The organism is Desulfurispirillum indicum S5 (assembly GCF_000177635.2).
Lineage (GTDB): Bacteria > Chrysiogenota > Chrysiogenetes > Chrysiogenales > Chrysiogenaceae > Desulfurispirillum > Desulfurispirillum indicum.
Window position 1 is genome coordinate 1,478,358 of record NC_014836.1, and the last position, 57,671, is coordinate 1,536,028.

General features: G+C 54.2%; 53 protein-coding genes and 1 other RNA gene (2 of these 54 cut by a window edge). 7 read left to right on the plus strand and 47 right to left on the minus strand.

Annotated elements, in window-relative coordinates; genetic code table 11:
• Both ettA and SELIN_RS06955 read right to left on the minus strand, forming a co-directional pair.
• Positions 1-451: the 5' portion of an energy-dependent translational throttle protein EttA gene (gene ettA / locus SELIN_RS06950; protein WP_013505956.1), read on the minus strand. It extends 1,229 nt beyond the left edge of the window; only the first 451 of its 1,680 coding nucleotides appear in the window; it begins with the start codon at positions 449-451; its stop codon lies beyond the left edge, outside the window.
• Between the two features lie 126 nt (positions 452-577).
• Positions 578-2,566, minus strand: a complete 1,989-nt coding sequence (locus SELIN_RS06955; RefSeq protein ID WP_013505957.1) for a methyl-accepting chemotaxis protein — start codon at positions 2,564-2,566, stop codon at positions 578-580.
• A gap of 262 nt (positions 2,567-2,828) precedes the next feature.
• On the opposite strand from SELIN_RS06955, the gene SELIN_RS06960 reads away from it, so the two are divergent.
• From SELIN_RS06960 to SELIN_RS06980, 5 genes are all read left to right on the plus strand, one after another.
• The gene (locus SELIN_RS06960; protein ID WP_013505958.1) at positions 2,829-3,377 is read left to right on the plus strand and encodes an NADH peroxidase; all 549 of its coding nucleotides are present in this window, start codon (positions 2,829-2,831) and stop codon (positions 3,375-3,377) included.
• 97 nt (positions 3,378-3,474) lie between these two features.
• Positions 3,475-4,392 (plus strand): J domain-containing protein, encoded by a 918-nt coding sequence (locus tag SELIN_RS06965; RefSeq protein WP_013505959.1) that lies wholly within the window; start codon positions 3,475-3,477, stop codon positions 4,390-4,392.
• Positions 4,393-4,460: 68 nt separating this feature from the next.
• Entirely contained in the window at positions 4,461-5,816 is a 1,356-nt protein-coding gene (locus SELIN_RS06970) for a class II 3-deoxy-7-phosphoheptulonate synthase (protein WP_013505960.1), read from the plus strand.
• A complete protein-coding gene (locus SELIN_RS06975) occupies positions 5,816-6,289 on the plus strand; it encodes a nucleoside 2-deoxyribosyltransferase (RefSeq protein WP_013505961.1) in 474 nt (157 codons plus the stop codon). Before SELIN_RS06970 ends, SELIN_RS06975 begins: the two co-directional genes overlap by 1 nt.
• Before the next feature lie 21 nt (positions 6,290-6,310).
• Positions 6,311-9,142 carry a BamA/TamA family outer membrane protein gene (locus SELIN_RS06980; RefSeq protein ID WP_013505962.1) on the plus strand — a complete coding sequence of 944 codons (2,832 nt, stop codon included), beginning with the start codon at positions 6,311-6,313 and terminating at the stop codon, positions 9,140-9,142.
• 317 nt (positions 9,143-9,459) lie between these two features.
• On the opposite strand, the gene SELIN_RS06985 is transcribed toward SELIN_RS06980, so the two are convergent.
• From SELIN_RS06985 to purH, 5 genes are all read right to left on the minus strand, one after another.
• Complete coding sequence (locus tag SELIN_RS06985; protein ID WP_013505963.1) at positions 9,460-9,834, minus strand: desulfoferrodoxin; 375 nt, start codon at positions 9,832-9,834, stop codon at positions 9,460-9,462.
• 128 nt (positions 9,835-9,962) lie between these two features.
• A complete protein-coding gene (gene lysS / locus SELIN_RS06990; RefSeq protein WP_013505964.1) occupies positions 9,963-11,459 on the minus strand; it encodes a lysine--tRNA ligase in 1,497 nt (498 codons plus the stop codon).
• A gap of 75 nt (positions 11,460-11,534) precedes the next feature.
• Entirely contained in the window at positions 11,535-12,161 is a 627-nt protein-coding gene (locus SELIN_RS06995) for a DUF2179 domain-containing protein (RefSeq protein ID WP_013505965.1), read from the minus strand.
• Positions 12,162-12,253: 92 nt separating this feature from the next.
• Positions 12,254-13,336 carry a flavodoxin-dependent (E)-4-hydroxy-3-methylbut-2-enyl-diphosphate synthase gene (gene ispG, locus SELIN_RS07000; RefSeq protein ID WP_013505966.1) on the minus strand — a complete coding sequence of 361 codons (1,083 nt, stop codon included), beginning with the start codon at positions 13,334-13,336 and terminating at the stop codon, positions 12,254-12,256.
• On the minus strand, positions 13,336-14,889 hold the full coding sequence (purH, locus tag SELIN_RS07005; protein WP_013505967.1) for a bifunctional phosphoribosylaminoimidazolecarboxamide formyltransferase/IMP cyclohydrolase: 1,554 nt from the start codon (positions 14,887-14,889) through the stop codon (positions 13,336-13,338). Before purH ends, ispG begins: the two co-directional genes overlap by 1 nt.
• A gap of 79 nt (positions 14,890-14,968) precedes the next feature.
• Here purH and ffs point away from each other — a divergent pair.
• Positions 14,969-15,068: signal recognition particle sRNA small type (gene ffs / locus SELIN_RS13555), an RNA gene on the plus strand.
• A gap of 2 nt (positions 15,069-15,070) precedes the next feature.
• On the opposite strand, the gene SELIN_RS07010 is transcribed toward ffs, so the two are convergent.
• From SELIN_RS07010 to SELIN_RS07195, 38 genes are all read right to left on the minus strand, one after another.
• Entirely contained in the window at positions 15,071-15,388 is a 318-nt protein-coding gene (locus tag SELIN_RS07010; protein WP_013505968.1) for a hypothetical protein, read from the minus strand.
• Entirely contained in the window at positions 15,385-16,365 is a 981-nt protein-coding gene (locus SELIN_RS07015; protein ID WP_013505969.1) for a restriction endonuclease, read from the minus strand. Before SELIN_RS07015 ends, SELIN_RS07010 begins: the two co-directional genes overlap by 4 nt.
• Positions 16,366-16,377: 12 nt before the next feature.
• Positions 16,378-16,764 carry a hypothetical protein gene (locus SELIN_RS07020; protein WP_013505970.1) on the minus strand — a complete coding sequence of 129 codons (387 nt, stop codon included), beginning with the start codon at positions 16,762-16,764 and terminating at the stop codon, positions 16,378-16,380.
• Positions 16,761-18,578, minus strand: coding sequence for a chemotaxis protein CheA (locus tag SELIN_RS07025; RefSeq protein ID WP_013505971.1), 1,818 nt, complete (start codon positions 18,576-18,578; stop codon positions 16,761-16,763). The genes SELIN_RS07020 and SELIN_RS07025 overlap by 4 nt, the downstream gene beginning before the upstream one ends.
• A gap of 11 nt (positions 18,579-18,589) precedes the next feature.
• Entirely contained in the window at positions 18,590-19,195 is a 606-nt protein-coding gene (locus SELIN_RS07030) for a hypothetical protein (protein ID WP_013505972.1), read from the minus strand.
• Between the two features lie 26 nt (positions 19,196-19,221).
• Complete coding sequence (locus tag SELIN_RS07035) at positions 19,222-19,602, minus strand: chemotaxis response regulator CheY (RefSeq protein WP_013505973.1); 381 nt, start codon at positions 19,600-19,602, stop codon at positions 19,222-19,224.
• Positions 19,603-19,686: 84 nt separating this feature from the next.
• Complete coding sequence (gene dnaK / locus SELIN_RS07040) at positions 19,687-21,186, minus strand: molecular chaperone DnaK (RefSeq protein WP_013505974.1); 1,500 nt, start codon at positions 21,184-21,186, stop codon at positions 19,687-19,689.
• 12 nt (positions 21,187-21,198) lie between these two features.
• Positions 21,199-22,191, minus strand: coding sequence for a flagellar motor switch protein FliN (fliN, locus tag SELIN_RS13905; protein WP_013505975.1), 993 nt, complete (start codon positions 22,189-22,191; stop codon positions 21,199-21,201).
• Positions 22,192-22,232: 41 nt separating this feature from the next.
• Complete coding sequence (fliM, locus tag SELIN_RS07050) at positions 22,233-23,222, minus strand: flagellar motor switch protein FliM (protein ID WP_013505976.1); 990 nt, start codon at positions 23,220-23,222, stop codon at positions 22,233-22,235.
• Between the two features lie 64 nt (positions 23,223-23,286).
• Positions 23,287-24,366 carry a protein-glutamate methylesterase/protein-glutamine glutaminase gene (locus SELIN_RS07055; RefSeq protein WP_013505977.1) on the minus strand — a complete coding sequence of 360 codons (1,080 nt, stop codon included), beginning with the start codon at positions 24,364-24,366 and terminating at the stop codon, positions 23,287-23,289.
• A gap of 36 nt (positions 24,367-24,402) precedes the next feature.
• Entirely contained in the window at positions 24,403-25,155 is a 753-nt protein-coding gene (locus SELIN_RS07060) for a sigma-70 family RNA polymerase sigma factor (protein ID WP_013505978.1), read from the minus strand.
• Positions 25,156-25,188: 33 nt separating this feature from the next.
• On the minus strand, positions 25,189-25,593 hold the full coding sequence (locus tag SELIN_RS07065; RefSeq protein WP_013505979.1) for a hypothetical protein: 405 nt from the start codon (positions 25,591-25,593) through the stop codon (positions 25,189-25,191).
• On the minus strand, positions 25,590-26,486 hold the full coding sequence (locus SELIN_RS07070) for a MinD/ParA family protein (RefSeq protein ID WP_013505980.1): 897 nt from the start codon (positions 26,484-26,486) through the stop codon (positions 25,590-25,592). The genes SELIN_RS07065 and SELIN_RS07070 overlap by 4 nt, the downstream gene beginning before the upstream one ends.
• Positions 26,483-27,877, minus strand: coding sequence for a flagellar biosynthesis GTPase FlhF (gene flhF / locus SELIN_RS07075; protein ID WP_013505981.1), 1,395 nt, complete (start codon positions 27,875-27,877; stop codon positions 26,483-26,485). Before flhF ends, SELIN_RS07070 begins: the two co-directional genes overlap by 4 nt.
• 2 nt (positions 27,878-27,879) lie before the next feature.
• Positions 27,880-29,964: a flagellar biosynthesis protein FlhA gene (flhA, locus tag SELIN_RS07080; RefSeq protein ID WP_049871171.1), complete on the minus strand. Its 2,085-nt coding sequence runs from the start codon at positions 29,962-29,964 to the stop codon at positions 27,880-27,882.
• Positions 29,965-30,074: 110 nt separating this feature from the next.
• Positions 30,075-31,139: a flagellar biosynthesis protein FlhB gene (gene flhB, locus SELIN_RS07085; protein WP_013505983.1), complete on the minus strand. Its 1,065-nt coding sequence runs from the start codon at positions 31,137-31,139 to the stop codon at positions 30,075-30,077.
• A gap of 28 nt (positions 31,140-31,167) precedes the next feature.
• Positions 31,168-31,962: a flagellar biosynthetic protein FliR gene (gene fliR / locus SELIN_RS07090; protein ID WP_013505984.1), complete on the minus strand. Its 795-nt coding sequence runs from the start codon at positions 31,960-31,962 to the stop codon at positions 31,168-31,170.
• 11 nt (positions 31,963-31,973) lie between these two features.
• A complete protein-coding gene (gene fliQ, locus SELIN_RS07095; RefSeq protein ID WP_013505985.1) occupies positions 31,974-32,243 on the minus strand; it encodes a flagellar biosynthesis protein FliQ in 270 nt (89 codons plus the stop codon).
• Positions 32,244-32,245: 2 nt separating this feature from the next.
• Complete coding sequence (gene fliP, locus SELIN_RS07100; protein ID WP_041725971.1) at positions 32,246-33,004, minus strand: flagellar type III secretion system pore protein FliP; 759 nt, start codon at positions 33,002-33,004, stop codon at positions 32,246-32,248.
• Positions 32,988-33,737, minus strand: coding sequence for a flagellar biosynthetic protein FliO (gene fliO / locus SELIN_RS07105; protein ID WP_198007067.1), 750 nt, complete (start codon positions 33,735-33,737; stop codon positions 32,988-32,990). Before fliO ends, fliP begins: the two co-directional genes overlap by 17 nt.
• A 175-nt stretch (positions 33,738-33,912) precedes the next feature.
• Positions 33,913-34,242, minus strand: a complete 330-nt coding sequence (gene fliN, locus SELIN_RS07110; RefSeq protein WP_013505988.1) for a flagellar motor switch protein FliN — start codon at positions 34,240-34,242, stop codon at positions 33,913-33,915.
• Position 34,243: 1 nt separating this feature from the next.
• Positions 34,244-34,756, minus strand: coding sequence for a flagellar basal body-associated FliL family protein (locus SELIN_RS07115; RefSeq protein WP_013505989.1), 513 nt, complete (start codon positions 34,754-34,756; stop codon positions 34,244-34,246).
• Positions 34,757-34,827: 71 nt separating this feature from the next.
• The gene (locus SELIN_RS07120) at positions 34,828-35,586 is read right to left on the minus strand and encodes an OmpA/MotB family protein (RefSeq protein WP_013505990.1); all 759 of its coding nucleotides are present in this window, start codon (positions 35,584-35,586) and stop codon (positions 34,828-34,830) included.
• Positions 35,583-36,350: a motility protein A gene (locus SELIN_RS07125; protein ID WP_013505991.1), complete on the minus strand. Its 768-nt coding sequence runs from the start codon at positions 36,348-36,350 to the stop codon at positions 35,583-35,585. The genes SELIN_RS07120 and SELIN_RS07125 overlap by 4 nt, the downstream gene beginning before the upstream one ends.
• A gap of 136 nt (positions 36,351-36,486) precedes the next feature.
• The gene (locus SELIN_RS07130; protein WP_013505992.1) at positions 36,487-37,107 is read right to left on the minus strand and encodes a phospholipase D-like domain-containing protein; all 621 of its coding nucleotides are present in this window, start codon (positions 37,105-37,107) and stop codon (positions 36,487-36,489) included.
• Positions 37,108-37,109: 2 nt separating this feature from the next.
• Positions 37,110-38,555 carry a sigma-54-dependent transcriptional regulator gene (locus SELIN_RS07135; RefSeq protein WP_013505993.1) on the minus strand — a complete coding sequence of 482 codons (1,446 nt, stop codon included), beginning with the start codon at positions 38,553-38,555 and terminating at the stop codon, positions 37,110-37,112.
• Entirely contained in the window at positions 38,539-39,621 is a 1,083-nt protein-coding gene (locus SELIN_RS13910; protein WP_013505994.1) for a two-component system sensor histidine kinase NtrB, read from the minus strand. Before SELIN_RS13910 ends, SELIN_RS07135 begins: the two co-directional genes overlap by 17 nt.
• Positions 39,618-41,762, minus strand: coding sequence for a penicillin-binding protein 1A (locus SELIN_RS07145; RefSeq protein WP_013505995.1), 2,145 nt, complete (start codon positions 41,760-41,762; stop codon positions 39,618-39,620). Before SELIN_RS07145 ends, SELIN_RS13910 begins: the two co-directional genes overlap by 4 nt.
• Positions 41,763-41,767: 5 nt before the next feature.
• Positions 41,768-42,154, minus strand: a complete 387-nt coding sequence (locus SELIN_RS07150; RefSeq protein ID WP_013505996.1) for an EscU/YscU/HrcU family type III secretion system export apparatus switch protein — start codon at positions 42,152-42,154, stop codon at positions 41,768-41,770.
• Positions 42,102-44,183, minus strand: coding sequence for a glycine--tRNA ligase subunit beta (gene glyS, locus SELIN_RS07155; RefSeq protein WP_013505997.1), 2,082 nt, complete (start codon positions 44,181-44,183; stop codon positions 42,102-42,104). The genes SELIN_RS07150 and glyS overlap by 53 nt, the downstream gene beginning before the upstream one ends.
• Positions 44,180-45,061: a glycine--tRNA ligase subunit alpha gene (gene glyQ, locus SELIN_RS07160; protein WP_013505998.1), complete on the minus strand. Its 882-nt coding sequence runs from the start codon at positions 45,059-45,061 to the stop codon at positions 44,180-44,182. Before glyQ ends, glyS begins: the two co-directional genes overlap by 4 nt.
• A gap of 35 nt (positions 45,062-45,096) precedes the next feature.
• The gene (locus tag SELIN_RS07165) at positions 45,097-45,747 is read right to left on the minus strand and encodes a hypothetical protein (protein WP_013505999.1); all 651 of its coding nucleotides are present in this window, start codon (positions 45,745-45,747) and stop codon (positions 45,097-45,099) included.
• Complete coding sequence (era, locus tag SELIN_RS07170) at positions 45,744-46,646, minus strand: GTPase Era (RefSeq protein WP_013506000.1); 903 nt, start codon at positions 46,644-46,646, stop codon at positions 45,744-45,746. Before era ends, SELIN_RS07165 begins: the two co-directional genes overlap by 4 nt.
• Entirely contained in the window at positions 46,643-48,001 is a 1,359-nt protein-coding gene (locus tag SELIN_RS07175; protein ID WP_013506001.1) for a hemolysin family protein, read from the minus strand. Before SELIN_RS07175 ends, era begins: the two co-directional genes overlap by 4 nt.
• A 7-nt stretch (positions 48,002-48,008) precedes the next feature.
• Entirely contained in the window at positions 48,009-48,458 is a 450-nt protein-coding gene (gene ybeY, locus SELIN_RS07180) for an rRNA maturation RNase YbeY (protein WP_226509078.1), read from the minus strand.
• A gap of 29 nt (positions 48,459-48,487) precedes the next feature.
• Positions 48,488-49,870 carry a glutamate synthase subunit beta gene (locus tag SELIN_RS07185; RefSeq protein ID WP_013506003.1) on the minus strand — a complete coding sequence of 461 codons (1,383 nt, stop codon included), beginning with the start codon at positions 49,868-49,870 and terminating at the stop codon, positions 48,488-48,490.
• A 13-nt stretch (positions 49,871-49,883) separates the two neighbouring features.
• Positions 49,884-54,329 carry a glutamate synthase large subunit gene (gene gltB / locus SELIN_RS07190; protein ID WP_013506004.1) on the minus strand — a complete coding sequence of 1,482 codons (4,446 nt, stop codon included), beginning with the start codon at positions 54,327-54,329 and terminating at the stop codon, positions 49,884-49,886.
• Between the two features lie 89 nt (positions 54,330-54,418).
• Positions 54,419-54,832: a pyridoxamine 5'-phosphate oxidase family protein gene (locus SELIN_RS07195; protein ID WP_013506005.1), complete on the minus strand. Its 414-nt coding sequence runs from the start codon at positions 54,830-54,832 to the stop codon at positions 54,419-54,421.
• A 79-nt stretch (positions 54,833-54,911) separates the two neighbouring features.
• Between SELIN_RS07195 and SELIN_RS07200 the strand changes: the two genes are divergently transcribed.
• Positions 54,912-55,943 carry a class I SAM-dependent methyltransferase gene (locus SELIN_RS07200; protein WP_013506006.1) on the plus strand — a complete coding sequence of 344 codons (1,032 nt, stop codon included), beginning with the start codon at positions 54,912-54,914 and terminating at the stop codon, positions 55,941-55,943.
• A 117-nt stretch (positions 55,944-56,060) separates the two neighbouring features.
• Here SELIN_RS07200 and SELIN_RS07205 read toward each other — a convergent pair whose 3' ends face one another.
• Together SELIN_RS07205 and SELIN_RS07210 are read right to left on the minus strand one after the other, a co-directional pair.
• Entirely contained in the window at positions 56,061-57,512 is a 1,452-nt protein-coding gene (locus tag SELIN_RS07205) for a methyl-accepting chemotaxis protein (protein WP_013506007.1), read from the minus strand.
• A protein-coding gene (locus tag SELIN_RS07210) for a hypothetical protein (RefSeq protein WP_013506008.1) crosses the window boundary here: on the minus strand, positions 57,509-57,671 show its 3' portion. The gene runs 143 nt beyond the window's last position; only the last 163 of its 306 coding nucleotides appear in the window; the start codon falls outside the window, past its right edge — the gene reads right to left on this strand; its stop codon occupies positions 57,509-57,511. The genes SELIN_RS07205 and SELIN_RS07210 overlap by 4 nt, the downstream gene beginning before the upstream one ends.

Genomic DNA, 57,671 nt, shown 5'->3' on the forward strand with positions numbered 1-57,671 from the left:
TTTCCAGGCGCGAGTCGAGATCCCAGGCGTTCAGGGCATCCAGCTTGTCCTGAACCACTGCCTGGCGATCACACAATTTGGTCATCTCGTCATCGCTCATGGGTTCAGCGAATTTGAGATTGATTGCTTCAAATTCCTTCAGCAGGTCCACCGTTTCCTGGGCTCCTTCCTCCACCACCTCGCGTACGGTTTTGGTGCTGTCGACCAGGGGCTCCTGTTCCAGAAGGCCAACGGTGTAGCCGGGAGCAAGAACGGTTTCGCCATTGAAGTCCTTGTCCACGCCTGCCAGTATACGCAGCAGGGTACTTTTTCCCGAGCCGTTCAGGCCCAGTACTCCGATTTTTGCGCCGTAAAAGTAAGAGAGGGAAATGTCCTTCAATACTGGTTTTTTATCGCGAAATTTACTGACCCGGATCATGGAATAAATGATTTTGTTCGCCTCTGTGCTCATGGTACGTCAGCCTCCAACAGAAAATTCAACATCATGCAGACACTTCAGGCATCATACCATTCCTGGCTCTTACTCCCGAGGGTATCTACAGGAATCAGGATAGCATGACCCAGGCGGCAGTCGCAATCAGTGGCTTTTCCCTGAGCCCAGGAGCGGTGCTCGCGGGTTATCCTCTTCGCCAGTGCGGAACTGACTGAGCATCTGCTGGACGTCGGAGGCCAGCTGCGAGAGTCCAAGGGATGCCTGGGAGATTTCGTTTGCCGAGCGGGCGGTTTGTTCAGAGGCAGCGGAAACGGACTGAATATCGCCACTCATCTGGTCAGATACGGCAGACATCTGTTCCATGGCCGCCACATTCTGTTCTATGCGCTGCAGGAGGCTTTCCATGCTCAGCAACACCTGTTTGAATGAAGATTCAGTGCGCACCGCCAGGGTACTGCCAGTGCTCGCCTTTTCGCTGACGCTCTGCATGGCACCGGACATCTGGGAAACCCCGCTTTGAATGCTCTGCACTATGGCGGTAATTTCTCCCGTGGATTGGCCACTGCGTTCTGCCAATTTACGCACTTCGTCTGCCACCACCGCAAAACCGCGTCCCACATCACCAGCTCTCGCCGCTTCGATGGCGGCATTCAGAGCCAGCAGGTTCGTCTGCTCAGAAATATCATTGATGGCGGCGATAATCTGCTCAACCCGAGATGCCTTTTCTTCCAGGGCGCGGGAATACTGTTCCGCCTGACGCACATGCTCAAGGATGGTGTTCATTTCCCTGGTCGATTGACTGATCAGATCACCACCACCGCGGGAGGCATCCACGGTGGTCTGCGCGTCCTGTTCAATAGCGCTGGTATTCTCCATGAGGCTGCGTACGGTTTGTGACATCTGTAGCGATGCGGAAGCTATCTGTGAAATATTACCGGCATGATGGGCAATGCCATCGCTCATATGAGAGGAGGAACTGGAAAGCTCCTCACTGGATGAAGCCACATCTGAGGCGGCTTGACGTATCCCCTGAACCATCTGACGCAGATGATCGACCATGGCGTTGAGGGAGCGCGTCAGATCGCCGATTTCATCACTTCTCTGTAACTCCAGGTGTTCACTGAGATCTCCTTCGGCTACTCTGTGTACAAATTTTGCTGCTGTGTTCAGCGGTCGCACAATCATCACCGTGCTCACCAAAGCCAATGTCAATGCTGTCACTACAGCGAGAATGGCTCCAATAATCAGCATCCGGCCAGAGCGTGCCACCTCCAGTGCCATATAAATATCAGTCGCTGTCAGGGCAGCATTGACGGAGGAATTCACTGCCTCCAGACTGGTACGGAACTGGCTCGCAGTTTCGCGTAATTCGTAAACCGCCTCAGTCCACATGTCCAGCGTATGGCGATACTGCCGCATACGCTCTACTGCCTGGTCAAGCTGCTCTTGCAGTTCAACTCCGGTTCCATGAACCTGTGCCCAGGACTGGATGCTGTCCGCGACATGGAAAATCTCCAGCAGCTGTTCCCACGCTTCATTGATATACTCTTCATCGAGGGTGTTTTCATAGGATTCCACATTGAGATTCACCAGGGCTATACGCTCAGCGAGGCTGGTCTCAAGGCGCACCATGGCCAGTGCTTCGGCAAAGGCACTGGTGCTCATCTCCCGGTTTCGGCTCCGCAGAAGATCAGCCAGGGCATCGCCGGTATATCGCACATTGTCACGCAGCTGCGCTGCCAGCACATCCATTTGCCCTGTGGCATCCTGTTTCTGGCCCACCAGCTCGCGATAGTGACGGAATTGCTCGGATACCTGACGAAGGGTTTGTTGAGAATCCGCAAGATGCTGCCGAATCTCTCCATCAACACCGGTAAGAAGTGTCTGAACCTGCTGAGCAGAAGTGCTCAGACCCGTAAGTGCAGATGCGAAGTCCTGCGGTTCCTCGCTGGCGATATATCGTTGAATCTCTTCCATGGCGCGGGAGGTTTCCGTGGCGATCTGATTCATGGCAAGCCCTGTTGCTGAACTGCTGTGGACGCGCCCCATTGCGTTATAGCCAATAATAACGGTCCCAAGCGTAATGAGAATGACGGCGCCAAAAGCGCTTCCCAGTTTTAATCCGATTTTCATAAATCACCTGCCCAGTTCTCTGCAAATCCCATGTCAATGAATGCATATGTTGAAATCACCGGAAGCATACCACTTGTGAAAGAAAATTCAAGTGATTGTGTAACGCTTGTAAACTTTCCTGAGAAGGCATTTCCCAACCAGTATCGAAACATTTTGCGCCATGTTAGTACTGCCACACATAATCAGGAATTTCTCCTGTTGACACAATTGCTCGCAGAAGATAAGAAGGCTTCTCGTTAAACACATTCAATCTGGAGATGACATGAAAAAATTTATCTGTACCGTATGTGGTTATGTTGCTGAAGGCGAACAGGCTCCCGAAATCTGCCCAACCTGCAAGGCACCCGCCAGCAAGTTCAATGAGCAGGTGGCCGGAGAACGCAACTGGGCGGATGAGCACCGCATTGGTGTCGCCAGGGATATCGATCCGACCATCATTGAAGATCTGCGCATGAACTTCACCGGTGAGTGCACCGAGGTGGGCATGTACCTGGCCATGAGCCGCCAGGCTGACCGCGAAGGCTATCCGGAAATTGCCGAAGCCTATAAACGCATCGCCTGGGAAGAAGCTGAGCACGCCGCAAAATTCGCTGAGTTACTGGGAGAGGTTGTGGTTGCCGACACCAAAACCAATCTCCAGATGCGCGTTGACGCGGAATTTGGCGCCTGCTCCGGCAAGAAGGATCTTGCCACCCGCGCCAAGCAGCAGAATCTTGATGCTATCCACGATACCGTACATGAAATGTGTAAAGATGAAGCCCGCCATGGTGCGGCTTTTGCGGGATTGCTCAAGCGTCATTTCGGAGTATGATTCGTCTGCGGCCCCTCCCGCGAGGGGCCTTTCCGGTTGCATGGACGGTGCCGCTGAAGTGTGTTAGGCTGTATGCATTCTGTACGAGGATGCTCATGTGAACACGCTTCCCACTCCTCAGATCCTGGAGCCCTTTGGTCTTTTCCCACTCAGCGCACTGCTGCGTATGCTGGTGCGGAAGTCACACCATACCCCTTCCCCGACATCGGGCACCCTTCTTCACCAGCAGAATTCCCTTACACTGACTGATACCTCTATTTTCAAGGAACTGCTCAGCCCACAGACACGATCAGAATACTTTCTGCATGGCTACAGCGGCCTCTACGCCCTTTCCTTCTCCCTGCGCCATACCATCACCCAGGGTGCCGCCCTGCTCCATATGTACGGCACCAATGGCAGCACGTGCAGAGAGCACCAGGAGCTCTCTGCGCTTTTCGATCTGGATGTCCCGCAACAGCTGCGCGAACTCCAGGGGCTCTTCAGGGAACTCACCAGAGGAGATCTTTTGCCGGTGCTGGGCTTTTCCGCCCTCGGCTGCCACCTGAGCTGGCAAAAGAACGGCATGTGTCGCGCCTATGACCCTTACCACAACACCTGTTGTTCATCGACAACAGCGGCGGATTCGCCCTTTTGCCACGTTCACCAGCCCTGTGCCTGGTGGAATATGCCACAGGATATGGCCGACGCGCAGACCATCATGTTCGCCTTCTATGGCTGGAAGGAGCATCTGTTCGCCTACACCGAAGAGCAGCTGCGCGAAGAGGTGGGGAAATTCTGGCACAGAATCGGCATGCAACAGCGTATCGCGCCACACCTGGATGACGGGGCACTGGAGGTTCTGCAGATTGAAAGCCGTGAAACCCTGTCTGCCCTGGGTCCCAAGGGCCTGCGCCGACACTTCCTCCGGCTGGCCAGGCGCACCCATCCCGATAATGGTGGCGATCATGAAAGCTTTCTTCGCCTGCAGCAGGCCTATGGCTCCGCGCTGGCTTTTTTGCACGCACCATCACCCTGATCATGTATACTGTAGGTTATCCAAAGGAAACCGCCTCAATACCCTCTGTGCAGCAGTAAAGGAAAAACATGAGCCACAGCACCTGGACCCCTACCAGCTGGAAACATTTCCCTGCCCATCAACAACCCCCTTATCCCGACATGCAGGCTCTCAGCCATATAACGAACGCGCTTTCCGTCCTGCCGCCCCTGGTCTATCCGGCGGAAGTTGAACGCCTGAAAAGCAGTATCGCTGCCGCTGCCAGGGGTGGAGGTTTTATACTGCAAGGTGGTGACTGTGCGGAGCGCTTCACAGACTGCAACGAGCAGAATATCACCAATAAGATGAAAATCCTGCTGCAGATGAGCCTGATTCTCACCTATGGCGCCCGCAAACCAGTGGTTCGCCTTGGACGTATTGCCGGGCAGTATGCCAAACCCCGCTCGCAAGCGCAGGAAACCATTGAAGGCATCAGCTATCCCAGCTACCGTGGCGATTCGGTCAATGACCTTGCCCCGGACCAGGCCAGGCGGGTTCCTGACCCGGAAAGACTCACCACAGCCTATACCTGCTCAGCTCTGACCCTGAACTATATTCGCGCCATGATCAGTGGCGGTTTTGCCGATCTTCGCCACGCTTTTGAATGGAACCTGCATTCCATTGAAAAGGCCGAGAAATGGAAGGACTATCGCGATATGGTGGAAACCATACTGGATGCCATTCATTTCATGGAGTCCTGCGGTGTCAACTCTCACCTGCTGGACACCATCGACTTCTTCACATCCCACGAAGGGCTGCTGCTGGAGTACGAGTCGGCCCTGACCCGCAAGGATCCCGCGTCTGGTCGTTTCTACAACCTCGGAGCCCACATGCTGTGGATCGGCGAGCGAACCCGTCAGCTCGACGGTGCCCACGTGGAGTACTTCCGTGGCCTGGCGAACCCCGTCGGAGTCAAAATAGGGTCGAATGCCGATCCCGAAGAAGTGACAGACCTGATTCACCGCCTGAATCCCACCAATGAGGCGGGTCGCGTCACCATCATTACCCGCATGGGCATGGATCGCGTCGAAAAAGCCCTGCCGCCTCTGGTCTGCGCAGTAAAGCGCAGTGGAATGCCTGTCGCCTGGAGCTGTGATCCCATGCACGGCAATACCCGTGTGGTGGGGGAGAACATCAAAACCCGTGCCTTCGCGCACATAGAAGCGGAACTGGAGTCATGCTTCCGTATCCATCGTCACCATGGCACCATCCTGGCGGGAGTTCATTTCGAACTGACCGGCGAAGATGTCACCGAATGCACAGGTGGTGCCGCCAACCTGCAGGATACTGACCTGGGCAAGAACTATGTCAGCTCCTGTGATCCCCGCCTGAACTACTCCCAAAGCCTTGAAATGGCCTTTCTCATCTCACGACTCATCCGTCAGTACAGCCTGCAGGAGCGCTGATGAACGCCTATATCGCCTCACCCCTCGGCTTCAGTGAGGCCGGGCGCCACTACTATCACGGGATTCTGATTCCTGCATTGCGGGAGAGTTCCCTGAACATCGTCGACCCCTGGCAGCTGACACCGCAGCATCTTATCCAGAGTGCAGCCAGTCTGCCCACAGGTCCCGAGCGAATTGAACGTTGGCGCGAGGTCAATGCCTTGATCGCCCGCAATAATGCTGAGGCCATCCGCCAGTGTGATATCCTGATCGCCATACTTGACGGCACCGATGTCGACAGTGGAACAGCTGCGGAAGTCGGCTACGCCTTCGCCCTGGACAAAAAGATCTTCGGCTACCGTGGTGATTTTCGCCTCAGCGCGGACAACGAAGGCAGCATCGTCAATCTGCAGGTGGAGTACTTCATTCTCGCCAGCGGTGGCACCATCCACCGCTCTTTGGCGGAACTCACACAAGCGCTCAGAACGCTGTAATCAACAGAGGCAGACAACTCCATGTCCAGAATCCGGCCTGCCCTTGTGTTCCTGCTGATTTTCACCATATTACGGCCCGATGCAGGAGCTGCGATTACGCCAGACCCCTGGGTTTCCTGGCAGACCCTCCGTACCGCCCATTTCACCATCCACCACGCGCCAGAGACCGAAACATTCGCCCGGCAGACAGCTGCACTGGCCGAAGAGATTCACCTGCGTCTTACCCCGTTTTTCAACTGGCAACCCACTCGACCCACGGAAGTTGTCATCACCGATTCCACCGATTTTCCCAATGGTTTTGCGTCGGTATTTCCCTCCAATCGCATTGTCATTTACATGGCGCCGCCTGACGCCATCGATGGGCTGGAGAATTCTGGAAACTGGCTGGAGACCCTGCTTCTGCATGAATACACCCATATACTCCATATGGATAAGGTGCGCGGCCTGCCCCAGGGTCTCAGACAGGTATTCGGCAGAAATTTCCTGCTCTTTCCAGCCTATCTGCAACCGCTATGGGTGTTGGAAGGACTGGCCATTCACCACGAGTCCGATCACATGCTTCGTACGGGGCGGGTTTTCAGCAGCTACTCCCACATGCAGATGCGTCTGGAAACCATGGCCGGCATCAAGGATCTTCACCAGGTTAACCAGCCCATGGTCCAGTGGCCCGGGGCCGCCACACCATACCTCTACGGCACCCACTTCTTCCGGTTTCTTCACGAGACCCGGGGTGAGGATTCCATCAGAGCCTATGTGGAAGATTACAGTGGGCAGATTTTGGATATCACCCGACTGCAGGGAGCGGCGCGTCGTGCCTATGGCCAGAGTATGAGCCACTTGTGGCAGGAGTTCGACCTGTGGCTGCAAGAACAGTATACGGAGCAACTGGCGTCCCTGGAGGCCCGTGGCCTTCGCGAGGGGAATCGCATCAGCCATTTCGGTTACTTCACCGGCGGAACCGCCTCCCTCCAGGATGAGGTTTACTTTGTTCGGCACGATGGACACCAGCGCCAACAGCTTATGGCCTATGATGTCAAACGCGCACAGTTGCGTTCGGTGGCACCGGTGCGCAGCAGCCGTTTCAGTCTCCATCCAAAATTCGGCATTCTGATCACACAGCCTGCAATCTGTAATAACCGCAACTGGTATATGGATATTTATCATATTGATCCCGACAGTGGACATTCAACGCGCCTGACCAAGTGCCAGCGCTACCGGTATGCCACCCTGACTCCCGATGCAGAACATATCATTGCCGTGCAGCACCAGGCTGGCCAGAGCAGCCTGCACCTCCTGAACCGCGATGGGGTACTGCTTCGGGAGCTGTGGCAGGGAGAACCTGGCGAAGTTCCCGCCCACATGGTACACCATCCCCACGAAGACTGGCTGCTCATCTCCATGTGGCGCCAGCAGCAGGGCTGGAATCTGGAGCGGTTTGATCTGCGAACCGCCCAGTGGACTCCCCTTATCCGCAGGGCAGGCATTCAGGCTCATCCGCACTTTGATCACGACGGCTCCCATATCCTATTTTCCAGCGATAGTGATGGTATTTACAACATCCACCAGTATTCCCTCGAAAGCGGAGAAACCACTGTATTGACTAACGTTCGCGGTGGTGCTTTTCATCCGGCGCGTACCGACGCAGGCCTCTTCTATATCGGCTTCCATTCCGGTGGCGCCGATCTCTACCACATCGCCGATCCCTCGCCACAACGACATCATTCGGAAGCAACTCCTGAACGACCTCTGCCAAGGAGTCAACCCGATCCTCATCAAGGCAGCGTGTCTGCCTATAGTCCCTGGCAGGGGCTGCAGCCGCGCTGGTGGTTCCCCGTGGCACTTTTCGATGATGATCACTCCGAACTTGGCTTCATCACTTCTGGTGAAGACGCCCTTGGCCGTCACCGCTACGCACTGCAGGGGTCCTATGACTTTGAGCAGGAGTGGCTGCTTGGCCGGGCGGAATATGAGTATCGGCGCTTCTGGCCGCATTTCTCCCTGGGCATTGACCGTTCGGCAAGCCTGCGCCGCAATAATGATGGTGATGTGATCGCTGCCCGTAAAAGCCAGCATGTGCAGGCAGAAACAATGTTTCCTTTCCTGCGCACAGATTGGCGCAGCAGTGTCCACCTTGGAGTCAGTCGCAAGGATTTCCACGAACGCTCCCGCCATGCGCTTTACCCCTCATCGCCAGATCGCGTCGATGAAAGTATTGGCCTGGCCCTGCACTCCAGCAATGCGCAACAGCATTTCCGTCAGATACTTCCATCACAGGGGCGCACACTGCTGGTGGTCGCTGAGGACAGTTCCGCATTCTCCGGTGACTTTCGCGGCAGAACCTACACTGCCAGCTGGAAAGAGTATCTCGCCCTGACGCCATCGCATCGACAGACCCTGCATATCAAAGGATATGTGGGCTGGGGTGATGATGACTCGGTCCCGTTTCAGCTCGGTGGCAGTACCGGCAGCAGTGGCAGTCTGCTGGGTTCTTCGGTATTCCTTCGACGGGGATACCCTTTACGGGGATACCCCGAGGGACTGCAGCACCTGCATGGCCGTCGTATGGTCCTGGGCAGCCTGGAGTGGAACTTCCCCCTCGCGACCATTGAGCGGGGCTTTATTACGCCACCGCTTGGCGCTGGCCAGGTATGGGGAACTCTTTTCGCGGAGCAGGGTGCTGCCTGGAATACCGGCAGCTCGCCACAACAGTACTCCCGCAGTATTGGCGCGGAAATTCATGGTGACCTGTTCGTTTATTATCACCTGGGAATACGTGCCACCCTTGGTGTCGCCAGGGGGCTGGATGAGGGGGGAGAAGATCGCGTCTATCTCAGAGCGGGGCTTGGATTCTGAAAGATGAAGGTTCCTGGCGAAATGCGTTGCCTTGGCCTGTGTCTTTACGGGCTTTACGTAAGGAGCTCTGACGCTCTCGCTCTCATGTGCAGAAAGAAGAAAAGCGGTGGGATTCCCACCGCTTTTCTTTCGTATTCTTTCTTTACGAGAATCGTAACCATTCACAGCTACCCTGCGTTTGTTTCAGCAGGAGCGCCAGTATTCCGAGAGCGAGCCCGGATGGCGAGCGGCAGAGACCTTGGTCCTCGGACGAAAGTGAGCGTCTCTGGGAGGAATGCTGGCGCGAGTACCAACACACCGTAAAGAGTTCCCGAGAATCAGGCTTTCCAGAGACCGTGCAGGTTGCAGTACTCCCTCACGATAATATTGTCATCGGTAATGGGGAAGGTGGCCTCGGGTTTCTGACCGGGTTTCAGGAACTGAACGTAGAAGGTGTCGCCCGCGATAACCTCTATCCACTCTATGTAATGCTTGTCTTCCATAGGGTGCTCAACACTGCCCACGCTGACCTTGATGCCGCCGTCAACCTTTTCCACCACAGGTACATGTTTTTCCTTGGCGGCATCAACGGTATTTTCCACCATCAGGACCATGGGCTGCCCACAGCAGGCAAGCGGGCCGTTCGATGCGTGAAAAACCTGGGTGATATTGCCGCACACTTCACACTTGTACACTTCAAATCGCTTTGCCATATAAGCCTCCATGAGGGTTTGTGGTTACTGAAGTCTCTTCACTGGGCAGAATTATCGGAGCTGTTTGTGCAAAATGCAAGGACTTCTTGGTAAGCCCTGAAGGGGCTTCTGCTTATGAAGCCCTCACCTCAGATATGCTCAGGGCGCATATGGGGGAAGAGTATGACATCACGTATCGTCTGTGCATTCGTCATCAGCATCACCAGTCTGTCGATACCCATGCCTTCGCCGGCCGTGGGCGGCAACCCGTATTCCAGGGCGCGGATATAGTCCAGATCCATGTCGGTGGCTTCTTCATCGCCAGACTGCTTCGCTTCGACCTGCTTCAGGAATCGCTCATACTGATCCACCGGGTCATTGAGCTCTGTGAACCCGTTACACAGCTCCCAGCCAGCCACAAAGAGTTCAAATCGCTCGGTGATATCGGGATTGTCCTGATGCGATTTCGCCAGCGGACTGATCTCCTTGGGGAAGTCCACGATAAACGTCGGCTGAATCAGTTTACTCTCCACAAGTTCTTCGAACAGGGCAAAGAGAATGCGCTCATGGGACATATGCTCCCCGTCGACACCCAATTCCTTGAGCAGCCGCTGGAGGCTCTGTACATCCTCAAGTTCTGCCTCCGTGAGGTGGGAATACTGCAACAGGGCCTGGCGAATGGTCAGCCGGGGAAAGGGCGCCTGCAGGCGAATCTGGTGTTCACCGTATGTGATGGTGTCGCTGCCAAGCAACTGCCGGGCCATGGTACAGAGCATGTCTTCGGTCAGATCCATGAGGTCGTGGTAAGTGGCGTAGGCCTGATACCACTCGATCATGGTGAACTCTGGATTATGTTTCGGCGATATGCCTTCATTGCGGAAGTTTCGATTAATTTCAAATACCCGATCAAAACCCCCTACCACCAGGCGCTTCAGATAAAGTTCCGGCGCGATGCGCAGATAGAGATCCATATCCAGGGTATTGTGATGGGTCACAAAGGGTTTGGCAGCAGCTCCGCCCAGGAGAGGATGCATCATGGGTGTTTCCACTTCCAGATAGTCACGGGCGGTGAAGTAGTCGCGGATAAACTTCACGATGCGCCCGCGCATGAGAAAACGCTCCCGTGACTCCTCGTTCACCATAAGATCCACATAGCGCTGCCGGTAACAGGTTTCCCGATCCTTCAGCCCGTGCCATTTCTCCGGCAGTGGTCGCACGGCCTTGACGAGCAGACGACATGTGGTGGCATGCAGCGACAGTTCATCGGTCTTCGTGCGAAAGGGAAAGCCACAGACTTCGATGATATCGCCCACTTCAATTTTCTTGAACTGTCCAAAGGCGTCACTGCCGATATCATCTCGGGCCACATAGGCCTGTACCGAACCGGTACGGTCGCGCAGTTTCACAAAAGCGGCCTTACCGAAACTCCGCAAAGCCATTATCCTGCCGGCAATGGTATAGCGAGGCAGACTCTCCCTGGTATCTTCGAGCTGCTGTCTGTCCTGTTCACCATGGGCATGGTGGATGGTGACAATATCCGTATTACGCTCACTGCGACCACTGTAGGGGTTAACACCCATCTCCTGCAGCTGGCTCAGCTTCAGTTTGCGCTGTTCTATCTGTTCATTGGAATCCTGTTCCATCATGTGTCCGGTACTCCTTCTCTGGCTGTTTCATAGGGGCATACTATCGCAAAAATGAGGGAAAATCACCCTTTGAAATCAGGGGGCGACCACCTGCTCCTTCACCGTCTGACGACGCAAGGCAACAGGGAGCAATGACTGCAGACCCATGGCACTGCGGGTGGCACCATGGGGTAAGCCGCTTTCACTGACAAAACGCAGATCTTCTATGGTGTAACAGGCCCGAGGGTTAAACGTCTTGATGATTTCAAGTACCCGGGGCAGTTCACGTCTGCGTATGGTCGTGAAGATGACCTTGACATCGCCGAGCTCTCCTTCAGCGTCCACATGGGTGACATGATAGCGGGACTCCTTCAGGTAGTGCACCAGTTCTGTGGCATCGCGCCGGGTGATGACACGCACCAGGCTGTACCCCAGGCTGATACGCTCCTCAATGATAATGCCAAGGTAGTTTCCCACAGTAAAGCCAATGGCGTAGGCCACATAGTTGGCGATATTTCCCATGTTCGACATGACCTGAGTGATGGCGGCCAGCCAGATAATGACCTCGATAAACCCCACCAGTGGAGCCAGGTATTTCATTCCCCGGGAGACGAACATGATACGGATGGTCCCTACGGCTACCTCCACAACTTTCGCAATCATGATAAGCAGTGGCAGAAGCAGTGTCGAAAACCAGGAAAAGGTGAAGGAGAGTTCGTCCATGGAGGTGCCCCCGGCAGGGAAAATCCCAAGGGTTTAGTACCACCACCCAAGGGTTTGAGATTGGACGATATATGGCTTTTCGCTCTGAAAAATCAAGCAAAATCGGAGGGGGCGGGGAAATCCTTATGAATCAATGCCAAGAGGGTTTCTACCAGCTGATCCTCGGGAAACCAGCCCACCACCTCACCATGGTGCATGACCAGCCCCCGGCCCTTGCCCCCGGCAATGCCATAATCGGCTTCACGGGCTTCACCGGGGCCATTGACCGGACAGCCCATCACCGCGACGGTAATGGGGTGGGGGATATGCTGCAGCGCTTCTTCCACACGGTTTGCCAGGCTGACCAGATCAACCTCGACCCGACCGCAGGTCGGGCAGGAGACAAAGTTGACCCCCTCTCTGCGCAGACCCAGGGATTGCAGGATCTTCCGGGCCACACGGATTTCGCGGACGGGGTCAGCAGTCAGTGAGACGCGGATGGTATCGCCGATACCTTCAGACAGCAGGCCACCGATGCCAATGGCGCTTTTGACAGTACCGCCGAATTCCGTGCCGGCTTCGGTGACTCCCAGGTGGAGGGGATAGGGAACCTTTGACGCTATCAGCCGATATGCCTGCATGGTGGTGTAGACATCACTGGCTTTGAGGGAAATCTTCATATTGCGGTAGTTGAGCTTTTCCAGCAGCGCGATATGGCGCAGACCACTCTCCACCATGGCTTCTGGGCCAGGGTGCCCGTGGCGCTGCAGGATATCCTTCTCAAGGCTCCCCGCATTGACGCCAATGCGAATCGGCACATTGCGGCTGCGCGCCTTTTCCACAACACTGGCAATGCGCTCCGCAGAACCGATATTTCCAGGGTTGATGCGTAACCCGTGCACTCCAGCATCAAGCGCGCGCAGGGCAAAGGTATGGTTAAAGTGGATATCGGCAACTACGGGGAGAGGCGAAAGGGGAACCAGCTCCGCCAGACTGTGAGAGGACGCCTCGTCGGGAACGGCGACGCGTACGATATCGCAGCCGGCAGTGGCCAGCTCGCTGATCTGTGCCACTGTTGCACGGATATCCGTGGTCCTGGTTGTGGTCATACTTTGAATGGAAACGGGGGCAGAGCCCCCGACCTCAACCTTGCCGATCCACAGTGATGGTGTCTGACGTCTCTGAATCGACATCATCAGTGCCGGAAGTGACGCATGCCAGTCAAAACCATGGCGATGCCATGCTCATTGCAGGCAGCAATAACTTCTTCGTCCCTGACCGAGCCACCTGGTTGAATGATGGCCTTCACGCCAACAGCGGCTGCGGCGTCAATGCTGTCACGGAAGGGAAAAAAGGCGTCAGATGCCATCACCGTATCTTCGATCGGCATCTGCGCGCGCTGCACTCCCAGGCGGCTTGAGTCGACCCGGCTCATCTGGCCAGCGCCCACGCCGACCAGTTGACCATCATTGGCGTAGACAATGGCGTTGGACTTGACGTGTTTACACACTTTCCAGGCAAAGATGAGAGCGCGGTACTGCTCGGCCGTCGGCTTGATTTCAGTGGCGACCCGACAGGTTTCAATATTGTCGATCATGCCGAGGTCGCGATCCTGCACCAGGAATCCGCCGGTAACCTTGCGCACGAATTTCTCACGATCACGTTTCGCGTCAAGGGTGCCAGTCTCCAGCAGACGGATGTTTTTCTTGCGAGTGAGTATTTCCAGAGCCTGCGGGGTAAAGGAAGGGGCGATAATAATCTCCACAAAGAGCTGAGCCATTTCGCCGGCAGCTGCCTCGTCTATGGGGCGATTGGCGGCGATCACACCGCCAAAGGCGCTGACGGGGTCAGTTGCGAGGGCTTTCGTATAGGCTTGCGCGATAGTCTCAGCGGAAGCGACACCGCTGGGGTTGGTGTGTTTGATAATGACGACAGTGGGCAGTTGGAACTCTTTAACCAGTTCCAGAGCCGCGTCAGCGTCAATGATGTTATTGTAGCTGAGTTCCTTGCCATGCAGCTGCCTGGCGGTCGCCACACTGGCCTCACTACGGAAGGGGTCGCCATAAAAAGCGGCCTGCTGGTGTGGATTTTCGCCATAACGCAGGTCCTGCAGTTTCGCCCCACTCATTACCCAGGTGTCTGGAAAGTCCACAGACTGCTCTTCATTGAAATATCCGCTGATGATGGCGTCATAGCTGGCAGTGTGCAGGTAGACCTTACGGGCAAGATTCCTGCGCGTATCAAAGCTTACCACTCCGGTGGATTCAACTTCAGCCTGCAGGGCAGTATAGTCGCTTGGGTCCACCACGACTACCACATCCTGATGATTCTTGGCGGCACTGCGCAGCATGGTCGGCCCACCGATGTCGATGTTTTCAACGGCTTCCTCGTAGGTGCAGCCCTTTCTGACTGTCTGTTCAAAGGGATACAGATTGACCACCACCAGGTCGATGGGGTCGATGCCGTAGTCCTTCATCTGCTGACGATGCTCAGCGTTATCGCGCATGCCCAGAATGCCGCCATGTACCTTCGGATGAAGGGTTTTCACACGACCATCAAGCATTTCACGGGTTCCGGTATAATCGCCAACTTCCACCACGGGAATTTCGCTCTGCTGCAGCAGTCTGGCAGTGCCGCCTGTGGAAAGTATCTGTACTCCTCGACTATGGAGAAACCGGGCCAGCTCAACAATGCCGGTTTTGTCGGAGACACTGATGAGGGCACGGGAAATCTGAACATTTTTCTGCATTGCGTTTCTACTCCTGAATTTTTCTATGGGGAGACCTTGCGGCCCTGATATGCCTATGGTATGTTGCACGCGACCTGTAGGGAAGATCCCCTGCGGCGCAAGACTCTGAACCTCGTCAGGTCCGGGAGGAAGCAGCGATAAGGGGTAATTTGCGGGTGCCAGGGGTCAATCTTCCCTCAGGTCACTGCTGTTTTGAGCCACCAGGGCCCAGAAATTCGTTAAGACGACTGTCAAATGTCCCGTAGTCATCCTGAAAACGGAACTCACCATCGGGGCTCTCCTGTGACTCCACCACCGTGGAAAGTTCCTGCAGTTTTTTTTCTATTTCCGCGCTCAGACGTGAAGCCAACTCCAGGTAGTCTGCGCTCATATTGAGCTTTCTGCCAACCTTGATGTCACCATCCCTAAGCTGCTCACGCAGATTCTGGGACTCATCACGGAGAAAAACTACTGTCTGCAGCAGTCCATGGATCTGTTTCTGGAGTTCTGCACGGGTCATGTCTTGGACACCAGTATGGCCATCAGCAGCAGGATCCCCACCACATAGCCCACCAGGACGATATTGCGGAACTTTTCCCGACGCTTGACTTCCTTTTCCTTCTCTTCCAGGTACTCCACCAGCTCCTTGTTCACCGCCGTCAGCTCATTATCAAGTTTCGTGATATTGGCACGATAGTCTTCAATGTCCTCCAAGGGTTCCTCGTAGAGCGTTCCCGTGACCAGCAGGATGACGTTTTCCAGTACCCGTTCCGCCATATCACGACTGAGTTGCGCCACATCGGGCACCTTGTACTTCATGAGGTCGAAGTAGAGGCCTTCAAGTTTTGTGGTCAGGGACTTCAGGCGCTCGGAATCATTCTTGTCCACGGATTCCGGGTCGATTTTCAGGGCGGTGGCCAGAATAACTTCGATTTCCGACTTGATGCGCAGCCAGACATTGAGCCATTCCTTCACTGTAACCGGTGCGAGATCAATAGTGTATTCGGTTTCAAGTTTAAGTATCAGGGTGCGTCCATAGGGCACATTTGGGCGCTTGCGGCGCTTCTTGATGCTTTCCTGCTCTTTTTTGCGCCTTTCATCTTCTTCGGCGATCTCATTGGCGAGTCGAACGATTTCATCGGCTCCTATCAGTTCGACTTCCGAGTTATCGGCGTGAAACTGCAGTTCTTCCGAGAAGTTACAGTTACTGACAATAAGAACCTTGTTGGTGGCTTCGCGGATCGTCCAATGGGATGTCCCGTTCAGGAACTCCATATCGAGAACGTCATCTTCCCCGGTATTGCGCTTGTACCGTATGACAAACTTCCCCATATAGGGTTTTTTGCGTCCCTGGGCGATGTAGATCCGCTCGTTGTTGCCAAAATCAAGGCTTTCATTGATGGAAAAGCCGATATGTCGCAGCAGACGACTGATCAGGAACTCAAATTCGCCTTCGCTCATCATTATCAGGCTGTCAGAGGTTACGCGCTTAACCATGAGTGCTCCATGTTACCGATACCATTGTCGATCCTTGGCCAATCTGCCTTTGCCTCGATTTTGCGCTTGCCCGGGATCAAGGGGAAGGTAATTGGCCGGGCCGAGGCCCTCTTGCTCCACCAGTTGCTGAAAGGTTGACAGGTTATTGTTGGGAGCCTGGATCGAGTAAAGAGGGTATACATTGATAAAGGTGCTTTCACCACCATAATGATGAAAGTATGACATGGGAGGAAGGTGTGAGAGAGTGCGAAAGGGTACGCCCTCCACCGGATAAACTTCCAGAAGAAAATATTTCGTGGTTCGATAGGCACTGGCTTCGTGAAAGCTGCCGCCGCCAACCAGAAGCACGGCCAGGACAGCACAGAGCTTCAGCATGCCACGGCGCTTCAGCGATGTCATGATGCGGCACCCTCCGCTGCCATCTCAATCATGGAGGCCACATCGACGATGAGATTCACCCTTCCATCACCCATGATGGTAGCACCGGTTATGCCAGGGGTCCCCTTGAGATAGTCGCCAAGGGTCTTAATGACGATTTCCTCCTGCCCCAGCAGTGTATCGACAATCAAACCAATACGCCGCTCCGCGAGCCCGAGGATGACAATATAGACGTCGTTTTTTTCTTCTGTAGGCACATCGAAAATGCCGGACAGCTTTACCAGGGGGACCACTTCATCACGTAATCGCAGCACTTGTTTACGTTCGATGGTTTTAATTTCTCCTCTGGTGACTTTGACCGTTTCAACCACCGACACCAGGGGAATCGCATAGCTTTCGTCGGATACACCCACCAGAAGCACTTGAATGATGGCCAGGGTAAGGGGGATTTTGATCGTAAAGGTGGAGCCTTTGCCAAGGTCTGTATCGATGACAATCAGACCATTGAGTTTTTCAATATTGGTACGCACCACATCCATACCAACACCGCGTCCACTGACATCTGTAACCTTGGCGGCGGTAGAGAAACCCGGCGCAAAGATCAGGTTCAGCGCCTCGGTCTTGCCCATGCGACTGGCTTCGGCTTCGGTGATGACGCCTTTTTCAACAGCCTTGGCCTTGATGACATCGGCATCTATACCCTTGCCATCATCCTTGATTTCGATGACGATATGGTTCCCTTCATGGAAAGCTGAAAGGTGTACTTTCCCCGTTGCGGGTTTGCCAACCGCCTTGCGCTCTTCCGGTGTTTCCACCCCATGGTCGCAGGAGTTGCGGATCAGGTGAACCAGAGGGTCTCCGATCTCTTCAACCACAGACTTGTCAAGTTCGGTATCTTCGCCAGTGATGATGAGTTCGATGTCTTTTTTCAATTCGCGGGAGAGATCGCGCACCATCCGCGGAAACCGATTGAACACTTTACCAACAGGCAGCATGCGTGTCTTCATGACCGCCATCTGAAGCTCGGTGGTGATCAGGCTCAACTGGGCACTGGTCTCACTGAGGGCTTCCACATGCTCGTTATCACGATCAGACTCCATCTGGCTGGTAAGCTGAAGTATGCGGTTACGTCCAAGAACCAGCTCTCCAACCAGATTCATAAGCGCGTCCAGGCGGTCTACATCGACACGGATCGTCTGTTCACCTTTTTTTCGATCATCGGCAGCTGCCTGCTTGGGAGCGTTCTTGGCAGCGGGAGCCGGGGGTGAAGTTTTTTTGGTGGGTTCAGACGCTGGGGCAATGGGGTGGGGATCAGCGACCGGAGCAGTTGCGGCAACTGCCGCGGCAGGGCGGGGCGACACAGCGGGCGGAACTGCAGCCGTTTCTTCGGCTGGCAGAGGCTGGGGCGCTGGCGGCGTCTCATGGTCCAGAACGACTTCGCCTTCTTTGCCTTCGGTAATCAGGTGCAATCGCTCGACAACCCCGCTGATATCCTGCTGGGAGTCGCCACGGCCAGAGCGAATATCCTCAGTGATGCTCTTCACCAGATCAAAGGCTTCCAGCAGAATATCCATGGTATGGGGATTCATGACAAGATCGCCCTTGCGCAGTTTATTCAAAACATCTTCAGCATGGTGAGTCAGCTCCGCCATGGTGGTAAAACCCAGAAATCCGCTGGTGCCCTTTACCGTATGGGCGCAGCGGAAAATGGCGTTCAGGAGGTCGTAATTATCCGGACTGTTTTCAAGCTCGATAAGATCCTGGTCAAGCTTTTCCAGCAGTTCGTCTGTCTCGACCAGAAAGTCCTCGATAATTTCTGTATCTTCGTGTCCCATTGCTCCCCCTGTCAGAGTCCGAATTCAGCGAGAAGTTTATCGACCAACCCCTGGTCATCTGCTGATGTTTCTTCTTCACGTTTCAACAGTTGAGGTGCAGCCCCATGGCTTTGCCTCAACGAAAGTACGGCTGCCAGCTCGTCAACACGGGTCTGCATGTCACCGACAAGTTTGCTGAGCCTGTCAACCTTCTGATGAGTAATATCCTGGAATTCCAGGGAACTCATCATGTCATATATTTCGTCCTGATTCTGCTGGTTCAGTTCCTCTATTTTCTGAAAATGAATACCATAATCACTTTCAGAAGCCACCGTCCGTTCCAGCAGATCCTTGACGCTGTTAAAGCGATCAAGCAATTGCTCACTGGATGACATAAGGTGCACTACAGAGTCTTCCGTGATGGAAACGATCTCTTCAAGGGATTTCTCCATCACTGGTATATCGTGTAAACAGGATGACATCACCGGCGCTATAGGGTTGAGCTTCTGACAAAGCCTGTTCAGCTTCTCAACTATGTGTGGCTGCAGGTGGGTGGTGTCCCTGGTGACGTGTTTCAAGTCTCCATCAACCATCCGTTGCAGAATAGACACCAGCTCCCGTCGTGTTTCGCTATCCATGGGAGGCATCCTGAACGTGGGTCATTTTACAGTCCCAGTACCTTGGATATTTTCTCTTCCAGGGTCTCAGGAGTAAAGGGTTTGACAATGTAATTATTCACGCCTGAGCGCAGAGCTTCGAGAATATCTTCCTTGGCGGCTTCCGTCGTGATCATAAGAATAGGCAGGTGTTTGTACTCTTCATTGGTACGGATCGCCTTGACAAACTGAAGCCCGTCCATTTCCGGCATATTCCAGTCGGTAATCACGAGATCCACCTTGTTTTCGCCCAGTGCTGCAAGGCCAGTCACACCATTGTCAGCTTCAATGATATCCTTGAAGCCAAGGCGGGTAAGCGTATTCTTGATGATACGCCTCATAGTGGAAGAATCATCTACGGTGATGATCTTTATATCCTTGCGATCCATCTAATCCTCCATTACTATAATTTCGAAACATTTTGATGCATTTTTTTAAGAGGATACTATAATAAACTCTTCAGAAAAAGGCAATTATTGTGCATTTCGCAGCACCTTTTTTTCTATGAAACGGACCTGTGATCGCATCTGAATCTCAGATATCCGATTAAAATCCTTGATGTTAATCTCCTGCCGGTTGCGCGTATCCAGATCTATGGCGGAAACAGACACGATACCGTCGACATCGATATTAAAGGTCACTTCAATGCGAGGCTCCCCCTTGGCTGCCATGCGTATGCCTGTCAGTTGAAATTTTCCCAGGGAGATATTATTGGAGGCACGTTCACTTTCACCCTGCAGAATATGCACCTCCACCACATTCTGATTATCGCTGATGGTAGTGAAGACTTTGGAGTTTGAGCAGGGAAGAGCGGTATTGCGGTTGATGATGGGGATAAATCTGTCACCCTCGGTTTCAATCCCCAGGGTCAGCGGAGTGATATCAACCAGTATAAGATCCTTGACATCACCTTCTATGATACCTGCCTGCACCGCAGCGCCCAATGCAACGCACTCGACGGGGTTGACATTTTTTGAGACAGGCTTCCCGGTAAATTTTTCTATGGTTTTCTGCACCAGTGGCACGCGCGTGGTACCTCCGACCAGTAATGCCCGCGAAATATCTTCGGGTTTGAGACCAGCATCATTGAGAGCCGCTTCGGCGGGAGGGATGAGCTGCGCCACGATGGGTTTGATGATCTCATCAAACTGTGCCCTGTTTATGGTGACTTCCAGGTGCTTCGGTCCGGTATTGTCAGCAGTGATAAAGGGTATGTTAATAGTGACTTCCGAAACTTCCGAGAGCATGATTTTTGCTTTTTCAGCGTCCTCGCGAAGTTTCTGCATGGCCATTTTATCCTCGGTGAGGTCAATGGAGTGCTGACGATAAAACTGCTGTGCGATGTGCTGTATCAGGGCGCTGTCCAGATCATCACCACCAAGGTGATTGTTTCCGGAGGTGGCCAGCACTTCCACAACACCATCGCACACTTCAAGGATAGAAATATCGTATGTTCCTCCACCGAGGTCAAAAACAGCGATGATTTCATGGTTCCCACGATCAATACCGTAGGCCAGTGCTGCCGCTGTAGGCTCGTTAATAATACGCGCCACTTCCAGCCCGGCAAGGCGTCCGGCATCCTTCACCGATTGCCGCTGCTGATCACTGAAGTAGGCGGGGACGGTAATGACAGCGCGCTGAATTGGCATACCAAGGGCTTCTTCCGCTTCACTGCGCAGTTGGCGTATGATCATGGCGGCTATCATCTCAGGACGATAGCGTATGCCATCTATGGTTGAAGTGAAGCTTGTCCCCATATGGCGTTTGATGGAGAGAAAGGTTCGTTCACTGTTGATCACGGCCTGATTTTTTGCAGTATTGCCGATCAGAGCACTGCCATCTTTCTGAAATGCCACAGCACTCGGGGTCAGGGCCTCCCCGGAACTGTTGGGGATAACCACTGGTCTGCCACTGTCTATATAGGCCACCACCGAGTTGGTCGTGCCAAAATCTATGCCGATAATTTTTGACATCAGTATTCCCCGCTAGCCCCGCAAACTTTCCAGTCGATCACGCTTGCTGAGAATCTCGTTGATGCGCAGGCCGAAATTCGCGTCGATGACCACCACTTCCCCGCGGGCAATGACTTTCTTGTTTACGACAAGTTCCACGGGATCACCCGCTTTTTTATCCAGTTCCACAATAGAGCCGGAGCCCAGTTTCAGCAGGTCTTTCAGGTATATCTTGGTTGAACCGATGCGAATGATAACTGCCAGATCAATATCCAGCAGCATTTCGATGTTCCGCATCTGCTCCTTGTTGAGGCTGGAGGAACCGGCGCCTCCACCACCGCCACCACTGTCAAAACCACCGAAATCAGCTGAACTGTCATCTGCAGCCAGATTCTCCAGGTCCACATCACTGAAGTCAAACAGATCATCACCATCACTGGCGCTTTCCTGCTCGCTAAATGCGGATGAAATTTCTTGGGCCAGAGTCTGGGGTATCAAAAGCTGCAGAGTACCATCCACTTTGCCGGGAGCATTCACACTAATCTCCAGGCGATACAGACTCTCATCCCCGAGTGCGCTGGCAAGTGAGTCCTGGTCAAAGACCGACGAACTCACTGAGGCAAAACGGAACTTTACCCCCTGAGCTGCTTCATTCAGAGGGACAACACAACTGGAAAAGGACGTATTAAGCAGATCACTGTAGGCATCAAGATCATCCTCCTCCATGCTGTCCTTCGCCGTGCCCTCACCCATCATCATGAGATCGACAAAGATACTGGCCATGGAAATCGGTGCCACGAGGAACATGGTTCCAGTGGCTCCCTCTTCAAAGGGAACTCGTGACAGTATCACCTGTGGTTCAGCTCCCAGCGCATCACCACTTACCATGCCTTCACCGGCAACCTGCATCTCCAAAGGATTGTTGATACTGGTACCCATGGACGACGACAGATTACTCACCACAATGCGGGAGAAATCGCTCAGATCAGGCCCATCATCTTCACTGTCTCCAACCATATTAAGCATCGCGTTAATTTCTTCTTGACTCAATCCTTCTGGTGTCATGGCTACACATCTTCTTTCACAATTTTACGGTGGATTTTGAATGCCTTGTTATTGTCGATGATGCCGATTTCGCCGTAATACTTCTTCATATCGCCAACCTGCAGAACCATGGGATCTCGAACTTTGGTGCTTAACGTCAGTATGTCGCCAATTTCAAGGTCAAGAATTTCACGCAGCGTCATGGTGGATTCCCCCAGTACCGCCTGCAGATTCGTCCTGGATTTTGACACGATACTGGTAATCTGCTGAACATTGGCCGTGGCATGCATTTTCTTTGCGCCGATAAGCCAGTCCTGCGAGTCGATTTTCTGCATGATCGGCTCAAGGACAATGGCAGGGATGCAGATATTCATCATACCACTGACATCACCAACTTTAATTTCAAAAACAAGCAGAATAACCACTTCGTTCTGGCTGACAATCTGGATGACATGGGGGCTGGTTTCACGAAGCTCTATCTTGAAGCGGATATTTATGATGGGTTGCCAGACCTCTGCCAGCTCACGCAAAGCGATGGCCAGCACGCCACCGATGACGTTCTGCTCAATATCAGTGATTTCTCGCACTTCATCTATGGGCTCGCCCTGCCCCCCCAGAAGTTTGTCGATAATTGGAAAAACCAGAGACGGGTTGACCTCAAGGACAGCATTGCCATCCAGGGGTAACATGCTGATGATATTGAAGCTGGTGGGGTTGGGAAGGCTCATCAGAAACTCACCATAGGTCATCTGATCGACACTGATGAGGTTCATGTCGGTAATGGAACGCAGGTACCCTGAGAGGCTGGAAGAAAAGTTGCGGGCGAACTTGTCGTGCAGGTTCTTGATAGACCGCATCTGATCTTTGCTGACCCGATCAGGGCGCTTGAAATCATAGAGGGAAACCTTCTTCTTGGTAACCGTAAGGGTTTCTACGGCTGCCTCCGGCTCATCATCGGCACTGACCGATGAGAGCAGCTGGTCTATTTCCTCCTGGGAGAGAATATCAGCCATGGTGTTCTCCCTTCTCCTTCTCTAGAGTGATATACATACTCTTCGACCGTTCTCGATATCTTCATTACCAGTAGGTCTGTATTCGCGCGGCAATGTCCTGGAGATCTGCAATTTCCGTGTAAACACCATGTTCCACGACGGCCCTTGGCATGCCATATACCACGCAGGTTTCAGCGCTCTGGGCGATAACCGATCCACCCATTTCATAGAGCATCCTGAATGCCTGCAACCCATCATTACCCATTCCCGTCATGATCACCCCAAGAGTCGAGGCGCCAAACTCCTGACACACACTCTGTGCCATAACATCAACACTTGGCTTATGCAAGGTATTGTCAGGCAGGTCAGAAAGCTGAATGCGACCTGCCTTGATTGTCATATGCTTTGCTCCGGGGGCCAGCAGAGCCAGCCCAGGTTGCAACACATCCCCGTGCTGGGCTTCACGTACCTCGATGGCGCACAGTGAATTCAGACGTTTGGCCAGGGGACCGGTAAAGGCAGGTGGCATATGTTGCACAATAACGATGGGCACCGGTGTGGCAGCAGGCAACCTGGTAAGTACCGCCTGAAGTGCTGGGGGACCACCAGTCGAGGTGCCAATGGCGATGATACGTGCCTTTCCTGCGCGTCTTGGGGTCGTTCTTGGCGGCTGTTGAGGAACTGATGCCGGTGGGGGTGCAGGCACCCGTTTTGAAACGCGCTGCTCGGTAAGCGGACGGTGAATGCGGAAACGCTGGGTCGGCTGTTTGCGTGCAAACAGCTTCACTTTATGAATCAGCTCCTTTTCTATCTTCACGATATCGGTGCTGACAAAGCTGGTCTGTTTGGCAATAAAGTCAAGCGCACCCAGATCAAGGGCCTTCAGGGTAGCTTCCGCCCCCTCAGTGGTGAGTGAACTGACCATGATAACCGGAACAGGAGTCCTCTCCATGATCTGCTCCAGAGCTGTCAGGCCATCCATAATCGGCATTTCTATGTCCATGGTCACCAGATCGGGCTGCAAGGCACTGATCTGCTCCAGGGCATCCTGACCATTTTTGGCAGTACCCACCACCTTGATGGCTGGATCTTTCTCCATCATGGTCGTGAGCATTTTTCGCATGAAAGCTGAATCATCAACTACCAGCACTCGGATCTGCTGCATGGAAGTCATCCTTTACCGAAATATTCTCTGCGAGTCCTAGAGGCGCCCCATGGCTTTCTTTAACTTAAAAAGGGCCTGTGAGTGAATCTGAGAAACCCGGGATTCCGTTATCCCCAGCACAGTCCCAATTTCCTTCATGGTCAACTCTTCGTAATAATAGAGGGCCAGCATCTGCTGTTCCTTCTCCGAAAGCAAGCGTATATGTTTTTTTAGAAATTCCTGGTTCTGAGTAATCTCCAGGTGCTCCTCCGGACCAGCGTTTTCGCGATCAGGAATCAGGTCGCTCAGCGTCCCTGATTCGCTGCCATCACGGTCATACATCTGTTCATCCAGACTCAGCATGGTGTACCCACCGGCTTGGGAGATATACTGCTGAACTTCTGCCTCATCAATGCCCAGTTCCGCAGCCAGCTCTCCGTCAGAGACTTCCCTGCCCTCATTGATGCCCAGCTTACTGTAGGCACGATCCAGTGCCTTATTTTTTTGTCGCAATCCACGGGGCAACCAGTCAAGCTTACGCAGTTCGTCGAGTATCTTGCCACGAATTCGCGATTCAGCATAGGTTTTGAAGAGCACGCCGCGATTCATGTCAAATTTATCAATGGCATCAATAAGCCCCAGCGCTCCAATACTGATAAGGTCATCGAGTTCGATATTCGAAGGGAGACCTGCGTGTATGCGTGTAGCTATGTACTTTATCAAAGGAGCGTACTCCTCGATAATCTGGTTACGAATGGCAGGAGTATTTTTGAGTTCTGCCCTGGGGCAAAATTCCTCAAATTTCCTCATCTCGAACACCTCCTGATACCAGCATCACACCAATTAGCCCCTGCTCTCACTGACAGCCTCCTCGTAGGAAGATTCCGCCATGGTGTCTTCATCAAAATCCTGCTGCTCACGCGCATAATCAATATTCAGATCCAATGTGCTCTCATCGTCATCGTGATCCTGAAAGTCACGATGCACGGGAACTTTCTGCGCCATAGGAACTTTCAGCGCATGCTTTTTCAACAGTACACCCTTAAAGTTGAGGTACTCTTCATGCAGCTCTCTGATTAACACCCCCACGATATAGCCAAGCAAAGAAAGTATGATAAGGGATACCGCCGCGACTTTAAAGAAAAAGGAGAATTCCTCTGTCAGCAGCAGAGCGACTCCTGCGACAAGGGAAGTGCCCACCAGACCCATGGCAATGGCAACGCGGGCAGGATCAATCTTGATGTTCACGATCGCCTCCCGCTGAGTATGCGCTCAAAAAAACTGGAGAAAAAACCAGCCTGTGCGGTACTGATAATATTCGTGCTGCCGTCGAAAAGGCGTTGTGCTAGGTTCTGGAAGTTCTTCGAAGCCGGGCTGGCCGGGTACAGGTCGCAGACCAGCTTCTGCTTGCGCACACATTTGCGCAGCATGGCGTCATCACTGACACTGCCGAGATAGGCTATTTCACTTTGAATAAAGCGCTTCAGCATGATGTTCATCTTCATGTGAATCTGCTGCCCTTCGGAAGAGCTCTTCACCATATTCACCAGCAATTTGAGATTCTGCTTCTGATATTTTGTCGTCAGATGCTTGATAACAGCATAGGCATCACTGAATGCCGTGGGCTCAGGTGTTGTCACAATCACAATCTCATGGGCGACCAGCAGAAAATTCAGCACCAGTTCGGATATTCCCGCCCCGGTGTCGATAATGACGATATCAAAGTCATCAAGTTCCTGTGATTGTCCAAGGATACTGAGCATCTGCTGCTCTTCAACGCGCGCCACCTCATCAAGTCCACTGCCCCCGGGAATGACCCACATGCCATTGGGGCCTGGAATGATGACCTCTTTCAGGGTGCAGGTGCCGCGTAGAACATCGCCCATATGGTATTTCGGCGTTATACCCAAGGTAATGTCGAGGTTTGCCAGGCCAATATCCGCATCTATAACCAGAACTTTTTTACCCGTTCCGGCAGCGACAAAGGCAAGGTTTGCTGACGTATTGGTTTTGCCGACACCGCCCTTGCCGCTGGTGACCGCGATAACGCGGGTATTGCGACCAGGGCCTGGCGCTGCCTTGGGTGATGTGAGTTTACTGGTAGCAAGGCTCCGCAATGATGCGGCCTGATCTGTACTCATCGTTTCTCCTCAGCCGGCGTACCGGTCAGCAGCTCAAAAAAAGCATGATTACTGGCAGGTATCAGGTCATTGGGCACATCCTGACCATTGGCGAAGTAGGAGACCGGAAGACCCCGCTTGGCCAGGCAGTTGAATACCCCGCCAAAACTGCTTGATTCATCAAGTTTGGTAATAATTGCCCGGTCAATACCTACCTTTTCAAAGCTCTGCATGATGTCATTGAGATCTGCTTCTTTGGTGGAGGCACTCAGGACAATATGTACTTCCACCTTTATCTTCTCCTCCCTCAGAAAACGCATCAGGTCTTCTATCTGCTGAGTATCGCGGTGGGAGCGGCCCGCCGTATCAACCAGCACCAGGTCTTTATCAAGATTTTTGCGCAGCGCCAGCAGAAGCGACTCGTTCTGGTTGACCACCTCGACCGGGATCTTGATGATATTGGCATAGGTTTTCAGTTGTTCAACTGCCGCGATCCGGTAGGTATCCAGCGTGATAAGCCCTACCGAAACCCCCTGGCGCAGCAGATGATCTGCTGCTATCTTGGCAATGGTAGTCGTCTTCCCAACTCCGGTCGGCCCGATCAGCGCCACGATTTTCGGATGAATACCATCGACCTCAATACCGTCACCCATGGGAACAATGCGCGACACCAACTGCCGCGCATTGCGCATGACCAGCTCAGTGTCGTCAACAGATCCAAGCTTTGCCTTCAGGGCATCAACCATTTTATGGCAGATATACCGGTCCACTCCAGCGCGCAGCAGCTTGGTGTAGAGATCATTCAGAGGCTTTTCCTCGAAAACCGGTCTGGCGGAATATTTTTCCGTAGCCAGACTGAGCAGGATACCCTTCAACTCGGCGATCTGCTCTTGCTGCTGACGAAACATCTGATCCGTTGCGTGCTGCTGCAGCATGGACTCACGCAACGCCTTCAATTCCTGCAGAATTGTCTGAATCTGTTCCTGTTGCGGTGTTGTCGTGGTCTTTACTCCTGCCGTGGCGGATCGGCGCCCTGCGCCCGCAGCGTTTTGTCGTGCGGAGGGGATACTCCCACGCCCCTCATCGGAGGTGGCATCCTTGAAGGCACTGAGAATGCGTTGCACATCGGCATCACTGTCAACATCTTCCACTGTGCTCAACGCTCCCCGACTGTTATAGGCTGCATGCAGGTTTTTTGCCATTCCAGCGACAGGTCTCTCCTGCTGCGTGAGTTTCTGGCTTTCAACATCTACGGCAGCCGTCACTTCCATCAGAGGACGTGAAAACATACCAAAGGAGCCCGACTTGCTTATGGTCTTGGTGGAGAGGATCACGGCTTCCGGGCCAAGGTCCTGCTTGATCTTCTCCATGGCCTCTTTCATGTCGAATACTTCGTAGCGTTTTACCTGCATGGTTACTCTCTCTTTTCTTCAAGTCCGACGGTGCCGAGGGCTTCAATATTCACACTGTCAGCAAGTTCGGTATGTGCCAGAATAACAAGCTTGGGCGCATAACGCATCACCAGGCGTTTCAGTGGCGCGCGCACTACGGGGGAAACCATGAGCACCGGCGTGACCCCCTGTTCGCTGATCCGGTCAGCGGTGTGAATGAGATTTACCAGGAAACGCTGTGCCTTGTGGGGCTCCATCACCACCACACGCCCTTGATCGGATTTCTGGATAGACTCGGAGATCATCTGTTCCAGGTGCGGATCGAGTGTCAGAACCCGTATGGTATTGGTTTCATCAGCATACATCTTGGTAATCTGGCGACTGAGTCGCCCGCGCACATAGTCCGTGAGGATATCCGGATCCTTGGTGGCAGCAGCGTAATCACCAAGGGTCTCAAGTATTGTCAGCATATTACGGATGGATATACGTTCACTCAGAAGATTCTGCAGCACATGCTGTACCGCTCCCAGGGGAAGCTGACCCGGAACCAGATCACCCACCACACTGGGATGGGATTTCTGAATATTATCAAGCAGGCTCTGGGTTTCCTGCTTGCCGAGAATATCCTTGGAGTGCTGCTTGATCAGTTCGCCAATATGGGTGGAAATGACCGTACCAGCATCGACAACCGTATAGCCAAGCATCTCTGCTTCATCACTGTAATTATCCGTAACCCACATCGCTTTCAGGCCAAAAGCCGGCTCGACCGTCGGCGTCCCGGGCAGGGTGATATCGTCGCCAACCGGGTTCATGGCAAGAAGCTGACCAGGATAGACATCACCGGAGCCCACCTCAATCCCCTTGACTTTGAAGACATAGTCGTTGGGCTTGAGCTGCAGATTGTCCCGAATGCGAATGGGCGGCACAATAAAGCCTAACTCCAGTGCAATATTCTTGCGCAGGGACTTGATGCGGTTCAGCAGGTCACCACCCTGGGAACTGTCCACCAAAGGGATGACGCCATATCCCACTTCGAGCTCCAGGGAATCCATCTGAAGAAGTTCTTCCACCTCTTCCTCATGGGACTTCGGAGCTTCCTCCTGGACACTCCCACTGTCGGATTCAGACGCACCCAGGCCCTCTTCAAGAATCTTGCCTATCTTCCCTGTTTGAATGAAGTACGCCAGTGTCGCCAGTAAAGCTGCCAGAGTCATAAAGGGGATAAAGGGCATGCCGGGAATAATGCCGAAGATGAAGAGGATCACGCTGGCAACCCAGATGACTTTCGGGCTCACGATAAACTGCTGGGCGATGTCCTCACCAAGGTTTGACTCACTGGCCGCACGGGTCACCACGATACCCACCGCGGTAGAGACAATCAGTGCCGGTATCTGACTCACCAGGCCGTCACCGATGGTCAACAGCGTATAGACCTGGGCCGCCTCGCTGAAGCCCATGCCCCCCTGGGCCATGCCAATGATCAATCCACCCACGATATTGATGATCGTGATAATAATCCCGGCAACGGCGTCACCCTTCACAAACTTGGAAGCACCATCCATGGCGCCATGGAAGTCCGCTTCACGGCGAATATGCTCACGCCGTACTTTTGCTTCCTTGTCGTCAATGAAGCCGGCATTCAGATCAGCATCAATGGCCATCTGCTTGCCGGGCATGGCGTCAAGGGTAAAGCGCGCAGCAACTTCAGCCACGCGACTGGCACCATTGGTGATAACCTTGAAATTAATGATGACAAGAATAATGAAGACAATGATACCGACCACGTAGTTCCCGCCCACGACAAACTGGCCGAAAGCCTGGATCACCTGGCCAGCGGCTGCTTCGCCCTCATGGCCATGCAGCAGGATTGTCCTCGTGGTTGCAACGTTCAGGGAAAGTCGAAAGAGTGTGACAATCAGGAGTACCGAAGGAAATATGGAGAAATCCAGCGGCTCACGAATATAGAGTGAAACCAGGATAACCAGGACACCCAAAGTTATACTGATCGTGAGCAGAATATCCAGCAGCGGAGCCGGAACAGGAAGCACCATTATGGCAATAACCGATAAAATACCAAAAGCTGCTATTATATCAGGACTTGTAGACATTCTGATCGCTTTGCCGGCAGTGAATCCAGGAGCTTTTGGCGCCAAGTGTTTGCTCCTCACGGGAAGGATATTGAAAGGCTTGGCAAAAGCCTTTATCCGAAAAATAATACCTATATTTTTCCTTTTTGTCTATAAATCTCAGCCAGGATTTCCGCCACCGCCTGGTAGAGTTCATGGGTAATCTCATCGCCTGGTTCAAGGGAGTCGTACAACTGTCGAGCCAGCAGGGGATCCTGTTGAATGGGAATATCATGTTCAAGGGCCAGATCCCGTATACGCTGAGCCACCAGTTCCTGTCCTTTTGCAACAAGATAGGGGGCGGCCTTGACCTCAGTATCGTATTTGAGCGCCACCGCCAGGAACAGGGGGTTGGTGATGACAACATCCGACTTGGGCACATCGCCCATCATGCGCTTCATGGCCATCTCCCTCTGCAGGGAGCGTATACGCTGCTTGACTTCGGGATTTCCATCCATCTGCTTGCGTTCTTCCTTTACCTCCTGTTTACTCATCTTGAGTTTTTCATGGTGCTGGTACTTCTGAAAGTAAAAATCCACCGCCGAAACTATCAGCATAATGAGAATAATGGTGATCCAGATCTTAAAAATAATCATGAGCGCTGTGGCAAAAATCTCTATGGGGGTCAGATGCATCATCATTAAAATTGAGCCAAACTCATCCTTGGCAATAAAATACGCCACTGGACCAAAGACCGAGACCTTCAGCAGACTTTTTGTGACCTCTATGAGGTTTTTCAGAGAAAACTTCTGAGCTATCCCCTTGATAGGGTTGAGTTTGGACCATTTTGGCGCAACCGCTTTGCTCGACCACAGCAGACCGATCTGCCCAATATTGATTGCCAGCGCAAAGAGAGTGAGGGCAAGGAAGAGGGGCCAGAGAATATGTAGCATCTGCAGCAGAATGGTAATGCCGAAGGAGGGCATTTCATTAATAGTCGGAAAGGTGTTGCGCGTCAGATCGAGATAATTGCGCATAATGGCAAAAAAACCCTCTAACATACGCTCGTGGAGAAAATACAAAGTCATGACTCCGGCAAAGAGAACCGCCGTGTCACTCATATCCTTGCTTTTGGCAACGTTCCCCTCTTCCCTGGCTTTCTCAAGCTTTTTCGGGGTCGGTTCCTCGGTTTTCTCCTGATCTGATTCGGGAGGCATGGTTCACCTGTACGTATCCACCAAGGATTTATGCGGCAAATATCCGCAGAATAATAAAGATATTGCGATAAAATTGGGAGAAAATACCCTCCAGCACCACCCGCAATGCCGGAATAACCAGTGCCAGCGTCAGCAGACCAAAAAATATCTGCACCGGCAGACCAACGGTGAGCAGGTTAATCTGGGGCACCATTTTCCCGAGTATGCCGTTAATGGACTGTGAGATGAGAACAACCACAAATACAGGCCCGGTAATCTTGAAGCCAACATAGAATATCGTCGCGGCGAGTTCAATCACCAATTGGGCAAATCCACCCAGGTTCCCGAAGCTGAGCATACCTAAGGGGATGAGGGTGTAACTCTCATACAGCCCCATAAACACATAGTGGTGCCCATTGGCCAGCAGGAAGAGCAGTACCACAAAAATAGTCAGAAACTGACCAATAATAGGAACCTGTATATTGGTCATGGGATCAAGGACGTTGGACATGCTCAGCCCCACCTGAAAACCCATGATCTGACCGGCAAACTGAATGATGCCCAAAATGATCTGACCAGCAAAACCAATGGCCAGGCCAATGAATATCTCCTTGAAGATCACGATCATGAGTTCAAAGATATTCGGCGGAATAACAGCACCATGGGCTGAAACCATGGGAAAGAGCAGGGCGCTGACCAGCAGACTCAGGCCGATCTTCACCTGCATTTTGACCTGTTCTCCGCCGAGAACCGGCATACTTACCACAATGGAGAGGGTGCGAATGAATGAGAGGATAAACGTATTGATTTCCTGCAGATTCAAGAGTGCGGGATCAAAGGGCATGAAAGATCACCCTACCCGATCGCCTGGGGCATATTGGTGATGAGGTTGATGGTGAAAGCGGTCAGTTTCGCGATCATCCAGGGCAGAAAATACATAAGCCCTAAAACGACAATCACAATTTTCGGGATAAAGGTAAGTGTCATTTCCTGTACGGAAGTTGCCGCCTGCACAATGGAAATAGCCACCCCTACAATCAGGCCGAGAACCAGCATGGGCGACGCGATCATCAGCGCGAGAATCAGGGAGTTGACCAGCAGTTCCGTGACAAATTCCGGCGACATGGCTAGCGCTCCACAAAGCTGCGCAGCAGGCTGGACATCACCAGATTCCAGCCATCCACGAGGACAAAGAGAATGACCTTGAAGGGCATACTGATCATGGCTGGCGGCAACATCATCATCCCCATGCTCATCAGGGTGCTGGCCACCACCATATCAATGATCAGAAAGGGAATAAAGATCATGAAACCCATCTGAAACGCCGTCTTCAGCTCACTGATGACGAATGCGGGTACCAGGGTAAAAAATGATACGTCCTCTTTGGTCGCGGGACGCTCATCACCACTGAAGTGCACAAAGAGCGCCAGATCCTTTTCTCGGGTGTGCTTGAGCATGAATTCCGACAGGGGCCTGGCCGCGTTATCCAGTGCTTCCTGAGTACCGATCTCCTGATTCAGGTAGGGCTGCAGGGCCACGTCGTTAATCTGTTGGAAAGTCGGCATCATGATGTAAAAGGTGAGAAAAAGCGCCAGACTCACCAGCACCTGGTTTGGTGGCGACTGCATCGTGCCCATGGCCTGACGCAGAAAGCTCAGCACGATGAGAATGCGCACAAATGACGTCATCAGCACCAGAATAGAAGGCGCCAGTGTCAGTATGGTGAGCAGAAATAGAATCTGCAGCGTTACCGCCACATTGGAGGGATCACTGGAAGACTCAACGCCGAAAGTAATGACGGGAAGCGGAATCTGCTCCTGGGCAAAAACACCCTGGGCCAGACCAAGAAGCCCCAGAAGCGCAAGTCCCTTAAGGATTTTTTTCATCACGTTGCTCACTCCGCAGATTATCCATTCGGCTCCGTATGCTGTGGGTCAGACCACTGACACTGTTGCGGGTCACCGCACGCTTGAGATAAGATGAAAAGTTCGCATGCACTTTCTTGTCATGAAGGCGTATCCGGCTCAGGGTCTTCTCGTTTTCTATGGTTTTCATAAAGCACAGGCCATCGTCCCACTCCCCAATCAACAGGGTCTCCTCGAAAACCTCAACCACAACCAAGTTTTTCTTGTTGCCAATGGGAGTACGGGAGATTACGCGGATATCGTTGGTCTCCAGCAGAACCTGGCGGCCCGAGAGTCTCCGCATGAACCAGACGACAACGGCAAAGAGCGCCAGAACCACCAGAAGCGAAATGATCATGGTGTAGGCGCCCTCAAAGAGGTCTATATCCTCCATGGTCTGAAGGGTTTCACCAGGGACATAGTCACTGATGCCACCACCCGGGGGGGAAAAATGCAGTTCAAGTCCATGGCCCGACTCCCGCGGAGCAACGCGGAAATATACCTGCTCCAGCTCCTGGCGAAGCTCCACCTGCACGGTGGCCTCATCTTTTGCCGATGCCAGTTTCAACGTATGGAAATAGCTGTCCTCCACCTGGTAACGCACAGGCAACTCAGAACTCACCCCAAGGCCACTCAACGTAAGCACCAGAACCTTGCCCGTCTTATCCTGGTGCAGGCGATAATCGGCAACGGGCGCGTCGGTTGAAACGATCACCCGCGAAATACCATTCTTGCGATCATAGTTCAAAGCGTGAATATGTGCGTTCAGGCTGAATGGCAGCAGCAAAAGACAAACAGCCGCTGCTGTGAGCAACAGCAGCGGTCGACAATGAGTTGGTCGTCTGAAACCTGAACCAAAACGGGAAAAGCACGTGGTCATAGACGCCCCATCATTCCTGATAAGCTCCCTGGAGGTATTTCTGCAGAACCGTGTCATCGTCGATAATATCCGTTATCCGGATCGCAAAATTGTCCTCAATCACCACAATTTCCGCTGTTGCCAGCAGGCACTGGTTCACCATGACATCCACCGACTCGCCCGCCGTCTTCTTCAGCTCGACGATTGAACCCTCTTTGAGCTCCAGCACTTCCCTCAGCGTCATGGCGATACGTCCCAGTTCAACATCGAGGTTGAACATGATATCTCCATACCACTCCAGCTTCTTGAGGAGCTCCTCATTTTCGATCTGGAGCTGGTTTTTCTTCTGGGGAACGGCCACGTCACTGCACCACGAATTCAGTAAAGTAAACCCTGCGGATACTGCCACTGGTCAGAAAGGCATTTACCCTGGATACAATTTCACTGCGCAACCGTAACTTGCCCTGAGCAGTGGAGATATCCTCATATTTCTTACTGGAGAGGATTGTCAGGACCGCATCGCGAAGCTGGGGGGAGCGCCGATCAAGTTCGCGGGCCAGACGGGGATTATCCATCTCAAGCTGAATGGTCACCCGCAGATAGCGTTTGCCGAGGACGTCAGCCAGGTTCACGATAAACGTATCCATGGGGTACATGGTGCCGATTTCCGTCGTCTCTGTTGGCGCACCCGGAACATCAGCTTCCGCGCCAGGAGCCGCGGCAGGCGCGGGACTGCGCAACAGGAAATACGCACCTGCACCAGCCAGCAGCAGCACAAGAACGAGTATGAGTATAATAATAAGAAGCTTTTTCGATCCACCACCCTTCGCCGGCGAGTTGGACGACTCCTTCTCTTCCTTGTCTTCAATGGCCATATGTGTTCTCCTTATACGGTTCTGAGTCCATTTTTTAGCATAAATTTCCGACTGAGGTAAGTGAAATAGGGCTAGGGCGTCAACATTTCACGCAGTCGCTGCAGCTCCTGTGACTCTTCATCAAGGCCTTCAAAGTATATCTCGACCCGTCGGTTTTTGGCGCGGTTGCTTTCCGTAATATTGGGAACCACTGGACTGAACTCGCCATAGCCTGCCGCCACAAATATCCGTGGATCAAGGTTGCGGGCCTGTACAAAGTACTTCACCACATTCACAGAGCGCGCCGTGGAGAGCTCCCAGTTTGTGGGGTAACGCGATGCCGGCACCTGCACATTGTCCGTATGTCCTTCTATGCGCACTTTACGCTTTGACTGGTGGATAATGGCGGCCAGCTGATCGAGAATCGGAAACGCCGCAGGCTTGATCTCGGCGCGGCCACGATCGAAGAGAATCTCCTCGGCCAGAGTCACCTTGATTCCCTCGGTGTCCTGCTGACTGTCCACCTCGACACTGTCTTCAAGTCCCGTGACCTGCACCATAGCCTGTATGGCGTTGATAACCTCTTCCATCTGTATCTGCTCGACTTCCTGGATCTGGGCCGTCACCACCACCGGAACGGGTGAAACTTCCGTCTGTCGTCCAAGGTTCAGGACACCGAGGGAGTCGCGCAGAGTCCCCAGGGATTGGACAATCTTGATTTTATCCAGGGTTGCCATGGAGAGCAGCAGAATAAAGAACGTAAGCAGCAGGATCGCGAGATCCGAAAAGGTAACCAGAAAGAAAGGGGCACTTGGCTGCGCACGCTTCTTGCGGGGCTGACGTTTCTTCATGAGTCAAACTGCGTTTTGCGTTGGGAAGGTGGCAGGAAAGCATTGAGCTTCTGCTCAACAATGCGCGGGTTGTCTCCCGCCTGTATAGACATAATACCCATGATGACGATCTCCTTCACCAGCAGCTCTTCCTGGGAGCGCTCAGCGAGCTTCCCGGCCACCGGCAGGGCAAACATATTGGCGATCATGGAACCGTACAGGGTTGTCAGCAGAGCGATGGCCATGGCAGGACCGATGGTGGAGGGGTCGTCCATGGTCTGCAGCATGGCAACCAGACCGATCAGGGTACCGATCATACCCATGGAAGGCGCGAACATGCCGATGGAGTTGAGTATACCCATTCCCGACTGGTGTCGCTGAGCAATATACTGCAGCTTTGTCTCCATGATAGCGTTGACGAGTTCAGGGTCAGTGCCGTCGACTGCCAGTTTTATCCCTTCACGCAGGAATTCGTCATCAACCTCTTCAGCGGCTGTCTCAAGTGCGAGAATACCATCGCGACGTGCCCGCGTGGCAAAATCCACCAGCCGATTAATGACCTCTGTGGGATCTTCTGATTTATGAAAAAACGATTTTTTCACCACGCCCATCACACTGGTTACCTGTGAAAGGGAGAAGTTGATGAGGATAACCCCCATGGTTCCGCCGAAGACGATCAAAACTGACGGAATGCTGACAAACCAGCCCAGGGAGCCGGCAAGGGCCATGGCCATGATTACGAGACTAAAGGCAAGTATTATACCTACAAGTGTTGCAATATCCATAGACCCCTCTTCGCGATGAAAACATAACCACTGACATTAATTAGCAAATGCTCAATACTCCGTCAACAAGTGAAATCACAGGTATCGGGAACTGAAGTATCCTGATATCACCTATCGTCGTGACAACGAAATTACTTTACTGTTTCGTTGCGCCGATCTCCTGAAGCTTTTGTGACTTCCGCATCATGCTCTGAATGTATGAGAGCGCAACCTCTGCAAATTCATGACTTTCAATGAGGACAGATGCCTCCCGATTGTGGCGTAAGGCGCTCACCGTGTAATTGTGGCTGCCCATGAGGGTCAGGTGCTCGTCCACCACCAGTAGCTTGGTGTGCATGCGCGCCGCCGAGTAGAAGTAGCAGTTGACGCCGAAGTATGCCAACCCCCTGGCCGTATCCATATTGGCTTCCATCAGGAAATGGTCAGACTCGTCGGTCTCTTCAAACAGCACATGCACTTCAACGCCCCGTTTTGCCGCGAGAATCAGTGCTTCCTGCAGGTCGGCGGCAGAATTCTGAAATGGACTGTCTGTTTTGAAGATGTATATGGAGAGGTAAATGGAATCTGTGGAACGGGAAACCACATCCAGGAATACCTGACGGAAATCGCGGTCAAATACCGGCGTAACCTGGGTGGCACAGGCGCCAGAGAGATACGGGGGGAGCAGAAGCAGCAGGATTAGTCCAAACAGAACACGACGTGCACGGGGAAAGTCCAGGTGCCCTGTCCGTATTGCAGCCGTCCCTGTTCTGCGCATACCTACTCCTTTTTCCGGCGGCACATGCCCATATTGATATCGTAATCCTGAATCTTCTTGCGTACCGTATTGCGATTCACCCCCAGAATCGAGGCCGCGCTGACCTGGTTTCCACCGGTATACTCCAGCACAATCTCATAAAGGCTCTTCTCGGCACTGCCGATAATGAGTTCGTGCAGATTCCCGGTGCCATGATCCATCATCTGATGCAGGTAGGGAAGTGCGGTGGAACGGATCATCTGGTGCAGTGTCTGGGACGATTCCGGTGCGTTGAAGGGCACCCCGTCACCGTCAGTCAGGGGGAAATCCTCTGGGGTCAGATAGGGGAGATTCGAGAGCAGCAGCGCTCTGCGCACCACATTCTCCAGCTCACGGACATTTCCCGGCCACTCGTACTGGCGAAGCTTGGCCAGCGCCTCGGGAGTCGGCTGCTTCTGGGGAACACGATACTCCTGGGAGTAGCGATAGATAAAGTAGTCGAGAATCTCCTTCAGATCCTCCATGCGCTCACGCAGTGGCGGCAGACGAAGACTGAAAACATTGAGCCGATAGTAGAGATCCTCGCGGAAGAGGTTCTTCTTGACCATCTCCAGCAGGTTGCGATTGGTGGCGGCGATAATACGCACATCAACGTGATAGATGCGGGAGCTGCCCACCGGGGAAACTTCACCCTCCTGCAGAACCCTCAGCAGCTTTGCCTGCAGGTCAAGGGGCATATGACCCAGCTCGTCAAGAAAGAGAGTGCCACCCTGGGCCTCACGAAAAAGCCCCATGCGCTGATCAGTGGCACCGGTGAACGAGCCTTTTTCATGGCCGAAGAATTCACTTTCCATAAGCTCACGGGGTATAGCGGCAAGATTGACGGGAATAAAAGGCTTATCAGCACACAGGGAGTTCTGATGAATCACCCGCGCTACCAGCTCCTTGCCCGTACCGGACTCTCCCTCTATCAGCACCGTCACCCGCGTGGGAGCCACCTTGCCGATAAGCTTGAAGACTTCGCGCATGGCCATGGAGGAGCCGATGATCTTTTCAAAACGGCGCGGGGCCCCATCTGTGCTCTCACGCAGGAAAGCACCCACCTGCAGGCTGGTGGCCTGGGACGCCAGCTCACGGATCTGGCTGATCTCAAATGGTTTGGTCACAAAATCATAGGCCGAGAGTTTCATGGCATCAATAACACTCTGCATGCTGGTGCGCGCCGTCATGATGATAACGGGAATACCATAGAGGGCATGGATTTTCTCAAGGGCCTCCAGGCCACTCATACCCGGCATATTAATATCCATGAACACCAGGTCCACAGGCGTATTTTCCAGCATTGTCAGCGCCTCTGCAGCGTTTGATGCCACATGAACCCGGAACTGGGCATCCAGGGCCCTGCGCATGACTATCTGAATATTTTTTTCATCATCAACGATCAGAACCGATTTAGGAGTCAACGTCATGGAAAGCCTCTTGGCGGGCAGGCCGCTGCTTCAGTGGGAGAAATACGGTTACACTGGTGCCGATTCCGACGGTGCTTTCGATCTCAATTTTTCCGCCATGGGCCCGCACGATCTTCATGCTGATAGGCAATCCAAGGCCACTACCCTGGGTCTTGGTGGTGAAAAAAGGCATAAAGAGCTTGTCTTTCGCATCAGGTACCACACCGCTCCCCTGATCCTGAAAACGGATGAATATCCAGGTATTATAACCAGTACCAGGTGAATCACCCAGGGATACTCCCGTGATAATAGCGATACTTGAATGCAGCGTGCTCGCCTCCATGGCATTTTTGAAGAGATTCAGAAAGACCTGGTAGAGCTTCTCCTCATCGGCATAGATTTCGGGGATACTTGGGTCGTAATACTCCCGCACCTCAATGTGCTTTTCATCCAGCATCGGTAACTGCCGCTGCACCAGATTTTTCAGAATACGGTGAATATTGACCGCTGCTGGCTCCAGCTGAGGGGGACGCGCAAATGACTGGATACTGGAGAGCATGTTTTCCAGGCGCAGCGCCTCTTCGGAAATAATGCCCGCCAGGGGCACCACAGAACTGTCCTCACTCTCCTGAATCAAACGTGAAGCCCCCAGGATGGCACTCAACGGATTTTTGATTTCATGGGCCACTTCACTGAGAATCCGCTCAATATAATGGTAGTCAAAGAGCAGCGCATTATTCTTGGCAATGTCCAGACGTTTGGAAATATCCCGAATGAGCATGATCACATACTGCTCATCGTAATAGGAGTAGCTGACCTCCACGGAAACCGGTTTACTGAGAGAAGAGCGCAGCTGGGATATTTCGTCAAGGCTGATGGTTCTGCCCGAAGTAAGGCACTGCCGGATCTGCTCCTGAAGAAGCCCCTCATTGTCAAAATACCGCTGCACCGGCGTTCCGATCAGCCTGTTGCGGGAGATTCCCAGGATATTCTCCCCTTCATGGTTGATATCACCAACCCGGCCATCAGCCCCCACCAGCAACACACCGACAGGCAGGCTGTTGGCAATGGATTTCCAGCGACTCATTGGCCTCCACCACGGAGGCGATACATCTCGTCGATGTTCTGACGTTCTGAGCGCACGGAGTATTCCGTAGGTTCAGTGCCAGCGATAAACACCTCATAGACCGCGCCTTCACGGCTGTGAGCCAGCTTGCCGGTTTTCGGATCGACGAGGCGGAAGACCAGATCCTCTGGAGCGGTGAAGTTGCGCACCGGTTTGCCCACAAAATAGCGCTCCATATAATCAACCCATACCGGTGCGGCAGCCCGGGAGCCGGTCTCCTGGTTGCCCAGGGTACGGGGGGAGTCAAAACCTGTCCAGACGCCAGTAGTTATCTCAGGGCTGAAGCCGATAAACCAGGCATCCACAAAATTGTTGGTGCTCCCCGTCTTACCGGCAACAGGTCTGTTCAGACGCTTGGCCCGGAAGCCCGTGCCATCCTGTACCGCACTCTCCAGCATGGATGTCATGATATAGGCATCCTGGGGAGAGATTACGCGTACACTGGAAGGCGCTCGCTCCTCAAGGACATTGCCATCGCGGTCTTCCACACGCCGAATCAGAAAGAGGTCGTGCAGTTTGCCACCAGAAGGAAAGGCCGCATAGGCGCGGGTCAACTCCAGCAAAGAGACACTGGTACTGCCAAGGGCGATGGAAAGATCCTGACTGATCGTACTGCTGATTCCCATCTTCTGGATAAATTCTGTGGCATAGGGTATTCCCACTTCACGCAGAAGTTTTACGGTCACAATATTGCGCGACATGGCCAATGCCTCGCGCAGGGTAGTTGGTCCGTAAAACCGTTCGCTGTAGTTCTCCGGTTTCCATACCAGCTCTTCAGAAGCGAAGATGATGGGAGAATCGATAATTATCGAAGCTGCCGTAAAACCCCGTGAAAGTCCGGCCGCAAAGATCAGTGGTTTGAACGCGGAGCCTGACTGCCGCAGACTTGCAGTTGCACGGTTAAACTGACTGGCATGGAAGCTTGTGCCACCAACCAGGGCCACAATACTGCCATCATGGTTATCAATACTCAGCAGAGCGAGCTGGACATCTTCGGGTGGGGTATCATGGGGCAGACCATTGGCATGGCGTTGAGTGTACTCTTCATGACCCTTGCGTATGGCCTCCTGAGCAGCCAGCTGTGCCGGCAGATCAATGGTGGTGTAAATATTCAGACCATGATGGTAGAGGGCATCGGAACCGTAACGTTCCAGGACATGGTTACGCACCATCTCGTTGACATAGGGAGCCAGGTTCAACTGGCGATGGGTTCCGGTTATGCTCAGTTGTTCATTGACAGCGGAATCGTACTGACTGGCCGTGATAACCAGATCCTCCCGCATACGACTGAGTACATGCAGATGACGGTTGCGGGTCATGGTGGAGTGAATATCACGGGAATAACGGGAAGGTGCCTGGGGCATACCCGCCAAGAGAGCTGCCTCGCTGATGGAAAGCTCATGGGCCGACTTATTGAAGAAATTCTGGGCCGCCGCCTCAATACCATAGGCCCCTCTGCCGTAGTAGATCTGATTGAGGTAAAGCTCCAGAATACGCATCTTGTCCAGAGACTTGTCAATCTTGTAGGCCAGCATGGCTTCGCGGATTTTCCGCGTCAGCTTACGCTCCGGAGTCAGAAACATCGTCTTGGCAAGCTGTTGTGTGATGGTACTGCCGCCCTCGACGACCCGTCCTGCCTGCAGGTTGGTGTAGAAGGCTCGGGTGATACCCTGGAAGTCCAGTCCCGCATGTTCAAAGAAGGTGGAGTCCTCCACGGCGACACTGGCCATATAGACGTACGGGGGCAGGTCTTCGATGGACACCGGAATCCGCTTTTCCTGGAAGAACTCTGCGATCAGCTCGTCATTGCGGTCATAGACACGGGTAATGGAGCCGGGACGGAAGCTCTCCAGCTCAGCGAAATCCGGCAGGCTCTTGGTAAAGAAATAGAGCGCATAGGAGCCCGCTCCGGCACCAAAGACAAAAAAGGAGAGAAAGAGAAAGAGAAAGAAGCGACCAACCAGCTTCCATTTGGAAGCCTTGGCCCGGCGGGGTTTTTCCGGTTTGCTGTCGTCATCGCTTTTCTGCAGTGAGTTCAGGAACGCGTCTGCATCCTGTGCAGGAACGGTGGAATACGGCTGCTTATCATCATGGTCTGTCATAACTTCTACCAATCATTTTTCAAGGCATTTTGTTTATAAAGAAAGGCCAATACTTCTGCAACGGCCTGATACAGTTCCTCGGGAATCTCCTGGTCAATTTCCAGCGCGCTCAGTGCCACGACCAGATCCGGGTCTTCATGAATCGCCACCCCATGCTCGCGGGCCTTATCAATAATGGCCTCGGCAACATGCCCCTGCCCTTTGGCACTGACAAGGGGCGCACGGCTCTTGTCCTGATACTTCAGGGCAACGGCTTTTTTCCACCTGGTATCGGAATCCTTCTGCAGGGCACCCTCCGAGTATGTGGACTCAATGCACGTCAGCGACTTCGGAGCAGGGTTACTCGACGACGAGTTTACTGAAATCCGCCACCCCGGAGAAAAGCTGTCCAACCTGCTGCAGGAGCGCCAATCGGTTGTTACGCACAGTCACATCCTTATCCATAACCATCACATTATCAAAAAGTTTATCAACATGGGGTTTCAGTTGCAAAGCTATACCAAACACCCCATCGAAGTCATTCTTTTTCACGCAGTCCAACGCTTGGGGAAGAACCGCATCAAGCCGTCCGAGGAGCTCGCCTTCACTGGCGTGCTGAAACAGAGCGGCATTGACGCTGCCGCTGAAACCCTCGGGAATAATATTCACCGCACGACGGAATGTTTCCACGACACTGCGGTAATCCTGGCGGCTTTTCAGGGACTGCAGTGCCTGCAGCTTCCGGCTGACCGTGATCACATCGCTGAACCTTCCGCTGAACACGGACTCCACGACATCGTGGTCGAATCCCTCGGTGGTGGTGAAGAATACCTTGGAGCGCTGGATGATGAAATTCGCGATCTCTTCGGCCACCTGCCGGGACTCGCGGCTGATCACCTTTGCCAGTCGCTGCAGTGCCATATGAATAACCGCGTCCAGGCTTACGGAAAGTTTCCAGTGGGACAGGGTGTGCAAAATCCCCAGGGCCTGACGTCGCAGGGCATAGGGATCATTGGAGCTGGAGGGCAGCAAACCTATACCGAAACAGCCGGCAATGGTATCCATCTTGTCAGCAATACTCACCATGGCCGCTTCCATTGAGGAAGGCAGAGTATCACCAGCGTGACGCGGGAACCAGTGTTCCATGATGCCACGGGAAACCGTCTCTGAATATCCCTCCTGGGCGGCATACTCCTTACCCATGACCCCCTGGAGCTCAGGGAATTCATAGACCATGCCACTGACCAGATCACACTTGCTCAGGAGCGCCAGCGTGGCGATATCGGCACGCTGCGACTCAGAAAGGCCTGCGGCCTGCGCCAGAGCGTCAGCAATCCCGGCGATGCGTTCCACTTTCTGACCGATGGAGCCCAGCTGCTCCTGAAAGACAACCTTGTCCAGCTGCGCCTTGCGACTGGCCAGGGGAGTCTTGAGATCTTCATCGTAATAGAATTCCGCATCGGAGAGGCGGGCACGCAGCACCCGCTCATTGCCACGCTTGATGCTGGACGTATCGTCAATGGGCATATTGGATATGGTAATAAAGTGGGGCAGCAGTCTGCCGCCCGCGTCCTCAAGGGCAAAGTACTTCTGGTGCTCACGCATGGTCACGATCAGCAGCTCCCGTGGCAGACGCAGAAAGCGCTCGTCAAAATCGCCCACCACGGCCACTGGATATTCCACCAGATGCGATGTCAGATTCACCAGGGACTCACCCCCGATAACACGTCCACCATGCTGTTTCGCCACGGCATCACAGGCCTCCTGGATCATGGCGCGCCGCCTGGAGATATCCACAATGACCTGCTGGGCTTCCAATTGCGTCTGATAGCTGGACGCCCCTTGCAGCGCAATCTCACGGCTTCCCAGAAAACGGTGTCCATAGGTGGTTCCACCAGAGCGCAGTCCTTCCATGGCGAAATCCACCGCCTGGGTGCCGAAAAAGGCGGCGATATGGCGCAGGGGGCGGGCGAAACGGAAAGTGCCACTGCCCCACTGCATGCTCTTGCGACAGGAGAGCGAGCGAATCAGCTCCTCAAAGAACTGCGGCAGCACCGCCATGGTCTGCACCGCCTCCTGGCGCTGCATCACCGCGAGATATTCACCCTTGGACGTTTCTTTGACATAGGCATCGGAAGCAGCGAATCCCTTGCTGCGCAGAAAGCCTTCGCCAGCACGGGTCAGTTGACCATTCGCGTCGTAGGCGATATTGCGGGCCGGTCCGAGCAGTTCCTGGGTGGTGGCGTAGCCACTGACGGCAACGCCTTCCAGAATGAGTGTCAGCCTGCGCGGTGTTCCCATGGTGCGCGCTGTGGCGAAAGATATGTTACGCTCACCAAACCACTTCGCACTGAATCGCTCCATCTGCAGCAGCAGATCATCGATAAATCCAGCCGGAATCTCTTCGGTTCCCAGTTCAAGCAGTATATCCTGTGTGCTCATGAAAACTTCCCTTCCTTGCAGAGTGGATAACCAAGATCCGCGCGCAGCTTCACATAACCTTCGGCGCACAGTTTTGCCAGATGGCGCACCCGGGCGATATAGGATGTGCGCTCGGTGACGCTGATCGCCCCGCGGGCATCCAGCATATTGAAGGCGTGGGAGCACTTCAGCGTATAGTCATAGGCTGGCAGCACCAGCTGCGCATCCATGAGGCGCAGCGCCTCCTTTTCGTACATGTCAAAAAGGCTGAACTGCATATTCACATCGGCCTGCTCAAAGTTGTACCGCGAGAACTCTACTTCATTGCGATGGTAGACATCGCCGTAGGTGACCCCGCGCGACCACTCCAGGTCATACACATTGTCCACCTGCTGAATGTACATGGCAATGCGCTCAATCCCATAGGTGATTTCGCCACTGACCGGCGACAGGTCGATGCCGCCACACTGCTGAAAATACGTGAACTGGGTGATCTCCATACCGTCCAGCCACACTTCCCAGCCGAGGCCCCAGGCGCCCAGGGTCGGAGATTCCCAGTCGTCCTCAACGAAACGTATATCGTGCTTCAATGGGTCGATACCAAAGGCCTTCAGGCTCTCAAGGTAGAGCTCCACGATATTATCGGGTGAAGGTTTAAGCAGAACCTGAAACTGATAGTAGTGCTGCAGGCGATTGGGGTTCTCGCCATACCGCCCATCGGTAGGGCGACGGGAAGGTTCAACATAGGCCACATTCCAGGGCTCCGGCCCCAAAGATCTCAGAAAGGTCGCCGGATTGAAGGTTCCTGCGCCCACCTCAATATCATAGGGCTGCACAACCAGGCAGCCTTGTTTGCTCCAATAATCCTGCAAAGCAAGTATGAGTTCCTGAAAAGTCAAAAGAGCCTCCTTGAAGTATAGGCAGAATTAAGCCATCAGGGCGCTGCAGCTGCCATGTCAAGCCATGACAGGGTTCGCAGCGTCCCGGTATGCATGCTGAAGTGGGAGAATATCTTGCGACACAGCGCTTCGGACACCGCTGAAGACGTGCTGTCAAAGGAGGAAAGTCCGCTCAGCAAGGCAGATTCCACCGGACTGAAGCAGATGCCCTCGGATGGCACAGCACACTGATCGCATTGCACTCCCAAATCAGTCACTATATAGGAAATCACTCCTCGCTGGCAATAACTGCATGCCGCAACCAGCTCCCCGGTACCGAGAAACTGCAGGAAGCGCCGATAGAAGACAGGCAGTCGATCCTGGAAGCTCGGCGAATGCCCAAGCACCTCCCAGGCCGGCTCAAAGAGTTCGCTGATATCAGCATCGCGGCCAAGTTTATTGAGAAATTCACAGAGGGCCTGCCCATAGAGCATCTGCTCCAGAGCCAGAGGAACCTCGCAGACAGGGCTGAAGGAGCGTAGCAGTTTCCCCTGGAAGATGAAATCATAGCGCCCCCCAAACACCGGCGCGCCATGGCTGCTGTCCGGCAGGATACATTCCCGCACCCCTTCGGCAGTCAGAAAGACCACCAGCAGCGAACGGATGCGTATGGGGCTCGTATGCAGCACAATTCCCGATTCGCTCACACCTGCTCCGTATAGCCGAATTCACGCAGACGGGCACTGGTCTTGCGCCAGTCGCGGGAAACCTTCACGTGCAGCTCCAGAAACACCTTCGTGCCAAGCATTCGTTCAAGATCCACACGGGCCTGGCTGCCGATTTCCTTGATCATGGCACCGCGCTTGCCGATGATCATGCCCTTCTGGGAGTCCCGCTCCACGTAGATACAGGCACTGATGACCAGACGATTCTCTTCGGTCACAAACTGCTCCACCTGCACGGCGATGGAGTGGGGAATTTCGTCACGGGTCAGCACAAAGACCTTTTCGCGGATAAACTCCGCCACCAGGAAGCGTTCGCTCTGGTCAGTGATCATATCCTCGGGGAAGTAGCGAGGGCCTTCCTCCATCTGTTCCACGATCAACGCCTTGAGGCGATCGAGGTTTTCGCCGTTCAGGGCACTGACGGGAATGATACCGGCAAAGTCAAACAGATCCTTCTGCCTCGCGATGGATTCGAGAATTTCGTGTTTGTCCTCAGCCAGATCGATCTTGTTGACCACCAGAAACACCGGTGGCAACTCCCGATGCCGGGAGCGCAGTTCGCCAAGCAGCAGGTTGAATTCCTGCCCTCCGGTCTCCCAGTACTCCACCACCAGCAGCAGGATATCCACCTCCGAAAGGACGGAAAACGCCGTGTTGAGCATGAAATCGTTGATGCCGTACTTGCCCTTGTGCACTCCCGGAGTGTCCAGAAAGACCACCTGAAAGTCGTCACCGTGCCAGACACCCATGATGCGATTGCGCGTGGTCTGGGGTTTATCGCTGATAATACTGATTTTCTCGCCGATGATCGCGCCCATGAGGGTCGACTTGCCCACATTGGGGCGTCCGACTATACCCACAAAACCGGAACGAAAACTCATTTCACCGCCTCCTGTTCGCGGTCGGATCCACTCTCTTCCGCGCCTTCACCGTTTTCCGATGGAGCCATGGCTTTTTTCAGCAACAGTTTTTTCAGCCGTCGCTCATCCACGTCTTCCACCGTGAAGACATAGTCACCGTATGCAAACACATCGCCCTTCAGGGGCAGCCCATCGTGGATAGCACACAGGAGCCCCCCTACGCTGTCAAAATCACCGTCCTCTTCCAGGGGATGCTCGAAGTTCTCCATCTTGAAGTAATACTTGAAGTCGTCCAGATTAATGCGCGGATCAACACTCCAGCTCTCCTCAGAAAGGGGATGGATGAGATCCTTTTCCTTGCTGTCATACTCATCGCGGATTTCCCCAACGATTTCCTCCAGCAGATCCTCCATGGAAACCAGACCCGTCAGCGCGCCGTACTCATCCACCACGATGGCCATATGAATACGGCTGTTCTGCAGTTCCCGGAAAAGCGCGTCCACCTTTTTCACCTCGGGCACGTACATGGGCGCGCGCAGAAAAGCTTCGATATTAAATTCTTCCTTCAGGCCGCCGGTGCGCAGAATCTGCAGCAGATCCTTGGCATAGAGAATCCCGATGATGTTATCCAGATCGCCCCGGAACACCGGGATGCGGGAGAATCCACCCTCGATGATCTTATCGACAATGACCGCCAGGGGCAGGTCAGCACTGAGAGCGTATATATGTGGCCGTGGAACCATGACTTCCTTGACAATGGTGTCGCTGAATTCGAAGATGGATGAGAGCATCTCCGTCTTCTCCTCCTCCATGACCCCTTCCTCTTTGCTGGTACTGATGATGTATTCAATCTCCTCGGAAGTCATCATGGGGCCACGGGTGTGGGCCTTGGCGCCCGTGGCCGCAATTATTTTGGTGGCAAAACGGGTCATGATGAACACAATGGGAAAAAGCAGCACATAGAACAGCGACAGAAAATTGATTACCGGCACAGCCAGCTTTTCCGCATTATGCTTGGCAAAGGTCTTGGGGATAATTTCACCGAAAGTGAGGATAATCAGGGTCATCACCCCTGTTGCCACCCCGATGCCAAGGTTGCCGAAAAGCCGCAGCGCAATACCGGTGGCGATGGCGGAACCAAGAATATTCACCAGGTTATTGCCGATGAGAATGGTCGTGATCGTGCGATTGGGGTAGTTCAGCCAAAGCTTCAGGCGCCGGGCCCGTGAACCACCGGACTCGTAAAGACGACGGCACTTGAGCTCCGAGAGTGATGTCAGGGTTGTCTCACTGGCGGAAAAAACACCTGAAAAAATGATACAGATAAAAAGAATCGTCAATTCAAGATACAACGAAAACGGCTCGCCACTTTCCATTGTGTTCTCACCGCCCGCTCTGGATCAGCAGATCCAGAAGACGTAATTCTTGCTGTTGCATTTGCTGTGCATGCTCCTCTGAAATTTCGTGGTCATAACCACAGACATGAAGTATGCCATGAATTATCATAAAGGACAATTCTTCTTCAAAACTTACGCCACGGCTGACAGCGTTTTCGCGGATAACATCCAGGCACAGGGCCATATCGCCGATAACCTCGTCGGGATCGGTGTTTCCGGACAGCTCGGTGGACTCGTAGTACTGAAAGCTCAAGACATCGGTGGCATAGTCCCGGGACCGGTATTGGGCGTTCATCTGCTGCATGGCCTCGCGACCACACAGCAGCACATTGACCACCCCCACCACATCGCCGAATGCCTCCCGGGCAACCATATCCCAGGTATGCTGCGCGACGCGACAGGCCTCTTCGTCACCACACTCATCATTGAGGGACATCTGCACCACGGAACTCTCCCGATGCTCCATCACAGCAGGTCTGCCATGATGCGCAGTGCGGCGCGCCTGCCATCCAGGGCTGCCGTCACCACCAGGTCAGCTCCGCGCACACAGTCACCGCCCGCATACACCGAGGCTCCGGAAGTCACTCCATGTTCATCAGCAAGCACCGTGCCCCAGCGGGAAGTCTTCAGTCCGCTGTCGCCAAGCATAACCTGGTTCTCCATGTCAAAACCCAGGGAGAGGATGACCACATCGGCCGCAATCTCATGTTCACTGCCGGCAATCTCCTGCACCTGTCGTCGGCCATCGGCTCCGGGCTCACCCAGTTCGGTACGCACAAAGCGCACACCACGCAGTGCGCCATTGTCATGAAAGAGCAGCTCCGTGGGGCTTTCGTGAAAGAGAAAGCGCGCCCCTTCTTCACGGGCATTCACGTACTCCTTGGTACTGCCAGGCATATTGGCTTCATCACGGCGATAGGCACAGGTGACACTGGCCGCTCCCTCCCGGATACTCGTACGCAGGCAATCCATGGCCGTATCGCCGCCACCGATCACCAGCACCTGCCGGCCACTGACATCATGACGGCTGTCCAACTCCTCGCCAAAGAGCTTGCCCTGAACGGCTGTAAGAAAGTCCAGAGCCATCAGCACCTGCTGATGATCCTCGCCAGGCAGCCCCAGCCGCCGGCCACGGGTAGCACCTATACCCACAAAAACCGCGTCACAGGAACGCTGCAGTTCTTTCATGCTGATATCACGACCCACCTCTGTCTGCAGGTGCAGTCGCAATCCCGCCTGCTCCAGCAGCGCAAAGCGTCTCTGCACCACCTGCTTGTCGAGTTTGAAGCCGGGAATCCCATAGGTCAGCAGGCCACCGGGACGGCTGGCCCGCTCATACATATCCACACCAATACCGGCGCGCAGCAGGAAGTGGGCCGCGGACATGCCGGCAGGCCCGGAACCGATGACTGCCACCTTGCGTCCACGGGTGACGCCAGGGAAGGGCAGGGTCAGCCCCCGCTCAAAGGCCAGCTCGGTGATGGCCGTCTCTATGGCCCCGATGGTAATAGCACCCCAGCCATCGTTGAGGCTGCAGTCCCCTTCGCACAGGCGGTTCTGGGGGCAGACTCGGCCGAGAATTTCGGGAAAGGGCGAAGTCTCATTGGAAAGGGCGAAAGCCGTCGTCAGATCGTTTTCCGCCACCGCCTTGAGCCACTGGGGAATATTGTTGGCCAGGGGGCAGCCCGTGGCGGAGCAGAAGGGATCGCCACACTGGATGCAACGCTCTGCCTGCTGGGATGTCCGGCCACGGGTGAAGGTTTCGTAGATTTCCTGGTAATGCTGTATGCGATCCTTGGAAGAGGTCTTCTTCCCTTCAATGCGATTGGTTTCCACAAAAGTCTGCATATATACTCCGCGATCAGTTGCCGTCTTTGGGGTTCAGGGGAGCTTTCATGTCCTTGGGCACCACCATCCAGAAGTACTCCAGCTCTTCCCGGTAGTTATCCAGAATCATCTTGGCCCGCGCGTTGCGGGTGTGGCTGTAGTAACTGAAGAGAATTTTCTTCAGGTAGAGCTTGCCTTCGTTATCGGCATCCACGTCAATGCGCTTGGCCTCCACCAGCTCCTGGTTGAGTTTGTCGATAAAGCGATTCTTGCGGTCATAGACAAAGGCTGCGCCACCGGTCATGCCGGCGCCGAAATTGATGCCCGTGTCACCGAGGATAACCACCGTTCCTCCGGTCATGTATTCGCAGGCGTGGTCGCCGGTGCCCTCCACCACGGCCAGCGCGCCGGAGTTCCGCACGGCAAAACGCTCACCCGCTGTACCGCAGACAAAGAGCTTGCCACCGGTGGCACCGTAGAGACAGGTGTTCCCCACCGCCGAGTAGTTTTCCCACTGGTTGGTGGGTACGATGATGATTTTACCGCCATGCATCCCCTTCCCCACATAGTCGTTGGCCACGCCATTGAGGTTGATGGAAATACCATCGATAAGGAAAGCCCCCAGCGACTGCCCGGCGATACCCTTGAGGTGAATGAGGATCTGATCCTTGTCGAGGCCAGCATCACCATAGTATTTGGCCACTTCTCCACTGATCATGGCGCCGAAGCTGCGGTGCACGTTCTGAATGGTTCGCTCCACCAGAATACTCTGCTGGGGATTGCGCAGTACCGTGGCGATCTCCTTGAGCACACCCTTTTCAAACTCATTATGGTCAAAGGGGGGATTGGAGGGAGCCGTAACCGTATTCTGACCAGGTATCTGGCGCAGCACGGCGCTGAAATCAAATTTCTTCGCCAGCGGCTGATCAACCACTTCCAGCAGGTCAACGCGACCCACGGCCTCCTGCAGTGAGCGCAGGCCCAGAGAGGCCAGAATCTCCCGCACATCCTCGGCCACATTGGTCAGGTAGGCGACCACCTTGTCCACCGTGCCCTGATAGTGTTCCCGCAGCTGGTCGCTCTGGGTGGCGATGCCCACACTGCAGCGGTTGAGGTGGCAGACCCGCAGCAACTTGCAGCCCAGAATGGCCAGCAGAGACGTTCCGAAACCATAGCTCTCGGCGCCCATCAGCGCTGCCTTGACCACATCACGCCCCGTCTTCAGGCCTCCGTCGGTCTGCAGCTCCACCATCTGGCGCAGGTTATTGGCCTTCAGGGCGTTGTGAGCTTCCGTCAGTCCGATCTCCCAGGGGTTGCCAGCAAACTTGATGGAGGCATACTGAGCCGCACCCGTGCCACCGTCGCTGCCGGAAATGATGATCTTATCGGCATAGGCTTTGGCAACACCAGCGGCAATAGTCCCTACCCCGGCAGAGGAGACCAGCTTGACACTGACGCGCGCATCGGGATTGACCTGTTTCATATCGAAGATCAGCTGGGCAAGATCCTCAATGGAGTAGATATCATGGTGGGGCGGCGGCGATATCAGTGTCACACCGGGAATGGTGAAGCGCAGGGAAGCGATCAGCGGCGTCACCTTCTCGCCGGGCAGCTGCCCCCCCTCGCCGGGCTTGGCACCCTGGGCGATCTTGATCTGAATCTCCTCGGCACTGCGCAGGTAGGCCGGCGTAACGCCAAAGCGGCCCGAAGCTATCTGCTTTATCTTGCTGTTCTTGACACTTTTGTAGCGTTCAGCGGCCTCACCACCCTCGCCGCAGTTGGACTTGCCTCCGAGGATATTCATGGCCTCGGCCAGGGCCTCGTGGGCCTCGGGCGAAAGGGCGCCCAGGGACATGGCGGCGGAGTCGAAGCGACTGCAGATGGCCTTGATATCCTCCACTTCTTCAATGGGCAGAGGGGTACCCGCCGGACGCAGGGTGAAGAAGTCCCGTATCATTTTCAGTCCGCGACTCTCTATGATATCACGGAAAGCGATATAGTCCTCGCGCTTCTGGCTGGAAGCGAACCCATGGAGCAGCTGCACGGCACGGGGCGAGTAATCGTGATACTCACCACCCGTGTGGTGCTTGTAAAAGCCACCCATGGGCAGCGGATAGATCGGCTGCATGTGCTGTCGGCGGAAAACTTCGCCGTGAACTTTTTCGATACGCTCCTCAATGTCCTGATAATCCAGTCCAGGCAGGAGAATACTGGCACCGCGGAAGCAGTTTTCCACCACCTCACGGCTGAGGCCGATCACGTCAAAGAGCGCCGAGTTACGGTAGCTGGAAACGGCGCTGATCCCCATTTTTGACATGACCTTCAGAATGCCCTTGGTGATGGCATCGAACGTATGCTTCAGGGCGATGCGAATATCGCGCTGGCTCAGTCGCGACTCGCTGGAGAGTACAGAAAGCGTGGTAGCGTACAGCAGGTAAGGATAGATGGCCATGGCGCCAAAAGCCATCATCACTGCCGCCGAATGGGAGTCGAAGACCTCGCCAGTGCAGGCCACCAGCGTGGCGCGGTGGCGCAGGTTCGCCTCCACCAGCTGCTGATTGACGTACCCCACCGCCATGGCCATGGGAATAAGACGATTCTGGGCATCCAGTCCACGGTCATCCAGCAGCACGATGCGCACACCATGGTCGCGCACAGCCGCGATAACCTGCTGACTGAGGTTCTCCAGGGCCTCACGCAGGCAGACCCCATGGTAGGCGGTTCCAAAGAAACCATACTTGTAGCAGGGGTCAAAGCGTGGCCGATCGGGGTCACCGAAGGAGAGCAGAGCATCGAGGATATCCCTGGAGAGAATCGGGGAAATGGTCTTCAGTCGCTTGGCCCGATCCGGGGTTTCATCCAGCACATTATAGAGCTCGCCGAAACCCGTGGTGGTGGACATGACCACCTTCTCGCGAATGGGGTCGATGGGAGGATTGGTGACCTGGGCAAACTTCTGACGGAAAAAGTCGGTGAAGTTGCGCTGAACGTCGCTGAACGCGGCAACGGGGCAGTCATCACCCATGGAACCAGTGGGTTCCTGTCCGCTGATCAGCATGGGTTTTACCAGGAGTTCCACAGTTTCGTGGGTGACATTATGGTAACGCTGCATGGCCACGAGATTTTCGTAGCGGTAGTCATCGTGATTCTCAAACTGCCGATCCATGAACTCCTGCAGATAGTAGGTGTTCTCCGTGAGCCACTTGCTGTAGGGCTGGGAGTTCATGAGGTATTCGTCAATATCATCGGAGTAGAAGATGCGCCCGTTTTTCAGGTCGGCCGCAATCATCTGACCGCTCTGCAGACGACCTCGCTCCCGGATGTTCTCGGGCGCAATATCCAGGACGCCGAATTCACTGGTGATGATAAAGCGACCATCACGGGTGACAATGTACTTGGCGGGGCGCAGACCATTGCGGTCCAGCACACAGCCAACATAGCGGCCATCGGTCACGCCAACGGCAGCCGGACCGTCCCAGGGCTCAAAGGAGCCGGAAGTGTATTCGTAGAAAGAGCGCAGCTTGGCCGGCATATTGGCCACGTTATGACGGGGTGGCGGAATCAGGGATCGAATGGCCTTGAAGAAATCGATGCCATTGGCAATCAGGAACTCGAACATGTTATCCAGATTGGCACTGTCACTGACCCCATCCTGCAGCACTGGCAGCAGGCTCTGCAGCTCGTCACGGCTGAATACGCGACTGCGGGCCGCGTTGAACTTGTAGAGGGAGTTGAAGGCATTGGCGCGCAGCGAATTGATTTCACCATTGTGACAGATCATGCGGAAGGGCTGGGCCAGCTTCCACTTCGGCAGCGTGTTCGTGGAGAAACGCTGGTGGAAGAGCGCAAAGCTGATCTTGAAGTCCGGATCACTCAGGTCGGCATAGAGGGTCTGCAGGTGGAGGGGCATCACCAGACCCTTGTAGGAGACCACCGTACGGGAGAAGGACGCCACGTGAAAGTGATCATCGGAGGCAAAGTGCCGTTCCATCTGACGCCGACTCAGATAGAGCAGGGCATCCATCCGCTTGGTGGCAATCAGGGAATCCGGCACCACAAAGGCGTGTACGATGGAAGGTAACATGGAAGCGGCGTGCTCACCAAGGGCCTCGGTATTGACCGGCACTCCGCGGTATCCCAGTACTTTCAGGTCGTTGCGACCACAACACTCTTCAAAAACCTTCTTCTGCTGGTCCTCGTCGGTCAGAAACAGCACTGCCACGGCAAACTGCGCAGGCAGGGAAATTCCCATAGCCTGCGCCTGCTCCCGCATAAACTGGACGGGCATGGCACACAGAATACCGCTGCCATCACCGGTCTTGCCATCGGCTGCAATAGCCCCGCGGTGCATCATGCGGCTCAGGGCTGTTACCGCGTCGGTCAGCAGCTGGTGGCTGGGAGTATTCCGAATATTGGCGATAATCCCGAAACCACAGCTGTCTTTAAACTCTTCGGCCAGATTGGTCACTAACTCGCTCATGCAACTTCCCTTAAATACAGACAGGGGACCTGGTGTCCCCTGTTGTGAAATAGAAAAATAGTATAACCGTAAACAGACAGTGGCGCTGGTCAGTCAGCCTTGAAAGCCACACTGTGCGTCACCAGGGGCACAACCCCTTCCACATGAAAATTCACCAGCACCACAGAGTCAGCGCTTTCCCCAGCACTGAAACGGTACCCGCCCTTTTCCATGAGCTGGGCAATCAGCGCCGGATCTTCAATCACTTCGGTCCGTTTCAGGTAGATGCGACACCCTTTATGCTGGGACCCAGCCTCGGTAAACATATAGCACGCGTGGGGGTTGGCCTGGACATTCTCAAAGGTCATGCGTCGGGCCATCACAAAGGCCAGCTCTTCATCAGTCGCCGAGAGGAAAAAGGGCTTGGAGTACACCGCCATATTCACCTTCCCCTCAGCGGTAGCCGTCGCCAGAACTCCCTGGCCATCGTGGCCGGCGAAGTAATCCTTCATATCCATATCCATAGCAGGTATACTCCTTCTCCAAGAGATTGACTGCAGCAGGGCTCACGGAACCTGCCCTTTGTCTGCAAGGAGATGCAACTTGTCACGCCTGTATCATGCTGTAACTGCGCACCTGAAAACATTCTTACCACAATCCCTGTGCTATATCAATATGCCTTTCCACGGTGTACTCCCCGGCATTTCATACCATGAACACGTCATTACCGATCACTTCGGCCAGTTCACCGCCCTGCGCAGCACCGGCTGTTCCGTCGACTTCGCCACCCCCTCCACCTGGGCCACACACTCTGATCAGACCATCTTTGACGCGGTCGTCCTGGGCCTTCCCAAGGGAAAACTGCAGCAGCTGGCCTACCTGCATATGGCGTGGACGGCCTGCGCCATGGAAGGTCAGGTGATTCTCTGGGGGTATACCAATGAGGGGATCGGCAGCATACAGCGCCTTCTGCACAAGCGTGGCATCCCCTGCGCCAAAGTTGCCAACTGCGAAGGCGGCAAAGCCCTGCAGATACGCAGGACCACACCATCAAGCCCCTTCAGCGAGGACTTTGCCGCCTACAGCCAGCCCCTTACCCTGGAGGTGCCCTTCCGGGAGACGCTGGTGCCCTACACCTCCCTGGCCGGAACCTTTGCCCACGGAAAATCCGACCCCGGCACCATGCTCATGCTCACCACCATCAGCAGCATTGCCTTACGTGAACCGCTGCTGGACCTGGCCTGCGGCAGTGGACTGGTGTCAACCCTGCTGGCTTCCATGGGCTTCCGCGCCATCCACATGTGCGACGTCAGCGCACGCGCCATTGAAGCCGCCAGCGCAAACGCCAGGGCCAACTCCCTGCCACTGCCCTTTGCTTCCGACATCTACTCCCATGTTCAGCAGCTCTACGGCAGTATCCTGGTGAACCCCCCTTTTCACCAGGGAGTCAGCACCGACTACCATGTACCCCAGAGCATCATCGCTCAGGCACCAGGCTTTCTGCTGCCAGGCGGCAGTCTCTACATCGTGGCCAACCGCTTTTTGCCCTATGAAAAGCTGTGCCACCAGGCCGGGGCGCAATTCCATGTCATGCACCAGGACAATCAGTTTAAGATCCTGCAGCTGAACTGGTGAAAAGGAATCTGACAGCACGTGCCGTGCAGAAGGAACCGAACCCGACGTCAAGCACGGATCGGCGTCAGCGGGTTCGGCCACTGCAGGGATGTTCTGGAATCAGTAAGGACAGGCAGCTCAGGAGACCATCTGCAGGATTGCCTGCATGTCACGGGCGAGCTGTGTCAGCTCTCGGGACTGCTGTTTGAGGGCCTGCTGACTCTGAGCCAGGGCCAGGGATGACACTTTCTGTTGGGAACTGATGCTGGAGAGCTCACGACTCGACTGCACCATATCAGCGATCTCCTGATTCTGGTGTACGATCTGCTGGCTGACTGAGGCAATGGTATCGCTGATTGCCGTAACCGAGCGCAGCACCTCCTGCAGGGTCTGCCGGGCTTTTCCCACAACACGCACGCCATTGTCTATATCGGCGATGCTGCGACTGAGCAGTTTGCGGATTTCATTGGCCGACTCATCGGAGCGCTGGGAGAGCTTGCGCACCTCATCGGCCACTACGGCGAACCCCTGCCCCGCATCCCCGGCACGCGCCGATTCGATAGCGGCATTGAGTGCCAGCAGGTTGGTCTGATCCGCAATATCGTTGATCAGACGCGTGGCCTCCTCGATGCGATCGTTATTTTCCTTGATCTTGCGGATACTCTCGACAACGGCTTCCATGGTGGCACCACTCTCCTGACTCAGGCAAGCTGCCTGGCGGGCAGTATCGTTCATCTGCTGTACCAGTTCACTGCCCTGATTCAGGGAGGTGGAGACCTGGCTCAGCCGCTCGGTAAAATAGACCGCCGCGTCGGCAAGGTGCTGGGAGTGCTCCTGGATATGCTGATTCTGCTCGTGCACCGTAGACTGCAGCTCCTCCAGGTTGTCACCCCCCCTTCGCAACTGGTCAACGCTCTGCTCCACCTGCACCAGAACATGCTGCAGCCGTTGGGCGTTGCGCGCGGAGTCACGGGTGCTGATCTGGGCGCTCTCCAGGGCCTCCTGGGAAATTCGCTGCGCCTCGGTGCGCACGCGACGGCTGATGCTCTGCGCCAGCCAGACGATGGCCAGGGGCAGCAGATAGCCCGACCAGGTGTCCACGCTGGCGGCCCTGCCCTCCAGCACTACAGGCACCATGGTTGCCCCGCTGGCATCCCGGTAGAGCAGCCAGACTGTCACCAGCGTCAGCAGCACAGACCAAAAGAAGGCGGAACGCCCGTCAGCCATGAAGTAGACCAGCACAATCAGCGCCACCAGCCAGAAGATATGGGGCGAGTTGATGCCGCCCAGCTGATAGACCATGTTCAGGGCGTGGATAATGAATCCCCCCAGGATCACATTGACGCTGAATGCAGTGGGCGCCTGCCAGCGCAGCAGCAGACCCGAGAACAGCACCAGCAGGAGCATGAGTGCCGAGGTAGCAGCCAGGCTGGTTCCCCCCAGGCCCGACCATTTAAAGAAGCTGTACAGAGCCACCAGGACGCCGTAGAAGCCAAAGAGAAGCGCCATCTTCTCCTGGGGATGGTGTCCATCATGGAAGCTCTGGCCAGCCGGGGTGAAGAGATTGACATAGAGGTTCAGGGGATTCATTTGCTAAATGCGCGCAGAAAGAGTTTGAGCATGTCGGGGTTGTTGGATTTGATCCTGCCGGTGAGAAAATCACTGAGGCTGGGCTGGTAGCAGTCATTCCAGACCTTCAGGAAAAATTCGGCGCTGGTCTTGCAGACACAGTCGGCGTTTTCCAGGGTC

Coding starts and splice junctions, on each gene's coding strand:
- SELIN_RS06955 (WP_013505957.1), bottom strand. CDS start 2,566: ATGAAAATCGGATTAAAACTGGGAAGCGCTTTTGGCGCCGTCATTCTC.
- SELIN_RS06960 (WP_013505958.1), top strand. CDS start 2,829: ATGAAAAAATTTATCTGTACCGTATGTGGTTATGTTGCTGAAGGCGAA.
- SELIN_RS06970 (WP_013505960.1), top strand. CDS start 4,461: ATGAGCCACAGCACCTGGACCCCTACCAGCTGGAAACATTTCCCTGCC.
- SELIN_RS06975 (WP_013505961.1), top strand. CDS start 5,816: ATGAACGCCTATATCGCCTCACCCCTCGGCTTCAGTGAGGCCGGGCGC.
- SELIN_RS06980 (WP_013505962.1), top strand. CDS start 6,311: ATGTCCAGAATCCGGCCTGCCCTTGTGTTCCTGCTGATTTTCACCATA.
- SELIN_RS06985 (WP_013505963.1), bottom strand. CDS start 9,834: ATGGCAAAGCGATTTGAAGTGTACAAGTGTGAAGTGTGCGGCAATATC.
- lysS (WP_013505964.1), bottom strand. CDS start 11,459: ATGATGGAACAGGATTCCAATGAACAGATAGAACAGCGCAAACTGAAG.
- SELIN_RS06995 (WP_013505965.1), bottom strand. CDS start 12,161: ATGGACGAACTCTCCTTCACCTTTTCCTGGTTTTCGACACTGCTTCTG.
- ispG (WP_013505966.1), bottom strand. CDS start 13,336: ATGATGTCGATTCAGAGACGTCAGACACCATCACTGTGGATCGGCAAG.
- purH (WP_013505967.1), bottom strand. CDS start 14,889: ATGCAGAAAAATGTTCAGATTTCCCGTGCCCTCATCAGTGTCTCCGAC.
- SELIN_RS07010 (WP_013505968.1), bottom strand. CDS start 15,388: ATGACCCGTGCAGAACTCCAGAAACAGATCCATGGACTGCTGCAGACA.
- SELIN_RS07015 (WP_013505969.1), bottom strand. CDS start 16,365: ATGGTTAAGCGCGTAACCTCTGACAGCCTGATAATGATGAGCGAAGGC.
- SELIN_RS07020 (WP_013505970.1), bottom strand. CDS start 16,764: ATGACATCGCTGAAGCGCCGTGGCATGCTGAAGCTCTGTGCTGTCCTG.
- SELIN_RS07025 (WP_013505971.1), bottom strand. CDS start 18,578: ATGGGACACGAAGATACAGAAATTATCGAGGACTTTCTGGTCGAGACA.
- SELIN_RS07030 (WP_013505972.1), bottom strand. CDS start 19,195: ATGGATAGCGAAACACGACGGGAGCTGGTGTCTATTCTGCAACGGATG.
- SELIN_RS07035 (WP_013505973.1), bottom strand. CDS start 19,602: ATGGATCGCAAGGATATAAAGATCATCACCGTAGATGATTCTTCCACT.
- dnaK (WP_013505974.1), bottom strand. CDS start 21,186: ATGTCAAAAATTATCGGCATAGATTTTGGCACGACCAACTCGGTGGTG.
- fliN (WP_013505975.1), bottom strand. CDS start 22,191: ATGCTTAATATGGTTGGAGACAGTGAAGATGATGGGCCTGATCTGAGC.
- fliM (WP_013505976.1), bottom strand. CDS start 23,222: ATGGCTGATATTCTCTCCCAGGAGGAAATAGACCAGCTGCTCTCATCG.
- SELIN_RS07055 (WP_013505977.1), bottom strand. CDS start 24,366: ATGCAGCAGATCCGAGTGCTGGTAGTTGATGATTCAGCTTTCATGCGA.
- SELIN_RS07060 (WP_013505978.1), bottom strand. CDS start 25,155: ATGAGGAAATTTGAGGAATTTTGCCCCAGGGCAGAACTCAAAAATACT.
- SELIN_RS07070 (WP_013505980.1), bottom strand. CDS start 26,486: ATGAGTACAGATCAGGCCGCATCATTGCGGAGCCTTGCTACCAGTAAA.
- flhF (WP_013505981.1), bottom strand. CDS start 27,877: ATGCAGGTAAAACGCTACGAAGTATTCGACATGAAAGAGGCCATGGAG.
- flhA (WP_049871171.1), bottom strand. CDS start 29,964: ATGTCTACAAGTCCTGATATAATAGCAGCTTTTGGTATTTTATCGGTT.
- flhB (WP_013505983.1), bottom strand. CDS start 31,139: ATGCCTCCCGAATCAGATCAGGAGAAAACCGAGGAACCGACCCCGAAA.
- fliR (WP_013505984.1), bottom strand. CDS start 31,962: ATGCCCTTTGATCCCGCACTCTTGAATCTGCAGGAAATCAATACGTTT.
- fliQ (WP_013505985.1), bottom strand. CDS start 32,243: ATGTCGCCGGAATTTGTCACGGAACTGCTGGTCAACTCCCTGATTCTC.
- fliP (WP_041725971.1), bottom strand. CDS start 33,004: ATGAAAAAAATCCTTAAGGGACTTGCGCTTCTGGGGCTTCTTGGTCTG.
- SELIN_RS07115 (WP_013505989.1), bottom strand. CDS start 34,756: ATGGCCATTGAAGACAAGGAAGAGAAGGAGTCGTCCAACTCGCCGGCG.
- SELIN_RS07120 (WP_013505990.1), bottom strand. CDS start 35,586: ATGAAGAAACGTCAGCCCCGCAAGAAGCGTGCGCAGCCAAGTGCCCCT.
- SELIN_RS07125 (WP_013505991.1), bottom strand. CDS start 36,350: ATGGATATTGCAACACTTGTAGGTATAATACTTGCCTTTAGTCTCGTA.
- SELIN_RS07130 (WP_013505992.1), bottom strand. CDS start 37,107: ATGCGCAGAACAGGGACGGCTGCAATACGGACAGGGCACCTGGACTTT.
- SELIN_RS07135 (WP_013505993.1), bottom strand. CDS start 38,555: ATGACGTTGACTCCTAAATCGGTTCTGATCGTTGATGATGAAAAAAAT.
- SELIN_RS13910 (WP_013505994.1), bottom strand. CDS start 39,621: ATGAGTCGCTGGAAATCCATTGCCAACAGCCTGCCTGTCGGTGTGTTG.
- SELIN_RS07145 (WP_013505995.1), bottom strand. CDS start 41,762: ATGACAGACCATGATGATAAGCAGCCGTATTCCACCGTTCCTGCACAG.
- glyS (WP_013505997.1), bottom strand. CDS start 44,183: ATGAGCACACAGGATATACTGCTTGAACTGGGAACCGAAGAGATTCCG.
- era (WP_013506000.1), bottom strand. CDS start 46,646: ATGAGTTTTCGTTCCGGTTTTGTGGGTATAGTCGGACGCCCCAATGTG.
- SELIN_RS07175 (WP_013506001.1), bottom strand. CDS start 48,001: ATGGAAAGTGGCGAGCCGTTTTCGTTGTATCTTGAATTGACGATTCTT.
- ybeY (WP_226509078.1), bottom strand. CDS start 48,458: ATGTCCCTCAATGATGAGTGTGGTGACGAAGAGGCCTGTCGCGTCGCG.
- SELIN_RS07185 (WP_013506003.1), bottom strand. CDS start 49,870: ATGCAGACTTTTGTGGAAACCAATCGCATTGAAGGGAAGAAGACCTCT.
- gltB (WP_013506004.1), bottom strand. CDS start 54,329: ATGAGCGAGTTAGTGACCAATCTGGCCGAAGAGTTTAAAGACAGCTGT.
- SELIN_RS07195 (WP_013506005.1), bottom strand. CDS start 54,832: ATGGATATGGATATGAAGGATTACTTCGCCGGCCACGATGGCCAGGGA.
- SELIN_RS07205 (WP_013506007.1), bottom strand. CDS start 57,512: ATGAATCCCCTGAACCTCTATGTCAATCTCTTCACCCCGGCTGGCCAG.